This window comes from Mobiluncus mulieris, assembly GCF_014204735.1.
Lineage (GTDB): Bacteria > Actinomycetota > Actinomycetes > Actinomycetales > Actinomycetaceae > Mobiluncus > Mobiluncus mulieris.
Genome location: NZ_JACHMA010000001.1, coordinates 2,364,530 through 2,422,200, shown reverse-complemented (window position 1 = coordinate 2,422,200; position 57,671 = coordinate 2,364,530). Strand labels below are relative to the sequence as shown.

The window sequence follows — 57,671 nt, the reverse complement described above, 5'->3', positions numbered from 1 at the left end:
CCTTCCCCCGCTTCATGAGTGGCATGCCGAGCTGAAACGGCATCATGTTTTTCGGCGGTTTCAATTTGGTGTTTTACCTGGGGGATTTCCCCGTTTTGCAAACGTCCAGCGTCTTCCCACCTGCCTTCACGCATGGCTTGCTCCAACGCGGTGTTCAACTCGTCGAGCTTTACCCGCAATTCGCCGACCAGGTTGTGCCCAGCCTTTTCGGCTTCCCACCTCAAGTTCAACCGATCCAAGGCATTTTTTTTCTCGGTCAGATTAGATTGTAGATTTTCGAGCCTTTCCTTGGTAGCAGCATCTTCACGGTTAGGATCAGAGGATTCCAAATAGGACAGCTCCATTTTCAAACGATCTACTTCGCGGCGCAGCTGATCGATTTCTTCCGGCGAGGAATCCAATTCCATGCGCAGCCGAGAGGCCGCTTCGTCAATAAGGTCAATTGCCTTATCAGGTAGTTGCCGTCCAGTTATGTAACGGTTAGACAGCTGCGCGGCTGCCACCAGCGCCCCATCGGCGATAGTCACCTTGTGGTGTGCCTCGTATTTGGGAGCAATGCCGCGCAAAATTGCAATGGTATCCTCTACCGAGGGTTCGCCCACAAACACAGTTTGGAACCTTCGTTCCAAAGCAGGGTCTTTTTCAATGTGTTCTCGGTATTCATCCAAGGTGGTGGCTCCCACGAGACGCAACTCTCCGCGAGCCAGCATGGGTTTCAACATATTCGAGGCATCCATCGAGCCTTCACTCGCTCCCGCCCCTACTACGGTGTGCAGTTCGTCGATGAAAGTAACGACTTCACCCTGGGCGTTCTTGATTTCTTCCAATACCGCCTTGAGGCGTTCTTCGAACTGACCACGGTATTGTGCCCCCGCAACCATAGCCCCCAAGTCCAGGGCAATCAGGTGTTTGTGTCGCAAGGAATCGGGCACATCCCCGGCCACAATTCGCTGTGCCAGACCTTCTACCACAGCGGTTTTACCCACCCCAGGCTCCCCAATCAACACCGGATTGTTTTTAGTACGTCGACTCAAGACTTGAATAACACGGCGTATCTCGGCGTCACGACCAATTACCGGGTCAAGTTTACCGTCCATCGCCCGCTGGGTGAGGTCATCACCGTATTTCTCTAAAGCTTTGAATGTGGCTTCGGGATTGGGGGAAGTTACTTTCGATTCCCCCCGAAACTTGTTAATGGCCTTGAGGAGCTTCTTATCGGTTGCCCCGGCGCGACGCAAGATTTTTCCCGTCTCCCCTTCGCTTTGCGCCAAAGCCACCAGCAGATGCTCGGTAGAAACATAGTCATCCCCGCGTTCTTTAGCAGCCACCCCAGCCTGGTTCACAATATTCAAGGCTGCTTGGGAGGGTTGCGGTTGCGCCACTGATGCCCCGGAAGCTCCAGGTAACGTTACCAAGACATGCCGTACTTCCCGGGAAACCTCTTCGGTATTGGCGACTTCTTGCAAGATTTGAAAGGCAATCCCTTCATGATCTTCCAACAAGGCGCTCAGAATATGTATGGGTTCCAGCGTGGGATTTCCCCCAGCCGCAGCCGTTTGCAACGCCGATGCTATTGCCTCTTGTGACTTAGTAGTTAATTTCTGTTCCATGATTATTCGCTCCCATTTTGACCTGCTGCCCCCACAGTCAGGTTTAATTCACACCGATATTTTGGAACTAATGGTACAAAAGCTGGACTGACTGTTACAGTCTGTCTGCACCACAGTTCCTTATTTTTGCCACAACACCAGAGCAGAGGAACGAGACACGGGGAAACCAACAGATTGAGTTTTCTCCGCTCGCTGCCCCCAGCTCAAGGAAGTCACTTCCCCGGCAGAGGAAGCCGCAAACACCCGGTTGGACAGTTTTGCGGCCAAAGCCAGTTGAGTGTTCTCTTGTTCCAGTTCCTCGACTCGGCGCTGCAAATCCATAATGCGCCGGATTCCCTCTAAGTTAACGCCTTCCTCTTGGGAAAGCACCTGTATCTGACGCAAATGAGACAAGTCTCGCAGGGAATACCGCCGCCCCCCACCGCCGGTTCGCCCCGGAACCACTAGGCCAAGTCGGTCATATTGGCGCAAAGTTTGCGGATGCATCCCCGCCAGACACGCGGCATCTCCAATCCGAAAACGCGGCTGAACCCACGCTTGCTGAACCTCAAATTCACTGAGTTCTTCACTATTGCAAAGCGCCGCTTCCAAACGCACCCCAGCCTCGCGAAGCCTCGCCAGGCAAGTAGTCATTTCGTCGAAAAGGCTCATAGTGCCACCAACCTATCCAGTTGGGCACGCGGATTAGCGTTTCTCGTAGCCTCAGTGAAAGCCTGCATAGCCTGTTTCGCAGCCTTGGATAAATCCCTAGGTACCGCCACCTGAATCTGCAAACGCAAATCCCCTCGACCGGACTTGGTTTTCAAACCGTAGCCGGGGATACGGATTTCCTCACCCGACTGGGTTCCCGCCGCCACATTCACTTTCACCGTAGAACCATCTGGCAATGGCACGGTTATCAACGCGCCCTGTACGGCCTCCGCGAAGGTCACCGGCAAGGTGAAGCACAAATCTTTGCCGTCAAGGTGCAGATAGGGATGCGGCTCGACGCAACAGGTCACCACCAAATTTCCGGGCTCACCACCATTAGAACCAGGCTGACCCTTGCCCCGCAGACGAATCTTTTGCCCATCGTGAACCCCGGGAGGGATTCTGACGGTGATAGTTTCTTCACGCAGTCGCAATCGAACCGTTGCCCCATTGTAGGCTTGTTTAAAGGTCAGTTTGGTGGAAGCCGAAATATCCGCACCATTTTGAGCTCGAAAGGAAAACCAGCGGTTACTCCCCCCGTTTCCTTCACCATTTCCTGACCCGGAACCCCCGGCGGGGCGGGCAGTGTTGCCGTAATAGGACGAGGCGGAGGTATTGGGGAAAGTGGTACCGAAACCGGGGTAACTCGCCCCCGCCCCAGAATTCCGACTCCGCTCTGCCGCGTCGGCTGCATTAGAGAACATATTAAGAATATCGCCTAAATCCGGGTTTCCCGCCGTATAGCGCGCTGAACCGCCGTTTCCTCCCCCAAAACCGGAGGTAAACATGGCGGAAAAGGCGTCCTCAAAGTCTGCGGCCGTACCGTGCCGGGATGCCCCCGCTCTAAACCGTGGTCCTCCCGCCGCCATAGCTCGCAAGGCGTCATACTTCTTGCGCTGTGCTGGGTCAGAAAGAACCGCATAAGCTTCCCCGATAGTCTTGAATTTTTCTTCAGCCTCGCGGTTACCCGGATTTTGATCCGGATGGTACTGCCGGGCAAGTTTACGGTAGGCTTTTTTCAAATCCTTATCGGACACACCCTTAGAGACCCCTAAAACCGCGTAATAATCCTTATCAAGCCAATCATTAGAACCCATCGGTTTTCCTCCTTTCCACCAGGTCTACTGCCTTAGGCAGACACATTGTTACTCACTTACCCTCTACGTGCGTATTGTTAGCATCTTTAGCAGCCTCACCAGCCGTAGCGTTGCTTTCCTTGGCTCCCGTCTCGGTTGCAGCCTCGGCTCCCGCTACCACCACCATAGCGGGTCGCAAGACGCGCTCTCCCATCAGGTAGCCCGGTTGAGCTACCTGATCTATCACATGGGTTTTACCTTCCATTCCAGGAAGCATCTGGATGGCCTGGTGCAGGTTCGGGTCGAAAGTATCGCCTTTAATCCCGTAGCGTTTCACCTTGAACTTCATCTCGAGAGCTTGCTCGAGTTTGTTAGCTACTGCCTCGAAAGACCCCACTAAATCCCCGTGTTGGCGCGCCAAGTCAATGTCATCGAGCACGCTCATTAAGGCATTGACTACATTCGCCACCCCGAGTTCTTGCTGGAGGGGAACTTCAGCTTTGGTGCGGCGGGCATAGGCATTGTATTCCTGTTGCAGGTTGTACAAATCCGCCCGAGCTCGTGCCAAGTCGTCTTTCATGGCTTCCAGTTCTTGTTTAAGCTCGCTAATACGCTGTTCTTGTGCCGAGTTTAGTTCGGACTCAAGGTCAGCTACCTCCGATTTATCCGAGCCAGATGACTCTTTTTGACCAGTCGGCGGCTCTTTTACGTCGGATTTTTCGCTGGCACCTAATGAAGCCGCGTCCGCCGAACCGAACTCTACCGTGTCGCCGCCTGACGTAGTCGCGTTCGTTTTGGGCTGGTCTTTAGGTGTCTTTTTGGACTTGGCTTGCGCGTCGCGTTCATGAGCCGCATCGGACTCTTTTTGCGAGGCCGCATAAGCTTGCCGTGCCTGTTCATTCACTTTCTCGTCACTCACTTGTTTTCCTCTTCGTCGATAACCTCGGCATCAATAACATCATCATCGCTACCGGAGTTCTCGGCTGGTTTAGGAGCCTCGGTCTTTTCTTCACCCGCCGACTCATTCTGGGCATTGGCATAGAGCGCTTGACCGATAGCTTGAGATTTCTCTTCGAGGGCACTCATCGCGGCCTTAATAGCCTCGATATCTTCGCCCTCATTAGCCTTCTTCAGGTTCTCTACCGCTTCTTTCACCGGCGCAACCGCGTCCTCGGGAAGCTTCTCGGCATTATCTTTCAAGAGCTTCTCGATACGGTAAACTGCCTGCTCCGCCCCGTTACGCACTTCGGCATCCTCGCGGCGTTTCTTGTCCTCTGCGGCGTGAGCCTCGGCCTCTTTCACCATGCGATCAATCTCGTCCTTCGGGAGAGAAGACCCGCCGGTAATGGTCATGGACTGTTCCTTGCCGGTTCCCCGATCCTTAGCGGAAACATGCACAATACCGTTAGCATCAATATCGAAAGTCACCTCAATCTGGGGCAAACCACGAGGAGCCGGCGCAATTCCAGTCAGCTCAAAAGTTCCCAGCGGCTTGTTATCGCGAGCAAACTGGCGCTCACCTTGATAGACCTGAATCAAAACCGAAGGCTGGTTGTCTTCGGCCGTAGAGAACACCTCGGATCGCTTGGTCGGGATAGCCGTATTCCGCTCAATCAGCGGGGTCATAATCCCGCCCTTGGTTTCAATACCCAGGCTCAGCGGGGTCACATCAATGAGCAGCACGTCTTTACGGTCGCCCTCGATAACACCGGCTTGCAGTGCCGCTCCCACGGCCACAACTTCGTCGGGGTTAACACCTTTATTGGGTTCGCGCCCCCCAGTCAGTTCCTTTACCAGTTCCGTTACCGCCGGCATCCGGGTAGATCCCCCCACCAACACAACGTGGTCAATCTCGGACAGGCTAATCCCGGCATCCTTGATGACCGAGTTGAACGGGGTCTTGCAGCGTTGCAGTAAGTCCTCGGTCATTTCCTCGAACTTGGCACGGGTAAGTTTTTCGTCCAGGTGAATCGGGCCGTTTTCACTCATAGAAAGGTATTGCAAGTTAATGTTGGTGCTCATGGCCGAGGATAGCTCCTTTTTGGCCTGTTCTGCCGCGTCACGCAGCCGTTGCAAAGCAATCCTATCCTTGGATAAGTCCGCCCCATCCTTGGTTTTAACCTGGTCTACCAGCCAATCCACTATGCGCTGATCCCAATCATCGCCGCCGAGCTTATTGTCGCCGTTAGTGGCGCGAACCTGAATAGTGGAAAACCCGTCGTCATCTTTGCCAACTTCCAGCAAGGACACGTCGAAGGTACCGCCCCCCAGGTCGAAGACTAGGATGAGTTCATCTTCCTTGCCTTTTTCCAGGCCATAGGCCAATGCGGCAGCGGTGGGCTCGTTGACAATACGCAAAACATTCAGCCCCGCAATCTGGCCGGCTTCTTTGGTAGCGGTACGCTGGGCATCATTGAAGTAGGCCGGAACGGTAATAACCGCGTCAGTAACCTTATCCCCCAGGTAGGCCTCGGCGTCTTGCTTGAGTTTAGACAGGATTCGCGCCGAAATCTCTTGCGGAGTGTATTCCTTGTCGTCAATCTTCACTTTCCAGTCCGTACCCATGTGGCGCTTCACCGAGGCGATGGTGCGATCCACATTGGTTACCGCTTGGCGTTTCGCTACCTCTCCGACCAGAACTTCACCCGTCTTTGAGAACGCCACCACCGAAGGAGTGGTACGCATCCCCTCAGCGTTCGCGATAATAGTGGGTTCGCCGCCTTCCAGCACCGCCAGGGCGGAATTAGTAGTTCCAAGGTCAATACCTACTGCCTTTGCCATTGTTGCTTCCTTCTTCTTGTTAATTTTTGTTCATGAGTGGATTGCGCCGTCTCCGGCGCAGCTTCAAGATTTGCACCATCCGCAAATCTTGAGTTCTTATGACTCAAGTTTACGACAGGTCAGGAAGTTTGTCCAGTTAAAACTCAAAGACTTGAGTCGACCCGACTCAAGTCTTTGAAATTGCAGGATTTCTAGAACCCCAAAAGAATTTGGCCTTGCAGCTACCCAGCGAATTCCGGATGGCACCTCATGAAACCATTTAATGAACCGCACCCAAGCTACCAAAAGGATGCCAACCCGTATAGAACCCAATCGAATCTTTAGCAAGCCAGACAATACCCAGCAGAATCACGACAGCCAAGACGGCATAAACCAGCCATCCCACCAGTTTCATAACTGAACTGGGCTCGGTATCATCCACCACCGTCCCCGATTCATCGCGAATCGCCCGTCCGGCATGAGCCCGCATCCCCAAGGCGAACAGAGTCGGCACCCCAGCTCCAAACACCAAGGCCAAGGCTGCCACCCGCAAAATAGCCTCTATTATTTGTACCGCAGTCATCAGTAAATCCTTTCCCTGGTGCTACTTGTCTTCACTATCCGGGCGGACAACATCAGCAGGAGGCAGCGACGCAGCCACCTGATGCGGCGTAGCCGTTACCAAATCCTGGACAGTGGAATCATGCTGGGGCGCAACCAAAGACTCATCAGCAAAGAGAATCTCTTCCAGTTCACGCTCGATATCACGCAGCCTGGCGGCCAATTCCAAACGCTCTTCGCGCAACCGCTGAATATGTTCACGCCGCGACACATTTGGAATCTGGACGCTGGCCGCTGTCGCATCCATACTGGCACCCAGGATTTCTTCGATGTCTTGTTCCAAAGCCTTTTCCACCTCCAGCGGAGTAGCCTGCTGGGCAGATTCCGAAGCCTTGGAATCCTGGCTCCAATCTTCGTTAACATTATTGGCATCCACTTTATCCTGGTGGGAGCGAACCAAGATAATACCGACCATTGTCAAGAGCAGAGCCAAATCAACCAAAACTCCAATCAAGGGATGAACCTGGCCGAATAGAGCCGCAATCCACCAAGTAGCGTAGCCAACCAGCCCCGCACAGGGCAGCGTAATGACCCAAGCGGAAACCATGCGCTTGGCGACACCCCAGCGTACTTTGCTGCCTTTTTTACCAAGTCCAGTGCCGATAATCGCCCCAGTGGCTACATGGGTGGTTGACAACGCCATACCGCCCGCAGCGGAAGTCAGAATAATCGCCGCTGAAGTGGCTTCGGCTGCCATCCCCTGAGGCGCCTCAATTTCCACCAAGCCCTTACCCAAGGTGCGAATCACGCGCCACCCCCCGGACAGGGTTCCCAAGGCGATAGCCAGGGCACAAACCACAATCACCCACACCGGAACCCGTTGGGTTTCCGTGGCGTTACCAGTAGCAATCAAAGCTAAAAAGATAATCCCCATAGTTTTTTGGGCATCCCCCGCACCGTGAGCCAGCGAAATCAACGAGGCAGTAATAATCTGGCCGTGGCGAAAGTGTTCTACCTTGCGACGGTTGGGAATCGTGTTGGTCACCCAGTAAATCAGGAAAGTGGCGGTGGCGGAAACCAGTGCGGCGATAACGGGAGAAGCCAAAGCTGGAATGACAATTTTCCCCACAATGGAAGACCACTCTACGCCTTGAGAACCCATAGCCGCGAAAGCCGCACCAATCATGCCGCCAAACAGGGCATGAGAGGAGCTAGAAGGCAATCCCAGCAACCACGTGAGCAGATTCCACAAAATCGCCCCAATCAGAGCCGCAAACACCACTATCAGCAGGTTCAGGCCTTCTTGAGGATTATCGAGATTATAGGAACCCAAATCGACAATGCCGCTGGCTACGGTAGCCGCCACGTGAACTGAAAGAAACGCCCCTACAACATTTAGCGCCGCCGAGAGCGCCACCGCATTAAACGGCTTTAATGCCTTAGTAGCTATGGAGGTAGCCATGGCGTTACCGGTGTCGTGAAATCCGTTCGTGAAGTCAAAAGCAAGCGCGGTCAAAACCACGATTGCGAGAATAATAAAAACCGCTGCGTCCATTCCGTTCTCTTTACAAACAAGTCATCGAGAGTGGCTGCGGACTAATGCCGTTTCATCCGGCGAAACCCGCATCACTAAGAATCCTACGGGGGTCTGGTTAACAAGAGGTTCAATGAATGTAAATTCCAAGTTAAATTCTGTGCCGAGTCGAACACGACGCTAACAGTTGGAACGAGGCGACTGAAATCACGTGAATCGCTGAGAATAGACAACGAAGTGCCCGGATTTTTCCGCGCACTTCGTTGTCTATAGGAAGGAAATTATCGAAAAGTCTGGTCTTAGGCAGCAAATCCCTGATTTGCCACGGTACGAGAACCCAGGATATCCACAATCCCAGCAGCGGGAACATTGAAGGGTGGCTGTCCCACCAGTTTGTTCACCGCCTCCACCAATCCCATCGAATTGAATGCTCCCGACGAAGTAGCCTTAGTGACATTGGAAGGCGCCACCATCTTGGGAAAGGCCGGAGTATTGTCAGAAACCTTCATCCCAGCGGTAACCGCCGAAGCTATAGCGAACACCTCGCTGGAATAGCGCTGATTCTCGGTGTTCGAATCGCTCATTGGTTTCCATCCTTGGTTCGGTTTCGAGGCAGTTCTCTGCCACGTTCATTCATTTCGTCCTTAAACAGCTCCCCATTAGCTTTGTGGGCATAATCCGAACCAATTTCCGTTTTAACAGCAAAACTTGAGAAAAACATCCCAACTTTGTCAGGACAAATGGTTATTTTAGCTGTCTACCTGGGGATTTGCGGGGGATGAGACCCGAAGTGGAACCCCACCGGCAGGAATACAAGAGACCTCGTCACATAGCCAGCCTGACTACGGGTAAACTTTTTGTGTGGCAGAAAAGGAAAAATCTTCGGGAACACTCGTGATTGGCTTGGGTCGTTTCGGGTCAGCCGTAGCAATGACACTCAACTCCTTGGAAAGAGAAATCCTCGGAGTAGAATCGGATTCCGCACTGGTGGAACGATTTTCTCCAATTTTCCCCGTGGTGGAAGCCGATGCCTCCCGACTGGATGCCATGGAACAATTTGGTGCCCGGGATTTTTCGGCGGCTGTGGTTGGAGTGGGCGCTCTGGAGGCCTCCGTTCTGATAACCGCCAATCTAGTTGACATCGGTATGGAACAAATCTGGGTCAAAGCAGTCAGCCGTGAACAGGGAAAGATTCTGCGCCGCATCGGAGCCCACCACGTGATTTACCCCGAATTTGATGCCGGAAGACGCACCGCTCACCTGGTTGATGGGCGCATGCTGGATTATGTCGAGATGGATCGCGAGGGATTTTCTATCGTAAAAATGCGTCCCCCCGCAGAAATCCAAGGATTCACCCTAGCAGAATCCGATGTGCGACGTCACTACGGAGTTAATATCCTGGGGGTAATCTCGCCCGGACAGCACTTCGAGTATGCCGGACCAGATACGGTGGTAGCGGCTAATGACCTCATTATCGTATCGGGAGACGGGAAGCTTTTAGATGACTTCGCCAACCGACCCTAGGCATCTTGACGCCGGCCTACAAAACAATTCACCTAGAGGTTGAGCCAAACTGTGGATCCGGGAACCACTTGGTACATCATCGCCACGTATTTCTGGCCAGAAGCCGCCAGTTGCGCCACGCCATCAAAGTTTTCCCCCAGACGCGCAGCATCAAGTTCCACTCCGACATCCGCGCACTCTAAGACGGCTTGAAAGCAAAAATGAATCACGTCGTAATCCTTACGGGCTTCCTCCCAATCGATTCCGAGGAAAATCGCGTCCTTCCCAGAAAGACGCTGGAACTCGGTTTTCACCAGAGGATTGGTGAATTCCAGGGGATAGCGAGTGACTAAATCGACCCAAGCCGTCAGGGAATTGACATTGTAGGCTCGCTCAAAGGGTGGGGCAGGTGGATTCTCGAAACGCTGCGCAGGATTTTCTGGTTGCAGCTCGCATCCCGTCCAATCCGCATCAAATAAATCCACCGTGCACGGGAACTGTACCAAGGGAGCCTCCGGGAAGGACAGTCCCGATGACCAATCCGGCACCGGGGGAGTCGGGCCAATATAGCTAACGATGTAGGGAAAATTTGAGGGATGCGTTCCCGCGTGCGGATCACCGTACCCGGGGATTTTACGTGGCTCACGCACCACCGACTCCACCGTGGAAACAGTGTGCTGGGTTTTTTCGTCCAGGAACGGGATTCGATAGTGCTGCGCCAGGGGATGAAATTCTTGGTTAAGATATTCCAAGGGCGGCAGGCTCAACCAAAAGGATGCGATTTTATCAGCAACTTTCCGACCTCTGATTCCCAGTAACTGGTCACCAACCCGGGGCTGTAAATCCGGGAAAAACGTGTAGGTGACACTAGCGGCAGAAAGTCTTTCTACCAGGTGGGGCAACTGTTCTGGAGAAACACCGTTTCTAAGACCATCAAGAATCTCGCTATATCGCAACCGTAAAGAAGTTATCGCCACATCAGAACCGGGAATATCGCGAACATTAGCCCCGTTTTGCAAGGCTTTTAGGGCACGTTTTTCTTTTTTCGCCTGAGCTCGCGTGTACGCATCCATCATGAGGCGCCTCATGGATTTATCGCCTAGATGCAAACAGAACTGTTCTAAAGGAGTACTGCGGAAAATCTCTTCATACAAATTAGGGAAGGCTACCAACAGCACCCAAAAACGCCGCCATGCCCCCACCTGTGCTTCGAGGTGAGGGAAAATCCAATTCTGGACAGTCATGGTTCCCCTTACGAATACGTCTTGTACGCCTAAAGCCCCCGGTGAGCTTCAGCCGATACTAGGAGTCTCCTCGGGAAATCGTATCACCTTCCGCCTTGTCCTCATGGCCAATGCTGCCCCAAAAGTCATGGTGCCAAGACGACCGGTAAACATCAACAGCGAGAGTAAAATCTTGGCTGAATCCGGCAGGTTATCAGTTATCCCCGTAGAAAGCCCTACAGTGCCAAAAGCGCTGATAACTTCTAAGAGAACTTCCGACAGGGGCAATCCGGTAATCTCTAGCATGATGGTGGTGGCTGCTCCGACAATAACCGCTCCTAGAGCCACCACTGCCACCGCCAAACGTACCGTGCTCGGCCCTATACGACGACCAAAAACTTCTATGTCTCGATCCCCGCGGATTTCGGCCAAAATTGCCAACACCATAACCGCAAAGGTGGTCACCTTAATTCCCCCGCCGGTAGAAGCCGAGCCGCCGCCAATGAACATCATGATGTCATCAATAAACCAGGTGGCTTGGGTAACCTCGGAAAAGTCAACATTAGAAATTCCCAGCGACCGAGCGTTTACTCCATGCAAGACAGTGGCCAAGAACTTCCCCATCGGCTCCAGACGGCCAAAAGTAGCTGGATTATCCCACTCTAAGATAGCTACTATTGCACCCCCCACCACAGTTAACGCCCCGTAGGTAGTCAAAGTCAGCTTGGTGTGCAAACTGAACTTTCGGGGATGTTTCCAATTGCGCGTCACGTCCAGTGCCACCGGGAAGCCCAAGGCTCCAACAGCAGCTCCCACCGTGAGAGGGAAGAAAATGCCAAAGTTGGAGGCAAATTGTTGCATTCCGCCGGGAATAACCACCATGCCACAGTTGTTGAACACACTTATAGCCATGAAAATGGCGTACCAGGCGGATTGTCCAATTCCGTATTTCATGGCCATAAACTGCGGGAAGAACAAGACTGCCATACTCAGTTCCACCGTGATAGACACGAGGACAACCATCTTGATAAGCGAACCTACCTCGCCCAGTTTGGAGTTATTTTCCCCCGCCGCGAGAAGTCGAGCCGACAGACCAATATGGCGCGACACCGCTAGAGAAAGAATCGAAGCGAGAGTCATGACCCCCAGACCCCCGATTTTAATGCCGAACATCAACACCACCAGTCCGAAAGTGGACCAATAGGAATCGGTAGGAACCGTGGTCAGTCCGGTGACGCATACCGCCGAAGTACCGTTGAACAGAGCATCGACAAAACTGGCAGGTCGGGAATCCGCCGTGGAAATTGGTAGCATCAGCAACCCCGTAACCAGGGCAATAATGCAGAAAAAAACCAGTAGGGTGAAACGAGCCGGTTTTTTACGAGCAAAATCGCTCCACCACTTCTGGGTGGTTTCACGCAGTGTCTGCCAGAATCTCACTTTGTCTTGCCTTACTCTCGACACAGCCTCCGGTTTTCCCACCCTGCGGGATGCCCAAGAGCGCTTGTTTTCTCTCCAGATTTAGGTTCTGGGGGTACGCGGTTTTTACGTTACCCGAAGTTACGTCATTTAGGGTAAAAACCAGAGTTTTGAAGGTAGAATACTAACAGTTTGTCCAGAACTAACACTTCTGGGCAAAAAAAGATTATATTTTTAAGGTACAGAAGTTTTCCCTGTGACCAAAGTGGCCGCAGTTAAAGAAGCAACTAGCAAGAGCAGGATGACACGAATGGCGCAAAATCAGGCACCGCGGTTCCTTACTGTAGCCGAAGTAGCGGATTTCCTTCGCGTTTCGAAGATGACGGTATACCGCATGGTACATGCCGGTGAGCTGCCTGCCGTCCGCGTCAAGCGTTCCTTCCGGGTTCCTTTGAAAGCGGTGGAAGAACTCTCTGAGTCCAACCTGGATAGTTGGGTAATTGGAGATGAATCTGAAGCAGCTGCACAGTAGTTCGTTGCGCGTTTTGGTTCTTGTCCTAAAAACTCGTTAGAATTGTTCGGCTGTCTCCCAGCGCAGCAGCATGGTTTTATAAATTAGAGGAGGTCTGCGTGGGTTCTGTAATCAAGAAACGCCGCAAGCGGATGGCAAAAAAGAAGCACCGCAAACTGCTTCGTAAGACTCGCCACCAGCGTCGTAATAAGAAGTAAAGCGAAGTCGAGCCAGGTGAAACACTCCTGGCTCGCTGCTTTTTACTCCCTTCACGGCTAGTAGTCAGTAAGATAATCTTGTGGCTAAAACCGCAGCTTTTTTCGACATAGACGGCACTCTCATCAGGGGTGCTTCTACGTGGTATTTAGCCCGCGATTTGTTTTCTCGGGGCTATTTCGGCCTGGATTTCTTCTTTTTCGCCGCCTGGCAGTCCTTGCTTTACGTGGTTTTTGGTGAAAACAAGCATCGCCTGGCAATGGTCAAAGAGCGTTCCTTACGGATTTTGAAGGGAAAGCTGGAATCTGACCTTATCCTGGTAGGAGAAGAACTCTACGACCGTTTCCTGCAAGAACGCCTCTTCCCCGGCACCTTGGAAATCGTCCAAAAACACCTCGATGCCGGCCACGAAGTTTGGTTGGTTTCTGCCACACCCCGTGAAATTTCCCAACAGATGGCCTATCGACTCGAATTGACCGGAGGATTGGGAACAGTAGTGGAAGTTGACGAAAACGGCCGTTACACCGGGAAAATTCCCCAGTCTTTGCTCCACGGAGCCATGAAGGCACAGGCAGTACGGGATTTGGCGAGAGAACGCCACCTAGACCTGTCTAGTTGCTATGCGTACTCCGATTCCATGTCTGACGAAAAACTGTTCAACCTGGTGGGTCACCCCTGCGTGGTAAACCCGGAATGGAAGCTGCGCAATTTAGCAAAACATCGCCACTGGCCTATTTATGACTTCGCGCGGCGGCGTCCCTCGGTGGCGCTCGCGGCGCGAACTACCCTACTGCCAGCCACCATCGTCGGAAGTGTGTGGACGGCCAAGGTGCTGTGGCGCCACGTACTGAAACGTTTATTCCAGATACCCGTGCGGGTATGGCGACGGCGGCGAAAAAACTAGACAGATTACAAAGGATTCTTGGTAGGAGGATTTTATGCCCATTACTTCAGTTCATGTCATGCGACACGGTGAGGTAGACAATCCTCAGGGTGTCTTATACGAGAGACTCCCTGGTTTCGGATTGACCCAGCGCGGTCGAGAAATGACTTCGATTACGGCAACTTGGCTGGCTGATACCAACCGTGACATTGCAGCAATTTTCGCCTCACCCCTGCAACGTGCCCAAGAGAGCGCGGCTCCCGCCGCCAAGATCTTTAACCTCCCGGTACAAACCGATTCACGTTTAACCGAGGCGGGAAATAAATTTCGAGGGCAACAGATTAACTGCGGCAATATCTTGACTAACCCCCGTTACTGGCCGCGATACTGCGCCCCCTGGTTGCCCAGTTGGGGGGAGCATTTCCGAGATATCGCCTCGAGAATGTTTCGCGCCATCGCCCACGCCCGGGCACACACCCCAGCAGGTAGAGAATGTCTGGTAGTATCCCATCAACTGCCTATCTGGATGCTTCGCCGTCTGGTGGAAGGCAAACCCTTGGTTCACGATCCACGACAGCGCCAGTGCGCCCTGGCCTCGGTGACAAGCCTCCACTTTGATGGATCCACATTAATTGGCTGGGAATACGCTTCGCCGGCAGCAGATTTAGTAGCGGCAGCTAGTGACATGACCCCGGGGAATTCCTCGGCAGCAGTGAACCGAGGAACCCCCAACATTACCGAATAAGCTGCGGGGCGAATTAAGCTATTTTTACTCAAGACACCCCCAAATATCCCAGTGAATGCTAAAATTGTGAAGCTGCAAGCTCGGAGGCAGCTACACTAGGTACTACGAGGAATTGGATGCGCGAAAACTCTATTACGTATGAACAGATGCTGGCGAAAATCAACCCGAAAGTTGGGGGATCCTACGTGTTTGCTTCCCTGGCGGAGCTGCCACCCGATGTCGAGCCGATGGCTTTGATTCGAGAACAGGAGGGCGTTACCGTGGCTCTGAGCTTGGAAGATGCTCAAAAAGTTGGACTGGATTTACAGGAGCTCTACACCATAATTACGCTTTCCGCCCCGGGTTCCCTTGATGTGGTCGGACTGAACTCTGGAATCTCTCAAGTATTGTCAACCCGTTCCATTCCCTCCAATATTTTCTCTGGCATCTATCACACCCACATTTTTGTTCCCTCCGACCGCGTCGAGGAGGCCAAGGCACTCCTCGACGATATTTCCGGTCAAGCTAGGGCGTGGATGAATCACTGAATCCCAGAAATCCCGATTTGAAAAGAGGTGTCAGCCGGTACTTATGAATGCGTCTGCCCGTGACAAACTGAACCTTCATCCCGATCCCTTGGTGCGACTTCCCGACGGCACCATCAAACAGCGTAACCCTCTGACCGGAACCCAAGTGTGGACTGTTCCTGGGCGAAACAAGCGCCCCAATGCGCAGCATAACCGCAGCTCCACTCCCCTCGGGCACACCCTAAAACCTGAAGACTTCACCGCCACCTGCGCGTTTTGTATCGACCGTTACAATGATACTCCGCCAGAAAAATCCCGACTGGTCAAATCTTTAGACGGGCATTTCCATAAGTTGGAGGGTCTACCCGCAAAATCCATGCACGATATGGTGGCAGAATTCCGACGTATCCCCAATCTTTTCGAGATTGTCTCCTATGACTACTGGCACCTGAATCACAACCATTACCCCACGGTGGAGCAAAACCGCCGGATGGCCGCCTATCTAGCTACTCCGGAAGGGTATGACCACGTGTTGCACGTAGTTAAGATGCGACTGCGCGCCTCGGGGGAGGGCGACCCCAATGACCTGCCAGACGAAAAGCTGGTGCAATACGCCAACGGGTTGTTCGCGGGGGGGCACGACGTGATTATCGCCCGACGCCATTATGTAGACGGCGCCACTAGTGACACTCAAAATGCCTCTGCCGGAACCCTGACTGTGGCGGAACACCGCGCCTATACCGGTTACACGATTGACTCCATGCGGGATTTATATAATTTAAACCAATCGGTCAAATACGTCACCGCGTTCCAAAACTGGCTGCGACCCGCCGGAGCCTCATTCGACCACCTCCATAAGCAACTAGTTGCAGTTGATGAATACGGGGTACAAATTGAGCAAGAGGCACAGCGTGTCCAGAAGAACCCCTTGATATACAACCAGATTCTACATTATGCGGCGCATCGTCAAATGGCGGTTTTGGGTAATGAACATGCCATTGGCTTCGCTGATTTCGGGCATCGTTATCCGACCCTCGCAGTGTGGCCGCTGGGATCTGCCTTGTTGCCGTGGGAGTATTCACGCGAACAGGTAGACGGAATCTCGGATGTATTGCATGCTTTCCACTGCGCGCTTGGTCCTGAAATCCCCACTAATGAAGAATGGTATCACCGCCCGGTAGACCTCGAGATTCCCATGCGTTTCCGGATTCTGCTGAAGCGTCGCACCTCGACTATTGCCGGATTCGAGGGAGCCACCCGGATTTACCTCAACTCGGTGGATCCCTGGACGCTTCGAGACGAAATAGTGGAACGACTGGTACAACTACGGGAGGAAGGTTTAATTTCTGACACCCTGGAAATCGGCAGTGAGTACCGGCTTCCAGATAACCCCTTAGGGTAAATTTCCCCCCACAACTCATGAACCCCACCAAAAATCCAAAACACACTACAGTCATCACAAGGAAGGACAGATGAACATTAGCTGGAAAATTGTAAATCTGGGTGCAGTAGCCATGGCGGGACTGCTGAGCGACAGTATCGTGAAACTCGGATGGAAGGTCGCCACCGGCAAAAATCCACCCGAAGACGACGATTTAGAAGTCGGTTTAGCCGAAATTGTCACATTCGCGGTGTTGTCAGGGGTGCTGCTGGCCATAACCAAGCGCTTCACCGTGCAGGCAGCAGCGAAGTGGTACAACAAAAGCCACCCGGTTATTTCCGACACCTACAATATTTAAGCCGGCATCGCTAAAAACGCCTAGAGCGAGACCACGAACTCGTCAGCATCAACAATGACCCCGTTGGTGGCAGCCGCCAGGGGTTTCGCAAGGTTCTCGATTGCCTCGATAATTTTGAGACGATCCAAGCGGTAGGCGCGGCGCGGCTTGTTCATCTCGGTGAGCGCCATATCGGGGGCAATCCAACGCAGATCATAGCTGATTAGACCGTCCTCCCGGTGTCCCAAAGCGGGGGGAATCGCAGTTTCCCCACTGACAATAACGTGAACTGCCGACATCGGGGTGATATCAACGCTGATAGCGTAGGCATCCAAGACCGGCGGCATGGACATAGCTGCCTCATCAAAAGCCTCGGCTTCGGCATGCAGCCAGGCACGTTCGTCGGGGCTGACCCCCTCTTGGGCACGGGCGCGCAATCCGTCGGGGTCATGAGTGGCACGCGCTGCGGCGGTCGTAAGGCGTTGATTACGTCCCGACGAAACATCTCCATCCGGGGCGTTTCCCAGTTCCAGTTTGGCTTGGGGAAACACCTGTTGAGATATCTGGAGGCAGGCGGCCGGCTCCAGCCATACTTCTGAGAACACCCGCATTTCCACCGCCGAATCCGGGTCGGGAACAATAATAGGTCCGGTAGAAAATCGCAGCGCCCCCGCCAAGCGACGCGCCATGCGCCTGGTACCATTTAAAACCTCAAGTTCCAGACCCTCCGGTCCGCCTTCCCGGAAAGCATCCCACAGGGGGTCTCGACCCCACAGCTCCTGCGGGACAGGTTTGCCCCGTAGGGCAGGAACTGAAATGATATAGGCAAATTCCAGGTACAAGGGCAAACCGAGTTTCACAATAGCTTCGGGGGTTAAATGCCACGGCCCGGTCAGGTATGCCCCCGAAGTCAGCTCCAAGAGACCCAATCCCGAGCGGTTGGATTGTGGCCAAATTTGAGCCGCCAAAATGTCGATTTCTTCCGGTAAAACGTCGTCACCCACCACTAAAAGATGGAAGGGTGAGGCGGTTTCTAAATCCAGGGAATCTTGGGGGGAGCTAGGAGAAAGCATCGGCTATTCCTCCGTGATGCCGCGTCCGGATGGCACCTCGACGCGACTGAAATTCAGGTAGGAACGCGAGGCTGTGGGGCCACGCTGTCCTTGGTAGCGCGAACCTTTGGCACCACTGCCGTAGGGGGCTTCGGAGGGGGAAGACATCTGAAAAAAGCACAGTTGCCCAATTTTCATCCCGGGATACAGGGCTATGGGCATGGTGGCGGTATTGGACAGTTCCAGGGTGATGTGCCCGGTGAAACCCGGGTCAATAAAGCCAGCGGTGGAGTGGGTCAGTAATCCCAGGCGCCCCAGCGAGGATTTGCCTTCGAGCCGTGCCGCAATGTTATCGGGGAGTGTGACATGTTCGAAGGTAGAGCCCAGAACGAATTCGCCCGGATGCAGAATCAGGGGTTTGTCCCCTGAGTCGAAGAGCCGGGTGAGTCCCGGTTGTTCCTTGGCGGGGTCAATCATGGCGTACTTGTGGTTATCGAAGAGGCGGAAATACCTGTCGAGACGCACGTCAATGGAAGCGGGCTGTACCATGGTCGAATCCCATGGTTCCAAAATCACGCGTCCCTCGGCAACGAGAGCGCGAATGTCACGGTCTGAAATCAACACGAAACTATGCTACCGGTTGCGGCGCGGTCGGGGGTAACTTCGGGGTGGGGTCGGGGCATTTTGTAGATTTTGCCGTTTCATGAGGTGATTTTGCCCAATACGGGCAAAATGTGACATACTAGGATGGTTCCAAATCGCGGGCGTAGTTCATCGGTAGAACGACAGCTTCCCAAGCTGTAAAGGCGGGTTCGATTCCCGTCGCCCGCTCCACTAAAACCCCAGGTCAAGGCTGTCTTCGGAGGGCTAGAAAAGTGACGTGTGACACACCAGTGATACACCGCACAGAGTCACCGAGGCGACCCTGGAAAAGGGCGCAATCCGGGTTGGGCAAAAGGGGCATGGTCGCGCGAGAATTTCCTGAGCGCAATTATTACGAAGCAGCGCCTGTTCAGGGTCTGTAGACATCGCAACATATTTCCTGGCGACTCATGAACCCGAGTCCCCGGTAAGAGTGAACGGAAGCCCTACACCGGTCAGAAAACCCAAAACGGGCAAGCACAGCCCAGCGCCACCAGTCAGCGCAACCAGGCGGCAGGAATCTCGGCAGGATACTCCTCCCAATAGGCTTCAGCCTCGGCTTCTAACGCCTCACGCTCGGCGAGGCTCGCTTCATCTCGAATAGCCACCGGATGAAAACCTGCTGTTTTGGCAATTCGTACAGCATAGAGCGCGTCTTCAAAAACCCAAATGTCTTCCGGTTTTGCTCCCATAAGCCGGGCGGCCGTCAGAAACATATCCGGTTGACGCTTATGCAACCCGGTCTCACTGGAAGCCAAAATCTTCATAAAATTCTGTTCCAAGCCCAGCCTCGCCAACGCCGGACGAATCAAGGCTTCTGAGCCGGAACTGACAACCGTAAGAGGAATTCCGTGCCGTGTCAAAGCCTTAATAAACTCCCCCGCCCCTGGTTTTAGCCCGACTTTATCGTGATATTCCCGCGCGACTGTTTCATATATTCCCGTGGTAATTTCTTCCACCGTGGAGTCCAGGTTAAACTCGTCGCGAATTACTTGTGCAGACTCCGGCACAGTCATTTCAAAGAACTTAGCCCCTAGCGCCTTGTCTACCTCGATACCCAGTCCAGAAAGGTACCTCGCGGCTGCTTCTCGCCACAGCGGCATCGTATCCAGCAAAGTTCCATCACAATCAAAAATCGCGCCACGAATCATAGCGCTAGAATATCGAAACAACCTGAGTCTTGCCCAATCCGGAGAAAACCAGAACCACCACACCCTACGAAATTAGTGTACCAATAGGTACAATTAAGGTTGCTGCGTATCAAATCCTAGGCGATATCACGAGAATTGATTACCAGCAGTTTCCCCTGCTGGAAAGTAATCTGGGCGTAATCTCCTGTAATTTCATTGCTCACTCCCCTGGTGGCGTTTGGAGTTAGCGTAAAATTGGTCACCTCGTATTTGGCTCCCTCTATGGTCAAACCGACAACATTTTCATTGAAAGCGATTAATCCCATATAGTGATAGCCCCGTGGTTTCACGAGGTGCGTGCCCGGTTCGAGCATGGTTACGTAATTGATACCATCAAAGAAACGGATTCGCGCCTGTCCAACGTACTTAGACAGAATCCCCATATTGCCCATGGTGTGATCTATACGTCCAGAAATTCCTCCCAAGACATCTATGTCACGGAACCCTCTCTCGAAAGCCAAATCGATAGCGGCTTCCGAATCTGTGAGGTCTTTTACCTCGGGAAGAATTACGATTTCAGATGCTACGGGTTCTTGATTGAGAACTTCCCTTTCAGCCTCACTTAGCTGCTCTAAATCCGCAGGGTCAGGCGTGTCTTCACCAGAAGCCAGCAAGTGAGGAGACATCAATTCCAAATCTTCTACAGTTCTGGTTTTCCCTTCACAGCGCCTCAAGATTCCCTCCGGGCGTATAGAAGAATCAAAGTCACCCACATAAATGTCTATCTTCAAGCCCAACTTCCTGGCTATTTTTTGACCGCTATCGGCTGCGATTACGAAATCATAGCCATTAAAATCCAGCCAGGAATCATCCTTCCCCGAAATTTGTACCAATCGGTTTAAAGCATCCGTTACGCCCAAAACTACCAAACAACGAGGGGCTGCAATATCTTTATTCACTTACTACCACCAGTCTATTTACCAAGTTTATTATCGCTAAAAGCGATTCATTCCTTTTTTTGTCTGGAATTTGCACCAGAAGTCTGCTGCCCAGCTCTAGCAGCCACAAAAAGCGAGTTGCGCAGCTCAGCCATAGCATCACTGACCCCACCGGGGTTGGAAGGTAACATCAACGTTTGCGTATTAGAAGCTTTAGCCACTTCCTGCAAAGTATCAAAATACTGGGTGAGCAACAGCATTTCCTGGGCTTCGTTACCGATACCGGCATCGCGCAAGGATTCGTATTGTTCAACCAACCCGTCCACAATCGCCTTGCGCTGCTGGGCGATACCCTCGCCCTGGAGGCGCTTATATTCTGCATCAGCCTCGGCTTGTTTCACAATCTTGATTTTCTCGGCCTCTGCCAGACTAATCGCGGCTTCCCGCTCCCGCTGGGCAGCGTTGATGGAGTTCATGGAGGCACGCACGGTCGGGTCGGGGTTAATATCGGTTACCAGGGTGTTGATAATCGCAAAACCATAGGTTTTCATGGCCGTAGACAAGGTGGTTTCCACGTCCTGGGCAATCTGGTCTTTAGAGGAAAACGCGTCGTCCAAATCCAGTTTGGCCAGCGAGGTGCGCACCCGGTCATAAACATAGGACTGAATCTGGCGTTCCGGGTCAGCCAGGCGGTAATACGAATCCGCCACGTTTTGCACCTGGTATTGCACCGAAACTGGAATCGTGACGAAAACATTGTCCTTGGTTTTGGTTTCAACCACCGAGTCGAGTTGCATAATGCGCAGGGGTACTTTTTTGGCAATACGGTCTACGATGGGAATTTTGATTCGCAATCCCGGTAGGGAAACTTTGTGGAACTTTCCGAAACGTTCGATGATGTAGTTAGTCTGTTGTTTCACCACATACAGCGACCCTTTGGCGAGAAACAGTAGCACTATTATCACAACCAAAGGTACAAAGAATGCGGTAAGCAGGCTGCTGAGTTCGGCTACTTCTTCCATAATTCTCCTCTTTTCCGATAGGTTTGCTCTTTAGCCTATCAACTGGGTTCATGAGGCGCTAGCGGAAATCCCAGTTTCTTCGGGGAAAATCCGACCGGCAGCCCAGATGGCAAAAACCAGCAGTACGCACATCAGCCCGATAGTGAATGCGAAGGAAAAATTGGCGAAACTGGCTGTGAGCGCATAGACAATCCCCGCGTAGGCAATCAAGGAAGAGGAGCCGAAGGTGTCGGCCACCTGGAGCGCGGAAGAAATCTTGCCGTGTTTACTAGCCGGGGTCAACCCCAAAGCGTGCACCGAGGTCGCGGGGAAAATCACTCCGGTAGAAAATCCCGCTAAACACCAACCCACCAGTACCCACCAACCGCCAAATTCGGGGATAACAGACAGCATCGTAATCAAGGTTCCCAGAAGTTGACCGACCGGTCCAATAACTGAGAACCATCGCAGCGGTTTAGTACCGGGACACCGACCTTGAATCCAGGAGCCAATCGCCCATGTGACCCCACTGGCGGTCAGAACTAGCCCCGCGTGGGTCGGATCCCAGCCGTGGATATTCTTTAGCATCAGGGGCAGGAAAGTTTCTACCCCGATAAATGTTCCGTTCAACAAACCACGCAGCGCAATGGTGGCGGGCACACCCCGCCGCACCAAGAATGTACCAGTCGGTACAAGATGGCGGATAGAAAGGAACAGACACACTGATACCCCCAAGGCTAGCACCAAGACATAGATACTAAACTGTTCTGGCTTCAAACCCGAAAGAATCTGGAGTGTCGCAATCAGTACTCCACTGGCCAGGGTGGCGAACATGAAGCGTTTGCGCATTTTCAGAGGCATCTTTTCGTGAATTTGGGGGAATTTCCTGAATTTAACCCATGCCAATGGGAAAAACAGCACCATCACCAACGGGGTTATCCCAAACACCCACCGCCAATGCACGTAATCGACTAAAAAACCGGCAATCAGCGGCCCAAACAGGCTCGGCAGCACCCACGCGATGGCGAAAGCCGCAAAGAAGGCACCTTGTTTCTTGGGGATAACGTAGGAGCCCACCATCACATAGAGCGGCACCAACAGCATCCCGCCCCCCACGCCTTGCAGAGCGCGACCAATTATGAATACCAAAATTCCAGGTGCCAAGGCAGCTACCACCAGTCCCGATAAAAACAGGACAATTCCGATAATGATGACTTGTTGGGGGCCTTTAGCATCCACCCAGGGACCGGCTAAACCGGTGGTAATAAGCTGGGTCGCCAACGGTATTCCCGCCGCCAAAGCGTAGAAACGCTCCCCGTGGAGTGACTCGGCCACAAATGGCATGGCGGTAGCAACCGCGATGGCCTCGAAGGCGACAAAGGTAATCACCCCAACGGCGATAATTTTAAACCAAGCGGCGAGGTGTCCACTGAGATAAAGATTTGGTGTTTCCGGTTGCCTCACACGGATATCTTACAAATTCGGAAGGCTTTTTAACTAACTGGTCTAAAAAATACTCCTTGCCAAAACCGCCTCGTCCGCGCCTTTGGCTTGTGCCAAAATTTCGGGTTCTACCATTCCTAAATCCACCCAGGTTTCCAAGGATTGTTCAGCCTCTTCGACGGTCAACAGACTCATCGCAAATCCGTTTTGAATCAAGACATAATCCCCCACCTTAGCCTCGGGCACATAGGCCAGGCAGACATCTTGAATCTGTCCGACTACGTCGATACGCCCCATGGGCATCGGCCCGTCACCTATTGAAAGAATTCGACAAGGTACCCCCACGCACATTCTGTTTTCCTCCCTTTTGTGACTCCAAATCACTTTATGATTCATTAACAATATCCAGTTTTAATCCCATCTGCCCGGGTGGTGCCGAGCTGATAGGCAAGCACGGATCGGCTTCCCGAATCGATTGTTCCAAAGCCGCCTCACGTCGAGTCTCGTCGGTGTCACCGGTAGTAGCGGCCGTCAAGAGTGCCGCCAACCACGGTTCGTTTTGAGCGGTGGGGGTCAGGATTACCGCGCGAGTAATAATCCCCTCGGCATTGACTTCGTAGGTATGCGCGAGAATACCCCTCGGCCCGTCCACTAATCCGGTGGATATTCCCGCCTGCCATTGCTTAGTTGTTGACGCCTGCTCGTCTAGATGGTAATTTTCGCTCGTTTTCATGAGTTGCGAGACTATTTCTCCGCTTAGTTCCAATACATGCAAGCTAATAATGGCGCGAGCCAGGGCGGCATCTGGTGGTGCTGATAACCACTGTGCCTGGAGACTCGCAGCCCGGGGCGTGGAAACTTTTCCCACCGACAATTGCGCCACCGGCCCTACCCGATAGCGACCCATTTTTTTACCAAGCGTTACAATATAGGGTCGCGGGGCAGGACTCCCAGGAATTTCTTCGGCGATTTTTTCCGGCCACTGGGAAAAGTCAAAATCCTCGAGAACTTCCCCATTGTGAGCTATGCGAACCCGGGTGCCAAACACGTCGGGATATCCTGAATCGTCAATCAAAGCCACATCAGCAAAAGGCATCTCGGTTTGTACTTGGGTGCCTCTGCCCTGGTTTTGTAACGCCACTGCCACCCGCTGCGCGGCCGCACACGCCGTTTCGAGGCCGTCTGCCACCACCTGCAAATCCTCCAGTTTCGGCTCCACTTGAATCCCTCCGGGAGTGGCGGTGTCGGGGAAGTGACCCGGAGAACCCGCCCCGGTAAGCATCTGTTTGGAAAACTGTTTCAAAGTTATTCCCGCTTCACGATCCACAGCGATGAAACGCAAGGAATGCGCCTCAATCATAGATCCGTAGTGTAACAAGCGACGCACCATCTCAGCATAGGATTTCACCCGAACCCCCACTAAACCATCCAAGGCTCGGGTTCCCGCCAGGTGGTGCGCTACCGGACAGAGTCCACACAGCCGTTCGGTCATCTTAAGAGCCTCGGCTGCTGATTTACCCACCAAGAGGCTTTCTACCCGCGGCAAGCCCTGCAGGTCGAAGCGAGCGTGTCGGTGCCCCTTGGTATCGACACTGACAGTGATGTGTCCCTCGGTGGGATCAATAATTTCGTTAAGGTTGATTTTCATGGTTTCCCCTTGGAAAATATGGTTATGCACGAACTAGGTTTGCTCACAGCAGTGGTGGAGGCCATCTTGCAAGCGGCAGACACTGCCTCGGCCAGCAAGGTAAACGAGGTCTCGTTGAAAGTGGGCACCTTGAGCGGAGCTGTGCCCGAAGCACTTTACGGGGCGTGGCCAATAGCCACCGACCGTACTATCTGCGAGGATGCCCAACTGCGACTGAATGTTATTCCCGCCACGGTTTACTGCTCGAAGTGCCGGCAAAACGTCACGATAGACGAATTTTTCGCCTTGCTTTGCCCAGTGTGTGCTACCCCGACGGGGCAACTCGCCACGGGTCGGGAATTCGAAATCGAATGGGTGGAGTGGGATTGCCCCGACACGGTCGGTGCACCTGCAGCCGGTACTGATACCGGCTCGATGCTGGCCACCACTAACACCTCGAAACTGGACTGACCGTTTTAAATCATACGTTCCAGTTTTAGCCCAGCCATTCATCCAACACATCCACCGCATATTGTACCGCTTGTTCCAAACCGAAGGCTGCTTCACGACTCATCCCCAGCCTAAGCTCTACCTTGGCACCAACAACCCCCACCACTTCGATTACCTCTGGTTCCCGTTTAGTTAGACGTGCCGCCGTTAGCACATCTAACAAGCCCACCTGGTGGGGAGAAAGCTTCATGGAAAGCAGGCGTGGCACATGGTCACCTTGTAAACGTAAAGCCTGACCCGGAGGACGTGAATCCCCCGGAGCAATAGAGTCCAGAATTAACAGCCGCGAAGATTCTTGAACGACCGGTACAAGTTCCATACCGCTGATTCCACCCTCGACAAAAGCCAGTTCACCGCGCTGCACGGCCGCATCCCAAGAAGGACGCTGCCTAAGCATTCCTTGCAGTCGCGATAAAATCTCAAGCCCAATCCGATCGTCGCCCATAATCGAGTTTCCCACCGCTAACACGGTGTGTTTCGCCCCAGCCCAGATTGTACTGGGCGTTCCAGAGAACCCGGGATTGGGTCGTCCCACGGGACTGGGCACCGTGCTGACTGGCATCTCATGAACCGGCATAACAAACACCCTACAGTTCCGGCGCGTCAACGGGACGAGAGGTGCGGCGCATCCATACCCCACCACTAATCATGGCGGAAACCCCACCGTGACGCTCCAAAGAATCCGCCCGGAACGCCAGGTAAATATGAGCAATCACGAACCACCAGAACAGGAACATTATCATCACATGAAGCAAACGCATGATGGGAATCCCGAACCAACTGCAGGGCAACGCTATAAAAGCCCACACTGGATTGGACATGTGATAAAGCGCATAGAGCGACAGCCCGATGAGCATCTGGAGGGCACCCACTATGTAGATAGACGTATAGGTCAACTGCTGCAAAGGATTATGCGCCACATACAGTGGGCCTTCCTTGCGCAGAAACGTATAGAAACCCAGGGTGCGACCCAGATTCTTCATATCCTCTTTGCTGTGAATCGGCCAGAAAGTCTCCCAGCGCATGTAGCGATCCTTCGAAAAGAAAGCGATAAAAGCCCGCGCCAATCCCACTGCAATCCATATAAACCCACAGGAAAAGTGGATGAAACGCATCCACCCCATAAGGAACCCGGTTTCAATTCCCCTAAAGAACGTGTCACCGAAGAAGGGATCCATGATGTAGTATCCCGTTACCGACAGCAGCACAATCAGCACCACATTCAGCCAATGCAGGAAACGCAAACCGGCCGACCACAGCTGCAAGCGCACCCAGTCGTCCGAAGTGGGGGTTAAGTCTTCGTCCTGCAAGCCCGTCCCTACCGGGCGTACATTGACGAAGCCCTCCATCCGAAAGGCTCCCAGCTCGCCGTTATCCCCCACCGTGGCGGAAGCCACCGCCAGACAACGATACCCGCGAGACCCTGCCATCTGGGCATTTTTTCGCAGTAAGATGCGGTCTTGGTGGCTGGGTTTAGCCACGTTCATCACCGACTCTAAGTCACCGCGAATAATGACAGTTTTCTCGGCAGGAGAATCCTTAGTACGTTGAAAACCGTGTACCCGCGCCAGAGAATAACGGCGGTCTTTGGCCGGATCGAAGTCCTCGCGGGAAACACCTGTTTCCGGCGCGCCGTGGCGAAACAGGAAACGCAGCGAGTTTCTAAGCGCCACATCCACCGGATCGGTGCTGTCAGCCGGGCTTACAGCCGCCATCGTCAGCAGGCGCCGCAAGGACAAACCCCCTACGCTCAGGCCACCGCCGACTTCTACCCCGGGTTTGCGTTTTTCGCGGGATTGTTCTCCACTGGAAAAGAACTCTACCTGCCGTTGTGGGACATAGTTAGAGTTGCGATTGGTACTTTCATCGGGCCTCATGAGGTAACCACCTTGGTTACCTCATTGCCGTCCACATCCAAAACATGCACCCCACAAGACATGCACGGGTCATAGGAATGAACCGTACGCAAAGCTTCGAGAGGTTCTTTGGGATTCACCAGGGGATGCTCCCCCGTAGCCATGAGGGACTCTTCATACGGGCCGGGCACCCCGTTCGCGTCGCGTCCCCCCGCCAGCCAGGTCGTTGGCACCACCGCCTGGTAGTTTCGCACTTTGCCGTTCTTGATAGTTACCCAATGGGACAGATTGCCCCTCGCCACCTCGATTAGGGAAAATCCCGAGCATTCCTCGGGCCAGCTCTTGGGTTCCCAACGGCTGGGGTCAAAAACATCAATATTGCCGTTCTTAATGTTTTCTTGCAAAGCCAGATAGTCATCCATCAGATGCGAGGCAGAAAGTACCGCTTCGGCGGCGCGCGCAAGTGTCCGACCCATAGTGGAGTTGAGCTGCGTTACCGTAATACCGAGTTTTTCTGTGGCCGCATTAACCAGTTTCACGGTGGGTTCATAGCCTTGCGCATAGGACAACATGATGCGGGCGATAGGGCCGACCTGCATCGGTTTGCCGTCATAGCGCGGTGCCTTGCTCCAGGTGTACTTATCATTATCACCCAGCCATTTGAATGGCGGTTTTGGCCCGGTGTACTTTACAATGGTTTCCCCCTTGTCTGGGGTCAGGCCTTTATCATCTCCCACCGAGTATTCATACCAAGCTGAAGTGACAAATTCCTCGATTTTCTTGGGATTGAAGGGTAGGATCTGGCCGAGGTTTCCATCCATGATGACCCCCGGTTTTACTTCGTCGTGTCCGTGTCCGCGTCCGTATCCGGAAATGCGCGCTTCGCTCGGATCGCCTCCAAACATTGAACCGGCTAATCCTACGGCCAGGTAGTTGGGATGCGTCGCCCCGATATCGAAGTAATCCTTGTAAACCCCCGCCACCGCCAGCACGTCCGGGTAATAGCAGTCGTTTACGAATTCAATAGTTTCTTCAATCCAGGTGCGTACCTGATCCATCTGGACTTGGTTGATGGACTCGGAAGAATCCGGGTCAATGGAGCACGCCATTCCACCCACCAAAAAGTTCGGGTGGGGGTTTTTCCCACCAAAAACCGTGCAAATTCGAATCATAGAACGTTGAAATTCCAAGGCATCCAGGTAGTGTGCCACGCACATTAGATCCGCTTCGGGGGGTAAGCGATAGTCCGGGTGATCCCAGTACCCCCCGGTGAACACCGAGAGCTGTCCGGATTCCAAAACCTGTTGGATGGTTTGGCGCACCTCGGTAAAGCGTTTCAAGTTATTACCCCGCCACTTCGACCCGATGGAATGCGCAAACTCCAAGGTTTTTTCGGGGTCTGCCTTAGCCGCATTGGGCACGTTCACGAAGTCCAAGGCGTGGAGGTGATAGAAATGAATCACGTGGTCTTGCACCTCTTGGGATCCCATAACCAATCCGCGAATCAGCCGGGCATTGTCCGGAATCTTCGACCCGATTGCGTTTTCCACAGCCGTTACCGAGGCAATAGCGTGAACAGAGGTGCACACTCCGCAAATGCGCTGTACAAAGGCCCATACGTCACGTGGGTCTCGGTTTTCCACGATTTTTTCCAGGCCACGAAACTGGGTGGATTCACTCCAGGCTTTTTTGATTTTCCCGTTTTCTTCTTCCAGTTCTATACGTAGGTGTCCCTCGATACGGGTCAAAGGGTCGATTACTACCTTTTGGGTCGCCATGGCTCTAGTCCTCGCTATTCTTCGGGTCGGTGTTGCTGCTAGGGGTTGGGGTGTTGTTGGCAGGTTTCTCCGAGGATTCATGAGGGGCATCCCCGAAAGCTGCCATCGGTGAATTCGCGGTGGCTCTGCGATCTGCGGCCGCTCGCGCGGCCGTAATCCCGGCATGTACTGCCACTCCCCCGGCCACCAAGGCGGTCATGCCCCAACCGATTTGCTCGGCAGTGGCTTCAATCCCGAAGCCGGTCACATTTGGCAGCTTGCTGTAGAAAGGCGTGAAACGGTCATAGAAGTCCCTTTCGGTGCAACCGATGCACGGGTGACCGGCACCGATGGGCCAGCCTGATTTGAGGTTCCACTGCACAATGGGACAAGGACTGAAAGTGGATGGCCCTTTACATCCCACGTCGTACAGACACCAGCCTTCGCGGGCTCCAGCATCGTCAAATGTACGCACAAACTGTCCCGCATCGAAGTGGGGGCGTCGGGGGCAAGAATCGTGGATTCGCTGGCCATAGGCGAAGAGTGGACGACCTTCGGCATCGAGTTCCGGGGCTTTACCTTTGGTCAAGATATAGGCCAGGGTAGCGGTAATCACCTCGCCGATAGGGGGACAACCAGCGACGTTAATCACCGGCTTATCTTTGATGATTTCATCCACTCCCACAGCTCCGGTGGGGTTGGGGCGAGCGGCTTGTACCGAACCATAAACCGCACAGGCACCCACCGCCAGAATCATCGACGCATTTTCGGCAGATTCCTCGAGAACCTGTTGGGCGGATTTACCGCCGATAGTGCAGTAGATCCCACCATCTTTGACTGGGATAGAGCCGTTTACCACCAGAATATGGTCTTGGGCATTGACTTCCTCCAGAGCTTTCTCGGCAGCCTCCCCGGAGGCCGCCATTACCAGTTCGTTGTAGTTCACGGAGAGCAGATTCAGCACGACCTCTTCCACGGTAGTACCGCCACTGCGCAGCGTGGATTCCATACAGCCGGTGCATTCTTGGAGTTGCAGCCACGCCACCAGTGGCTTTTTCACCTCACCCAAAACTTTGGCGATATGCTCGGTGCTAGGTCTCAAGGCCTTCGCATTGGCCATCACCGGCGTACCCACCGCGAATATCGCGGCTAGCGAAGAACAAAACTTCATGAAATCACGCCGCGAAACACCGGCTTTAGCGATATTCTCGGCCAAAGTCCCTTCACGCCAGGGCTCTAAGCTGTAGGTCACTTCTTTATGTCCTTTCCCCGTGTCCTTGTTGCCGACACATGCCACTACCCGATTTTATGATAACTTATAAAACTTTGCCAAATGGTCAGTATAATGTAATAGTATCGAATTGTGCTAAGCAAAGGCTTACAATAGCGCAGTTTTAACCAAGGAGAGTATCATGACCTTGCAAGCTCAAAACCAGACGCAAAGGATTTTCTTGCCTGTCTTAAGGAAAGCATCTAATGACTGAAATCAAAATATCAGATAAACTGAGCGCTTCCTTGACGAATCTGGGGGTGGACAATCCACGCGGTGAAGTCTGTATCACCTGTTCTGACGAGGCTCGCCCCCTCGAGATTCTTGATGTTTCCCCAGATATGACCACCGCTGTGGCTCGGAGTGAAAGTGGCAAGGAAACCGTGGATGTGAGCCTGGTCGCCCCGGTAGCGCCCGGGGATAAAATCCTGGTTCACGCCGGACTGGCAATTACAAAAGTGGAGGCATGATGGTTCGAGCTGCTGATGAAGCGGAAGTGCTGGGTCGTATCGAAAAGGTGCGCGCTAGAGGAGACAAACTCAAAGACGACTTCGTCACCCTGGCTCACGGTGCCGGAGGCAAAGCTTCTGCCCAACTCGTTGACCAGGTTTTCGTCGCGGAATATGGCAACGATACCCTCAACGAGCTGACCGATGCCGGGGTGATGAATCTGACGGACTTGGCGCAACAGGCTGGCTGTTCATTAGGTGCTGGCGAAAAACTAGCCTTTTCCACGGATTCCTACGTGGTGAATCCGATTTTCTTCCCCGGCGGTTCAATTGGCGACCTGGCGGTTAACGGCACAATCAATGACCTCTCGGTTTCCGGGGCGGTACCCTTTGGAATTTCCGCCGCTTTTGTTATCGAAGAAGGCTTGGAAATCGAAGTATTACGCCGGGTAGTGGCTGATATGCACCATGCGGCCGACCGAGCTGGAGTCAAAATTGTAACGGGCGATACAAAAGTAGTATCCAAAGGAGCGGCCGATAGACTCTTCATCACCACCGCCGGGGTGGGAATTGTCCCCCCCGAGGTGAATCTGGGAGCCTCACTGGTTACCGATGGTGACGCGATTATTATTTCCGGTCCTATTGCCGACCACGGCATGGCAGTGATGTTGGCACGTGGGGATTTAGCCATAGCCGCCCCAATCGAAACCGACTCCCGGGCGGTAAACCACCTAACCCAAGCGCTACTCAAAGCCGCCCCAAACACCCGGTGGATGCGTGATGCCACCCGGGGAGGTCTGGCCACGGTACTAAACGAACTGGCTCGAACCTCGGGCAAGGGCGTGGCCGTGTACGAAGAAAAACTGGTGGTACACGAGATGACTCGAGGAGCCTGCGACATCCTAGGTATCGACCCGCTGTATGTCGCCAATGAAGGAATGTTTGTATCAATCGTTCCAGAATCGGAAGCCGCAGCGGCACTCGCCGCTATCCAAGCGTTACCTGGGGGGGAATCGAGCGCGATTGTCGGCAAGATTGTCCCCCAACCTGCTTCCGCAGTAGTGATGGTCACCGGCTTCGGGGGCACCCGCATGGTGGATACCCTGGTGGGAGACCCCCTTCCCAGAATATGTTAAATTGTTCAGTAAACTAGGAAAAGGAGACCCAAATGTGCTTAGGGGTACCGGCTCAAATCGTGGATTTTGAGAAAGCCGCGCAACGTATCGCGACTGTGTCGATATCGGGGGTAAACCGCGAAATTTCCGTTGACCTCATGTCCGGGGAAACTCTCGACGTTGGGGATTGGGTTTTGGTGCATGTCGGCTTTGCTCTGGCCAAGATTGATGCTGCGGAAGCGGCCGCCACTCTAGACCAAATCAAAAAACTCGGGGGTGACACTTTCGAATCCGAGCTGGATTCATTCGCGACTTCCGCCATAAGTTAGCCTCGCGACTCATGAACCCACCCCAAATAACTGCACTCGAGGCCACCGAACCCAAACCACCAAACCAAGGCCGAACACCCCGAGCCTGAAAGCGCGCCACAACGAGAAACTTAGCCCAGGAGGCGAACACAACAAACCACCATGAAATACGTCGATGAATACCGCGACCCAGTAGCTGCTAAAGCCCTGCTAGAACGCATCAAAAAACTCGCCGCCAAACTCGAAACCCCCCTGGCCTTTATGGAAATTTGCGGGGGACACACTCACACTATTTACCGTCACGGTTTGGAGCATTTATTACCAAAAAACCTCGAGTTGATTCACGGACCGGGATGTCCGGTGTGTGTCATCCCCCTAGGCAGGGTAGACGACGCGGGGTGGTTGGCGCGGCAACCCGGGGTTATTTTCACGACATTCGGTGACATGATGCGGGTTCCCGGCACCCAAGGTTCCCTACAACAAGCCAAGGCACAAGGATGTGACATTCGTTTCGTATATTCCCCCCTCGATGCCCTGCAGATTGCGCGGGAAAATCCCCACGCCGAAGTGGTGTTCTTTGCAGTGGGATTTGAAACCACGGCACCTTCCACCGCCGTGGCCTTAGATCGCGCCGAAAAAGAAGGCATAGAGAACTTTTCGATTTTCTGTAACCACGTACGTATTGAACCCCCGCTGCGCGCTATTCTGGGGCTAGACCAGGGACGTATCAAAGGCTTTATCGGACCGGGACACGTCGCCACCATTGCCGGCACCAAGGCCTTCGAGTTTATCCCCCGCGAATACAATCTGCCGGTGGTAGTGACAGGTTTTGAACCCCTCGATATCCTCCAAGCCGTAGAAATGCTGATAGAACAATACGTTTCAGGTCGAGTGGCATCCGGTCACGCTGAGGTGGAAAACCAATACGCCCGGGTGGTACTTCCCGAAGGCAATACGGCCGCGCTGAACCTGATGGCTAAGGTGTTTGAACACCGCGATACCTTCGAGTGGCGCGGACTGGGTTTCATCCCCGACTCCGGGTTTAAAATCGCCACCGCTTACGCGAAGTACGATGCTGAAAAGCGTTTTGACCTGCCGAATTTACGCGTCAGCGACCCACCAAGCTGCCAGTGTGGACAAGTTCTTACCGGTTCACTCAAGCCCTGGCAGTGCGGGGTATTTGGCACCGCTTGCACCCCAGCAAACCCCGTGGGTACCTGCATGGTCAGCCCCGAGGGAGCTTGCGCCGCATACTACAACTTCGGCCGGGTCGACCCGGCGGTAGCCGCCGCCTTGGTGTAATTACCGAAATTTACCGGCATTTGCTGGGATACCCAGTGACCCGCTAACGATTGCTTAGCGCCCGCCGTCATGAGTGGGCACCCAGCTGGTACCCACTGTCCTGGTGTTACCCGTCACAATCGACAAGTCATTACGGATATTAGAACCAGTCAGTAAACCGCGCGCCACCGGAATCAACTTGCGTGACACGGCGGCGCGAACCAAGGGGATAATCAGCTCAGCTTGCATATCAGGAACCCGCCCCACATAGGTTTTCTTGTCCAAATACGCGTGCAGATTCGACTGTTCCTCTACCATAACCAGCGCCACCGGTACGGTTTTCCCCGTGGAAATAAAGGGACGCAACGGTTCCACGTAATTCTCGAAGTCTTCTAGCACTATCTCATCGCCCGGAGGCAAAATAGTAAAGGCTCGCTTGGGGAAGAAATTCACCGGCCCCACCGCCCCCACCGGAGGCAGACTTAAGGTCACCCGGTTAGCCAGGCGGGTTTTGGTGCGCTGCGCCCACAGGTGTGCCGGCACCACCAGATTCAGTCCCTGGGAGTCCAAGCCGTTCATCTCTACAACGTATTTCCCGGCCGTGGCCTGGTCGAGACGCCCGATGAAATGTCCTTGCACCCAGATACAAACCGCCGCGTAATCGTCGGGATTATTACGTTCGCGCACCAAGTACGCCCAGTCGTCGAATTCGGCTCCGTTGATGTCATCAAGGTTACGCCCCGCAAACAAGGCCTCGAATTCAGCTTGGAACTCCATGGAATCCGCAACAGTGGCGAAAGTAGACGGGGCTTCCCAGCCGGCAAAAGACTTTGGATACGGCCGTGCTGGTCCGCTGCTGCGGCTCTTTGCGGATTTACTAAACAGACCCACGCTTCCTCCATTTACGTTACTGCTGGTTTAATCATAGCTAACCCCACTCTTACTCTTAGGAGTTTCTACGATGATTTAGGCAAAATTAGTCCAATTTCGAGCATTTTTCGCTAGGTTCAGGGTAGCTCCCCAGCTCGCCTCCCCCCAAAATTTCTTTGGACAATGCCCCCTGGAATTGTTCTCCCAACAACACCTTTATGCGGTCTTTTTTGGATAAATCAATGCGCACCTCCGAGTCTGGTAAAGCTCGGGACAAAGAATACGCTTTCGTGATTCCAGCCTTGCCGGTGGTGATGCGCGCTGAACCGGCATAGGATTCCGAGGCATTACCAATACTTTCAATCCCGACTCCAAAAGTCTTGAGCCGCTCGGCGGTTTCTTTAGCTAAACCGTTTCGCGAAGAACCGTTATAGACACTGACCTTTACCTGACTCAACGCTACTGGGGTGCCGCTGGGGGGACAGGGCGGAGCCTTGGCTTTGGCTTCTTCCGAGAGGGTAAAGCTATTGCCGAATGGCAGGGTAAAGATTCCAGTGGCGAAAGGTATCGCCGCGACGGTTATCGCCGCCATCCCCAATATTATCCACCCCAGTAAGACGAACTGTTTAGCAAAGAGCCGACGGCGGCGAACCTTACGTTGGACAGCAGCAGCCTTGGAATCGGTGGGGGGCGCGACTACTTCCCCCCAGGTGCTGTTGGGTGCTGGATTCATGAGGTGCCATCCCCTTTCTTAGCCTTGTCACCGCCAGCGCCAGGATTCCTTTCAGTGGCGCGGAGCTGTTTTGTTTTACCCTTCATTTTTGCGTTGACGTGGCGTTTGCGATAGGCAATCGAATCCAGTTCGGTTCCGGCCGGAGCGGAAGCCGGTGAGGCTTGCTCTAAAGAAGTACCCCTGATACTGGAAATCCAGCGCATCAGATGATAGATAACAATAGCTCCCAACGATCCCAAGGCTATGCCCTCGAAACTGACATCGCCAATCTTTAGGGTGTAGTTGGCTATAGCCATAACCATCGCTACCGCCGCCGTGTTCAGATTTACCGGATCTGAGAAATCCACTTGATTTTGCACCCAGATACGCACTCCCAACATCCCAATCATGCCGTAGAGTATCGTGGCCGCACCCCCCAAAACCCCGGGAGGAATCGTAGCAATGATTTCCCCAAACTTGGGCAGCATCGAAAGCACTATCGCTCCCAGAGCCGCCACAATATAAGCCACTGTGGAATAGACACGGGTAGCGGCCATAACTCCGATATTTTCCGCATAGGTGGTGGTTCCGGAACCACCACCACTTCCAGCAATCATGGTGGATAAACCATCGGCCATTAAAGCCCGTCCAGAAAGATCATCGAGGTTTTGCCCAGTCATGGCGGCCACAGATTTGACATGGCCAATGTTCTCTGCCACTAACACCAAGACGACCGGCAAGAACAGTCCCAGGAAGGACGGGTCGAAGGCTGGGGTGTGGAATTGCGGGAATCCCACCCAATCGGCTTTAGAAATGGCTTCGAATTCGACTTCCCCACGGATAATGGCGCAAACATAGCCAGCCAAAACCCCGATGAGAATCGAGAGTCGACCAATGATACCTTTGAAAAGCACCGTGATTAGCAGCACGGAGATAATCGTGACCGTGGCGGTGACCGGAGCCTGTTTTACATTGTTCCAAGCGCTAGGAGCCAGGTTAAAACCAATCAGCGATACAATCGCTCCGGTGACAATGGGGGGCATGATTCGGTCAATCCACACCGCTCCCGCGAAGTGTACAATCAGTCCGACAGCTAACAGCAGTGCTCCTGCTGAAATCACCCCGCCTTGCGCTAAAGCCATCTTGGCGGAGTTTATTGGGGCACCGCCACCTTGGACATAACCAGTTACTGCCCCTATAGGGGCGATTAGCGCAAAACTGGAACCTAGGTAGGAGGGCAGACGCCCGGCGGTGATACCGATAAACAACAAAGTGCCTAGTCCAGTGAAAAAGAGAGTGGTGGCGGGGGAAAACCCGGTTAGCAGCGGCACCAGGAAAGTAGCCCCAAACATGGCCACGATATGCTGCATTCCGATACCAAAGGTACGTGGCCAGGTCAGGCGCTCGTCGGGTTGAACTACTTCACCGGTGGTTATGGATTTACCGTCCCCATGTAGTTTCCAATGTGCTAAAAAAGATTTTTGCTTGTCTGCAGCGATTTTCGCCACGATATCTCCTTTGCTAGACCGCTGTCCCTAGTCTAATACGACAGTGCACTCTCTTTGAGATAGGCTGGGAGGGTGAGTGAAGGTTATGTCTCGCATTTTCCCGGTACCGCAGAGGTAGACCCGACGCAAGTTTTTGTCTCGAGTGGATATCACGAGCCCCAACAGCAAACCTCTGCGGTGGTGATAGCGCTGTTTGTGGCTTCACTGGTGAGCCTAATCCCGGTCTTTGGCTCTTGGATTTCGGTGTTCAGTCTGCCGGCTGCCCTTGCTCTATTCCAAAACCGTCGCCTTCACGACCGACAACTACCAGGAAACCTGTTGCTTAGAGCCGCTGTAGGGATTTCGGTTTTGGGTTTAGGCATTGGGCTAGCCTCAATTTTGCCGCTCCTAGCGCTTTCCGGGACTATGAACTAGGCGCGGGCAAGGCTCGACTGGTCTTGAGAAGCATCTTGAATCTCTGAAGACAGTAAGCGTTTAATTTGAAACTCTTGAATCCAGGTAGTCCAGATAATCCCGCAGAATGTCGTGACCACAAAGGCTATTAATGACAACCAAGGTTGAGAAATCAGCGAACGCGCCACAATAGTGGCGGATAGCAAGCCTATGGGCATGAAAGCTCCCAGCCAGATGGTTTTGTATCCCGTCGGGTCATAGAAACGCCCCGAACCGATGCGGGAGGCAAATGCGTAGGTGAACATCAAAACAACCGTCATTACGGCCATGAAAGCAATCAGAGACAAAAAGGCGTTCAAGGCAGATACAGCAGCCCCACAAACTCCACAGAATATGGAAATCACCCAACGCACCCAGCGAGGCACAGCCACGATACGAGCTAGAACCTGACGAGCATGCTCGGGATCACGGATAGATTCCATGATTAGCGAAACTTCGTAGCCCGTATAGTAGGATGGGTGCTCCCTCGCGATGTAAGGGATGGGGTAGCGAATATCTGGTTCCGGAACCGAACCTACCGAGAGACCCACGGCTCGGAACTGCAGCCCATCAGAGTCTTCTAGCTCTTTGGGTGAGGCGATGGTCGAGGCCGCCACATTGGAAACCGGTTGTCCCAGCAGTTCCTTGAAGGATAAGGCTGCATTGGGATCGCCGGGAAGGGTGAAGCCGCCTGGATTCGCATTGGAAGTAACGCTGGGGTCTTGGGCATTGGCCTGGCGACTTTTACGTCGCGAAGAGCGACTGACTGAAGCCGGCACTAAACCGGGCATATTGAAAGGCACTCGAGTGCGTAAATCCGCTAAATCGGGGTGTTGTTCCTCGGCGAGTTGCGCTACTTTACGAACATCCATCGGTTCATCGGAGTAGCGGCGCGACGGCGTGGCACTATCGAACGCAGGCACGCTAGGAGGCACGGGGTATTGTCCCGGGGTCAATCCCTGACCCATATTCGGATAGGGCACCGGAGGCGTTTGTGGATACCCCTGTCCAGTAGAAGGAGCCGCTGGGTAGCCCGCAACATTATCCCCACCTATACTCGCAGCGGGGAAAGGAACCTGTCCTTCGTAGGGTGGATATCCATAGGCATCGGGACTAGAGGGATTTATACCCGGGATAGCCTGACTCGCGTCTTGCGGTGGCATGTTCAAACTCACCGGCGGCACCTGGGGCGTAACCTGGTTGAGGTTCGAAGACCCCGGAAAACCACTATTCGGTTGAAACATGTCGCCCATAAGCCGTGACCCTCCTCTCTGTGAAACATTCACCCATCATTCTACTTGCTTTTTTGCTCTGGGGACACTCAACCGGGGTTAAACCCCTAAAGTTACGCCACTTATAACAGGCTGGTAGATTTAATTTGCTCATTAGCCATAGTTTAGGTATCTTTTTAGGGCGTTCAGTTTAACTGGCAGCCTAGCGCAGGTGGCGGAATTGGTAGACGCGCACGGTTCAGGTCCGTGTCCCAGTGATGGGGTGGGGGTTCGACTCCCCTCCCGCGCACAGTGAGTTTTTCCTATGGAAAAACTCACTTTCGGTTAAACAGCATTTTGAAAGGACGTGTTAGATGAAAAGCCTATTCTCGCGCAGCCTTGCCGCTGCAGCGGCTGGTGTATTCGCTTTGACCTTAGGTGCTTGCGGGGGTTCCACCTCTGAAAACTCCTCTGGCGGCACTGGTGATAAACTCACCGAATTGACCGTGGGTGCCTCCCCGGTTCCTCACGCCAAGATTCTGAAGTATCTCGAAGACTCCGGCGAAGCTAAGAAGGTCGGGTTGAAACTTAATGTGAAAGATTTCAACGATTATGTCTTACCTAACGAGGCTTTAGCTGGTGGCGACATTGACGCTAACTACTACCAGACGGTTCCCTACCTAGAGAATCAGTCTAAATCCCGCGGCTACAAGTTCACCGCCGGCAAAGGAATCCATTTGGAGCCTTTGGCGATTTTTTCCAAGAAAGTCAAGAGTTTCAAAGAAATCAAAGACGGCGCTACCATCAGCATTATCAGCGACCCAGCTAACCAGGGTCGCTCCCTGGCTTTGCTGGCAGCCAATGATTTGTTAAAGCTCAAGGGAACTGATGCTTCGGTGCTGCAAATCAAGGACGATCCGAAGGTTAACCCGCACGGTTTCAAGTTCCACGAAGTAGACGGTCCTTCACTGGTGACTTCTCTTCCGGATGTTGATCTTTCCGTTATCAACGGAAACTTCTATCAGTCGGCGGGTCTAAAGCCTTCCGAGGCACTAGCCATTGAATCACCTAAGGATAATCCGGCGGTGAATATCCTGGTGTGGCGCGCTGACGAGAAGAACAAACTCGAAGCCATCAAGAAGCTCGAAGACCTGTTGCATTCAGATGTTACTAAGAAATACATCGAACAAACCTGGCCCGGCAAAGAGGTTATCCCCTCGTTCTAGACTTCGATTTTTCTGTGGTTAAATGTTTTCGCGCCCCGCTTAGGGGCGCGAAAACATTTACGCTCGGGATAGGGCAAGCACCTCATGAACCCGAAGAATAAACCAAAATCTAGACTAGACCGTAGAGACGATCCCCGGCATCGCCCAAACCGGGCACGATATAGGCGTTCTCGTTCAGATGGTCATCAACCCCACCAACCACGACTTTGACCTCGGCGCGATTACCCACTGCGTCTTTCACCGCCGCGATGCCCTCCGGGGCAGCCAACAGGCAAGTACAGGTAACATCACGCGCTCCGCGCTCTAAGACATAGTTGATGGCTGCCACCAAGGTTCCTCCCGTAGCCAACATGGGATCAACCAAAAAACACTGACGCCCCGACAAATCTTGAGGGAGACGATTCGCGTAAGTCTCTATGGCCAGAGTTTGCTCATCGCGTTTCATCCCCAGGAAACCCACCTCTGCGGTAGGCAGCAGGCGGGTCATGCCCTCTAGCATCCCCAACCCTGCTCGCAGAATCGGAATCACAATCGGGTCAGGGCTGGCGAGTTTCCTCCCGGTGGTTTTCGTCAAAGGGGTTTCGACTTCAACTTCTTCGGTACGCACCCCCCGGGTAGATTCATAGGCCAATAGAGTGGTAAGTTCATCGGCTAACTGACGGAAAACCGGTGAAGGCGTGTTTTTGTCACGTAACAGGGTTAATTTATGAGAAATAAGCGGGTGATCCGCAATCTGTAACTGCATGGTTTTAACTTACCCTGAAACTGTCGATGCCAGGGCATTCTTCGGTATGGTTGAACAATGAACCATCCCAGTCTGAGTGTTGCCGAACAACGCGCCTTGGATACCGCCTTCGACTTAGCGGCTCGCGCTGCGGTCTCCGGGGATGTACCCGTGGGAGCCGTGCTGCTGACAGCGCAGGGCATCGTGGCTGGCTTAGGGCTAAACCAACGGGAAATTCCCCCGCATGACCCCACGGCTCACGCCGAAATTGTGGCCATGCGTGAAGCCGCCGGGAGACTGCGGACGTGGAATCTCGCGGGTTGTACCCTGGTGGTTACCCTGGAACCCTGCACGATGTGTGCCGGAGCAATAGTGGCCGCTAGGATATCGCGGCTGATATTCGGGGCTTGGGATTCGAAAGCCGGGGCGTGTGGGTCAATACGCGATGTGGTGCGTGATTCGCGCCTCAACCACCAAGTCGAGGTTATCGGTGGGGTGGCCGAGAAACGCGGGGTGGCGCTCTTGCAAGATTTTTTTGGGAAACGCCGCTTGAATTCAGCCTTGAATCCAAGGCTGAATTCAAGGCTGAATTCAAGGCTGAATCCAAGTTCGTAGCATCCCCTTCTAAAATGGTAAACTTACTCGATGTGTTTCCTTTCAGGAGACGCTTTACTGGATTCAGTCCCACAGCAGGCTAGTCCTGCTGGGTCTCGTTCCTTGAGGTAGCGTGTCCGAGCGGCCGAAGGTGCAGCACTCGAAATGCTGTGTGGTGAAAGCCACCGTGGGTTCAAATCCCACCGCTACCGCCAAATACTGTTGCTAGTGCAACGAAAGATTCGGGATTCTCGCGAGCGAGAATCCCGAAAAACTATTCCGCAGCGATGCAAAGGAGAATCGTGAGTCCATTCCCAGACCTGCAAATTCCGCTTGCCCCAGCCCGAATACCGGTGCTGGCCATAATCACCGCCGCCATGGAAGAAGAAGCCACCCCGATTCGAGAAATCGCCGCTGCAAAGGGCAATGTGGTACGTCTGGGTTTAAAGGGCTCCCTGCAGCTGCTCACGGTAGAGGACGCCACCCTCGCCCTGGTAACCACGGGCATAGGCCTAACCAATGCCGCCAGTTCACTTACCGCAGCTCTGAGCTATGTCTCACCGCGCTATATCTTTTCTTGTGGCTCTGCAGGCGGCTTGGATGCCAAAGCCACTGTAGGGGAAGTTACCGCCTCTAGTGACTGTGTTTATGGACGCGCCGATGCCCGCGAATTCGGCTATGAACTGGGGCAAGTCCCCGGGATGCCAGCAAGCTATGTTGCCGATGAAGACTTGCTCAGTCGTTTCACCGCTCTGCCCGCTCAGCTGGGTCACACCACCACACGGGCAGGCAGATTCCTGTCCTCGGACTGTTTTGTTAGCGCCGAACTGGCTGTAGAGTTTCGGAAATTATTCCCCAGCGCCATCACTGCGGATATGGAATCCACGGCTTTGGCACAGGTCGCAGCGGGAGTAGAAGTGCCGTTCCTCGCGATTCGCGGTATCAGCGACTTGTGCGGCCCAGAAGCCGCCGCCGATAACTATCAGCGCGCCCCCGAAGCCTCACGCTTGAGCTTCTTGGTAGCACTGTGCCTGATTGGGCTGCGCGAACCGGAAGAAATCGCTTAAATAAGCTCACTCTCCATGCCTGGATTTAAAGCCTTATTTCCTAAAGAATGAGTAAAAGTGCAGGTAATAGGCTTACCGCCACCACGATATAGGCATATCTTTCCTAGAGGCACGGAGGGTAAGTCCTCCACACATTCAGGGTCACAGACTTCCTAGTGTGAATAAATCTTGTCCCATTCCTCGCGATGATTCAACATAGTCTGCGCGGCTTGCTGCGCCCCACTTAAACTGTGGCTAGCCCCCCAGCCGCATTGAATTTCATTGGCAGCTGGAACTTCTGTCATGTGAACCACGTCAACCAAAGTTTTCTCTAATATCCGCATAAACTCCTCGGGTTCAATCCCTAAAGTCAAGGCATAGAAACCGGTTTGGCAACCCATCGGCGAGAAGTCAATCAGCTGTTTAGTGTGGTTGCGCATATGTTCCGCAATGGAATGCTCCAGGGAATGTACCACCGGCATCTCGAGGTGTTCTTGGTTTGGTTGACAAAACCGCACATCGTACTTGATAAGGGTGTCCCCGCCGGGAAGGGCTTCGCGATGCGCTACCCGCACAAACGGCGCCTTGACCAGGCGATGATCGAGCTGAAAAGATTCCACATTGGTCGGTTTTGTTTCCATACAGCCATTATCTCACGGCGCGCGTGGCAGCGACGAAGTCGCACGAGCCACGCGATAAGTGCCCCCACCCGGGGATGGCACCTCATGAATCCGAACCCACCAGAGCGACCGAGGCAACCCGAGCGACACGCCGAGAGGAAAATTTAAAACCAAAATTTGTTTTCCACAAGATGTGGAAAACTACAAGCGTGTAATTTATCCCCGTGACGTGCTCTGATAGGCCACTGTCACCCCACGCCCACAGCCTGGACACAACTTGTCCACAAGCCTAACGTACCCCAATTCCAACCACAACATGTTGTGGTGCTGGACTCGATGCTCCACAAGGTGTAGTGTTTTGAACTCGACAGCACTTTTGAGCTGAGATATAATAACAGCATTGTAGTTTTCACCCGGAAACTGAAGAGTTTGATTCCGGGAAAACTCGAGAGGGACATATTCCGGAAGGAACGAAACATGAGCATAATCGTCTACACCAAGCCCAACTGCGTCCAGTGCAACGCTACGAAGCGGACTATGGACAAGCATGGGCTGGACTATGACACGGTGGACTTAACTCAAGATATCAACGCACTCAATCGCGTCAAAGAACTGGGGTTCAGCCAGGCTCCCGTGGTTGTGGCCGGAGAAGATGCCTGGTCCGGGTTCCGCCCCGATAAAATCAAGGAGCTGTCCACCACAGTTGAAGCCGTGGCCATCTAAACCCACCTCGCCTCAAACAAATTTAAGGATTTAATGTGGGGGACGCGGGTGCCCCCAAAATTTACTGTCCCCACTGACTATTTTAGGTCAGCTCGGTGAGTGCTGCCCGGATACGCCTGGTGGGGCAGGCCTAGACATAGAAGCCCAAAGAAGGATTGACAGAATTTTGGAAACAACAGCATTCCCAACCAACCAGCCCGGCACCCCTGGCTCTGCCCCCAGCGCCATCGCGTCTAACGAACCACCCAGACTCAACCCGGAACATGACTATCACTCGCTAAACGCGAAACTAAATCTCTACGGGTCGGACGGAAAAATCCAGTTCGAGGCCGACGTTGAGGCAGCCCGCCAGTTTTTCGTCAACCACGTCAACCCCAACACGGTTAGTTTCAATACTCTTCAGGAAAAAATTGACTATCTGGTGACGGAAGGATACTACGAAAAGGAAACCATCGACCAGTACCGGTTCGAATTCATCAAGTCATTGTTTCAAAAGGCCTATGCGCACAACTTCCGCTTCCCAACCTTCCTGGGTGCCTTCAAGTACTACACTTCTTACACGCTCAAGACTTTCGACGGCAAACGATACCTGGAGCGTTTCGAGGATCGCGTGTGCATGGTGGCGCTCTATCTGGGGCGCGGCGACGAAACCCTGGCAACCGACATTATGGAAGAAATCATTACCGGACGCTACCAACCCGCTACCCCCACCTTCTTGAATGCGGGTAAAAAGGCTCGCGGCGAGATGGTCTCCTGCTTCCTGGTGCGAATCGAGGATAATATGGAATCCATAGCCCGGGGTCTCAACTCGGCGCTGCAACTGTCAAAACGCGGGGGCGGCGTGGCTCTACTGTTGACAAATCTGCGTGAAGCCGGGGCTCCCATCAAGCGAATCCAAAACCAGTCTTCCGGCGTGGTTCCGGTGATGAAAATGCTCGAAGACGCGTTTTCATATGCCAACCAGCTAGGGGCGCGCCAAGGTGCGGGGGCGGTGTACCTCAACGCCTTCCACCCCGACATCATGTCTTTCCTGGACACGAAACGGGAAAACGCCGACGAGAAAATCCGCATCAAGACGCTATCACTAGGGGTCGTAATTCCCGATATTGCTTTCGAATTAGCCAAGAACAAGGAGCCCATGTACTTGTTCAGCCCCTATGACATCGAGCGAGTCTACGGCGTGCCGTTCTCCGAGATTTCCGTGACGGAAAAATACCGTGAACTGGTGGACAACCCCCAGATTCACAAGAAACAGATTGATGCGCGCAAATTCTTTCAAACTCTAGCCGAAATCCAGTTTGAATCTGGCTATCCCTACATCCTTTACGAAGACACGGTCAATCGGGCCAATCCGATTGACGGGCGTATCGTCATGTCCAATCTCTGTTCCGAAATTCTCCAGGTCTCCGAGGCCTCCGAGCTGAACCCGGATTTGAGCTACCAGAAGGTAGGCAAGGATATTTCTTGCAATTTGGGTTCGATGAATATCGCGAAAACCCTGGATTCCCCTGACTTCGAGCAATCCATCCGGGTGGCGATTCGCGCGTTGACCGCCGTAAGTGATTTGACAAATGTGGAATGCGTGCCCACCATCCAGCGGGGTAACGCTATGAGCCACGCGGTGGGTCTGGGGGCAATGAATTTGCACGGCTGCCTGGCGCGCCACGAGATATTCTATGGATCCCCTGAGGGGCTTGATTTTACGAATATGTATTTCTACGCCACGGCTTTCTATGCCTTGAAGGCCTCGCATGAACTGGCGGTGGAACGTGGGCAACGCTTCGAGGGCTTCGAGCGTTCCCAATACGCCACCGGCGAGTACTTCGAAAAGTACATTAACGAGACGTGGGAGCCCAAAACCGCTAAGGTTCGCGAAATTTTTGCCCAATCAAGTGTGAAACTGCCCACCACCGAGGATTGGCGCCGCCTGGCAGAGGCAATTCAGCGTGACGGAATGTACAACCAGAATCTGCAGGCGATTCCGCCCACCGGGTCGATTTCCTATATCAACAACTCCACGGCTTCGATCCACCCGGTTGCCTCCAAGATTGAGATCCGCAAGGAAGGCAAGATTGGGCGGGTTTACTATCCCGCTCCCTACATGACCAATGACAATCTTGAGTATTACCAGGATGCCTACGAGATTGGTTACGAAAAAATTATCGATACCTACGCCGAGGCCACCCAGCATGTCGATCAAGGTCTGAGCCTGACGTTGTTCTTCCCGGATACCATCACGACTCGTGACGTGAATAAAGCCCAGATTTACGCATGGCGTAAGGGAATCAAGTCTCTGTACTACATTCGTCTACGTCAAGCCGCCCTGGAAGGAACTGAAGTCGAGGGCTGCGTCTCTTGTATGCTGTAGTAAAGTGACACGCTGTGGTGGTGTCGGCGGGTTCATGAGGTGATATTTCGCAACCCGAGCCTTTCGTTAAGGTTGTAGGGCTTCTGAAAAGAGGTACTGCAGCAACACCACGGCGGTGTCGTCATTTGGCGCGGTGCAGCCGGCACCGTAGATGAAATCATTGAAAATCTGGAGGCAATTATCCACGGTTTCCGAGCTAGCAGAATAGCCCATCTCAGCCAGGAACTTGACAGCCACCTCGGCGCTGGAACCTGGCAGCGCCCATTCTTCGGCGGCAAATATTTGGGCTAAAGCTCCCATGATGATGCGCAGGAAACTGCCTTCATCATCCTTGTCAGTTAGGGCGAATGCCAGCAAGGGCAGAATCGGTTGTGGATGACGCAGCTGGCGTATTCCCAGTAGAGACAGTAATACCTGGTCTCCAACCAAGCTGACCAGAGAAGACTTCAAAGCCAGGGTGAGATAGGCATGTAGGCTGTGGCGTACCCGGGTTTCTTCACAACAGGGGAAATCAGCGAGGAAACTTTGGGGTGGATGGGACAGTCGCGTCTTGAGAGCCGCAATGTCTACCCCGGTTTCCCCACCACAGGTGTGGCACTGAATTTCTTCGAGAATCCAGTTGAGGGGGCGCGACAGGGCGGATTCCGCCAGTTCCACCTGGGTGGCATCCACGCTCAAGTTAGACAGCCCCAGCAAATAGAGCCCTAGTTTGGAACCCGGCTGGAGATGCAACAGCTTTTCTCCGAAATCGGAGACGGGTAGTTGTGAGGCCAGACTGAAAAACTGGGCATCTTTAGATATGTCCACTATCTGACCTCCCCGAGAGTGTGCCATGCCGATTGTTTTTTAACGTCTCCCTTTACCTTAACGGCACAGGAGGATGTCAAGAGGCCGAATGACTAAACCTCTTGCCGAAAAATTGAAACTCCCGGCGCAGTCGCTAAACTTAAGGCCGGTGTTAAGAGGTAGTTAGACGGCTTTGCCGCTGACTGACATCAGAATTGAGTTGAATTTACTGTAAAAAGGAGCACTTATGGTCATCGGCATCCCTAAGATTGTCTCAGCCATCAACTGGAATGACATCGAGGATGAAAAGGATTTGGAAGTGTGGGATCGTTTGACCGGTAACTTCTGGTTACCTGAAAAAATCCCGCTGTCAAACGATATTCCCAGTTGGAAAACCTTGAATGCCGACGAGAAGCTCATGACCAACCGGGTGTTTACCGGTCTAACCCTGCTGGACACGATTCAGGGTACCGTCGGTGCCGTTTCTTTGATTCCGGATTCCAGAACCCCCCACGAAGAAGCGGTCTACACTAATATCGCGTTTATGGAGTCGGTTCACGCCAAGTCATACTCCTCCATCTTTTCCACACTGCTGTCCACCGAGGAGATTAACGAATCCTTCCAATGGTCAGAGAACAACGAATTCTTGCAGAAGAAGGCGCATATCGTCTTGGACTACTATCACGGAAATGATGCCGAAAAACGCAAGGTAGCCTCCACCATGCTAGAGTCATTCCTGTTCTACAGCGGTTTTTACGCCCCCATGTATTGGTCTGCTCATGCCAAGTTGACCAACACCGCAGATTTGATTCGCCTGATTATCCGCGACGAAGCCGTGCACGGCTACTACATCGGCTATAAGTTCCAAGTGGCGATGCGTGAATCCTCGTCCTCCCGGCAAGAGGAACTGCGTGATTACACGTATTCACTGCTCACCGATTTATATGACAACGAAGTGCTCTATACCGAGACTCTTTACGACACCTTGGGGTTGACCGAGGACGTCAAAAAATTCTTGCACTACAACGCAAACAAGGCACTAATGAACCTGGGGTACGAAGCCTTGTTTCCACCCGAGGAAATCGATGTGAACCCGGCCATTCTGGCGGCGCTTTCGCCTGCGGCCGAGGAAAACCACGATTTCTTTTCCGGTTCCGGCTCGTCCTACACCATCGGTACCGCCGAGGAAACCGAGGACGAAGACTGGGAGTTTTAAACATAAAATCTGCAACAATTTTCCTAAATCCTGATAAAATGCGAAAAAACTTCCCACGCGGGAGTGGCCTATTGTGCAAGGCAGTAGGTTTACTGTGATAAGTTGTAGTTAGAGTCCGAGAGATAAAGATAAACGTAATCGAGGTGTTCATTTCTTGTCGCGTCAAATAATTCTTTCACAAGGAGCCGTCGAAGCGGGTCTGTGGTACGTGCTGTCCCTGCGCTACGACGAGGAAATCACCCGCGAAATGCAACAAACTCCTCCAGACATGATTGACTACTGGTCACATAAGTTAAAGATTGACCCGCAGATGAAGGAGGACTTGGCTGTAGTTTTGCAGGAAGAAGTCCAGGTAGTGCGAAATCAGCGTAAAGCCGACCAGTCTTTGGGCGCAGAAAAAAGTCACTACATCTATCCGCAGTTCGACCAAATTTGGAAGCGGATTGTCCTGGTCAAGAAGCGGGCTAAGGAGCGCCCGGAAACCACCATCCCCGCTGCGGTTTACGAGCAGCTACGTATGAAGGAAATCACCTCTCGTGGGGTGCGTTCCTCGCAAGGCATGGTGCGCTGGCCTCCGACCTGCCAAACCATCACGAAACGCTGTGGGGGATCTTGGAACAACGCCTTGGAGAACATGGGGCTGATGACTTCCAAGCGGGGTCGTGCCCGAGGATCGCTCAAGTTCAGCGACGAAAAATATCTCCAGGCCTCGGTGGAGTTCATCCTGCATTGCCAGCAGGTTGACCGCGCCACCACTGTGGCCTATTACTGCCAGTGGGTGGCGCGCGAACGCCGTAGCGGCCGGATTTGGCCTTCGGCAGCGGCACAACGCCAGCTGCGGGGGACTTGGAATCATGTCATGGAACTGGGGCAAAAGATAGTGCAAAATAAAACTTTGTCCAGCTAGGGCGATACGCACTGGGTAAAACTGCGGTTTTTCCTTAGTTTCGTCGATTTGTTGGCGATTGACTACTGTAGATTGAATTTCAACCCCGGGAGGCTACCGTGAAACACGCCAATAACCGTCCGAACCACGCTGTACCCAGGATCGGTATCTCGATTGCGGCGGTAGTCGCTTCAAGTTCCCTCGTTTTTGCCGCGACTTCTTGGGCAGACAGGGGATTCAACAAACCGCCGGAAGCCCAAGAGGTGCCCACGGCGGCAGTGCAGGGGTTCAACCCGGGAATGATTATTAGCGACGAGCTGTTTTACAATCCCAACACCATGGATGCTGCGGCTATCCAAAACTTCTTGAACGCCCAAGGGCGTTCTTGCACCTCCGGCACCGCAACTATCACCGAAACCCTACCGGCTGACCCCAATGCGCCCAAGAATCCTGACGGAACCGCTCCGCAACCGCAGACGCAAACCAAACAGGTCACTATCCCCTGTTTAAAGGACTTCGCCCAAGACACCCCTGATCGCCCCGCCGATAACTACTGTCCTGGTGCCTACCAGGGAGCCCCGGGAGAAACAGCTGCGGTGATTTTGGCTAAGGTGGCGCAAGCCTGCCAGATTAATCCCCAGTCCCTGCTGGTGACGCTACAAAAGGAACAAAGCCTGATCACCGCCTCCGGGTCGTCCTTAAAGATTACTTCCTACCAACGCGCTATGGGTTATGGCTGTCCCGACAGTGCACCCTGCGACGAGCGTTACTATGGGTTCTTTAACCAGGTTTATAACGCCGCGCACCGCTTCCACTACTATCAAAAGCACCCTGCAAAGTTCCGCCACCGTGCCGGGAGAATAAACGATTTGCTGTTCCATCCCTCGCGCAATTCCGATGGCTCCTATAAGTGCGGTACCAAATCGGTCTTTATCGAGAACCAGGCCACAGCTGGGTTGTACAACTACACGCCCTATACCCCCAATGATGCCGCACTGGCTGCGGGGGGAGGTCTCGGCGATGAATGTTCTTCTTACGGAAACCGTAACTTTTATCGTTTCTTTACCTCTTGGTTTGGCTCCACCGGCTCTGTCAGTGCGATCCCTTCGGGTCGTCTCGCGGGCAAGACTCGGATAGACACGGCCGCTGCCATTTCGGCGCGAGCATTTTCCAATGGAAGCCAAAAAGTTTATGTGGCTCGCGCCGATGGCCCTATCGATGCCTTGGCTGGGGGAACTCTGGTGGACGGGCCGGTGCTGCTGGTACCCACTGATTCGCCTATTCCCGCCTCGGTGCGTAATGAAATCAATCGTCTTCGCGCGGTACAGGTGGTAGCCCTGGGGGGCTCAGCTGCGATTCCAGACACCGTTTTGGCCGATGTAGCCCAGGGGCGTTCCACTGCCCGTCTCTTTGGCAAGAATCGTTTCGCAACCGCGATTGCGATTTCTCGGGAAGCCTACCCGAAGGGCGCGAAACGCGCCTATATTGCTGACGGAGTGGGAGAGGATAATTCCGGTTCCCCAGACGCGGTAATCGGGGGTACTCTCACTGACGGTCCGGTTTTCTTGATTGACCCCAAGAGCTCCGACAGTTGGGATTTGGTGGCATCTGAGATAAAGAACCTCAAGCTGGACACCGTGGTGGCATTGGGGGGCGAAAACGCGGTGCCTGCCAAGGCCTTGAAACGCATCGCTGCCGGACACAATCAGGGACGCCTATCCGGCCCCAATCGCTACGCTACGGCGGTTGCCGTCGCTTCCTATGCCTTCCCACCCCAGCAGGGGATTGCGAACCCTCAGGGCGGTTCAGTGCTGTCTGACAAGGTGGTTTATATAGCGCGTGGCGATAACTTTGCTGACGCCCTGGTGGCGGGAGCCTTGACTGACGGGCCGGTTCTATTGCTGCCTTCCCGCACGGATAGTCTGTCGGCTGATGCCCACAACTATGTGGCTGCACTGCATCCGCACACGGTGTTGGCCTTAGGTGGGATGGGTGCGATTCACCCCGATACGGTAGAGGCTACCGTGAACGCTGTGAAAGCTGGTTTGCGCTAATTGCAGCGGTTTTTCCGGGGCATTTTATTCGGTATAGCCGGGCTGATTTTGCTAGCAGCGGTTTTGGGGGCAGTGTTAAGTGCTATCTCTGCAACCGTGTCTGTCCCGCCCTCATCGGATGATTCTTTCTCCGGACCGATTGCGCCGCGCCTGGATTTGACCGATTTTCGACCTGGTTTCTTGATTTCTGACGCGGTGTTCTATAACTATCAAGCCATGGATTTACCCAAAATCGAGGCTTTCATTCGGGAAAAGAACGCGGGTTGTCAAGACGGGGCGGCTCCGTGTTTAGCCAATTATCGTGAGAACACTAAAGATATGCCCGCTACGCAGTGGTGTTCGGGCTACGCGGGTAACCCGGAAGAATCAGCGGCGATGATTATTTTCAAAACCTCCCAGGCTTGCCACCTTAACCCCCAGGTTTTACTGGTTTTACTGCAAAAGGAACAGGGTCTGCTCACGGCTTCAGGTTTCGACCTTACTCCCGCCCGGTACGAGATTGCCACTGGTTTTGGTTGTCCCGATGAGCAAAACTGCGATGAGCGTTTTTTCGGCTTCTCTACCCAGGTTTACTACGCAGCCGCCCAGTTCCAACGCTACCGTCAGCAGCCGCATCTGTTTAAAATCCGAGCCGGTCAGATGACTCGGATTGCTTTTTCACCCGACCCGAACTGTGGCGATGCCGAGGTCTTCGTCGAAAATCAGGCCACTGCTGGACTGTATAACTACACGCCCTACCAGCCAGATGCGGGCGTTTTAGTGGGTAACCCCGGGCATTGTTCCAGTTTTGGCAACGCGAATTTCTATGGGTTATTTCGTACCTGGTTCGGTGATTCGCACCGCTAGACGCGGTTTTGTGCGGGTTCATGAGGTGCTAGGAGCACTGTGTCCTAGGGTCTTAGACCCGAAGCAACACCGCTGAATTTTACCCCTTGGACAAATTTTTCCGTCCCCGTCAAAGAATTTCGGCTAGGAGTTTCCGTAAACGTTTCGCCGAGACTTTTTCTATAGTGCCCAGTTGCTGGGCAAATAAAGAGAGCCTGAATTCCTCTAACAGCCAGTAGATTTCTTGAATCTTTCGGTGGGTATCGGCGTGGAAAGGCCGGGCTTTGATGGTGGCCACGCTGGTCTCGAAGTCGCGCGTTACTTCTGCGAGGCGCTGGCTATGCTCGGCGTCCGCCGCCGAGTTGTGTCGAGCCTTTTCCAGCCGCAAAGTATCTGCCTGGAGGTATTTTTCCAGGCGTTGCAGCCACTTATACGGGGTTCTAGCGAGGAAATCACCCTCCAGTAACTGGTTGACGTGGTTGACGATTTCTTGAATGGTATGGTGCAGGGTGGGGCTGGCCTTAGCCCGGGCATTCTCGATAACACGCTGCAACTCAACACGCTGCTGCATCGTTGCAGCGACACCTTGAAGTATCCGGTAAACCGTATCTTCGAAACGATTGGCGCACTCAGCTTGCAACTGGACTAGGTCATCTTCCCCTTCCAGCTGGTGTCCTGTTGCTAGCCATTCCTGGGTCAAAGCCACCCCAGCAGCGCTTTGGGCGGCTTGCACCAAGGCGGCGGTGCTGGGATAGGGCGAGGCCGCCAGGGCGGCGGCCTCTGCCCCGCGCCAGCGGGTTATCACTCGGGTTTGGGGCAGTTCCAGAGCCTCGGTAAGAGCAGCGGCATAATCGCGGGGTTTTTCGACTTTAGCCTTTTCGGCCTCCTGCTGATGCCATACCTTGCCTTGGTGGGTGGTGGTGTTTACTATCAGAGTGTTACGCAGCACACTGAAGTCATCTCCCTTGGCTAAAACCCGACCTTTGGCGGTAATGATAGCGAAATGGTTGCGTTGATTTTCGGGAAGCGCCTCATGCATAGCGGATAAATCGCCTCGGCTTAACTCCACCCTTCGCGCGGTGGCGATAGCCTGGCTAAACACCTGGTCTAGGCTCGGGCGCTCACTGGGGTTTACCCCAAGATAGGCGCTGATCGGCTCCCAAATTTCCTCTACCAGCGCGGCGGCGGGAACTACTTTTTTACGCACCTGCTTGGGCAGAGCCTTGATTCTAGCCAAGAGGTGTTCCCGCAAAGCCCCGGGGATGGGCCAATCAAAGCCCGTAGGGTCAATGGTCTCTAGGCTACGTTCGGGAATAATAATAGTTACCCCTTCAGAAAGGTCAACCACGTCAATCTCACGCTGCGGTATTTTCGAGCTTTTATGGCGTTTTGACTGGGTAGTATTGCGATGAATGTCTGCGGTGGGGGCGGGGGTAATCCCCCCACGTTTCCCCCCGAAAGTATAGGCCAGGGGTAGTAAAGTCTCGTTTTGATTCCAAAAGTCAGGGAATTGCTGGGCATCTTCGCTGGCGGGAACCAGCAGTTCCCACGGAAAATCCAAGTACTGAGGATCCTCAAAGCGTTTGGTTTTCCACCAAGCATTGAAAGCCGCCGCAGAGGTGACATTTTCCGGTAGCTTTTTGTCAAACCAGCTCTCTAAAGTGAAATCGTCTATCTCGCCAGGAATCTGCAGCCGTACCCGTGCCTCCTGCGCTGCCACCAAGCGCTCCCGGTTAGTTTGAATAAATGCCGGATTTTCACGCCATTCTCCGGCCACCAAAGCATGACGAATAAACAGGGCTCGCGCTAAATCCCGCGCCGGTTGATTCTCTACCAAGGTCGACCCCAGCGAGGCCAAGGTGTGTGCCCGGTCGGCCACCAGAGTAAGACCATAAAGCGTCACCCGTTCATGAATCATGGCGGCCTGGGCGCGTAAAGACCAGTAGGGCTCAAAATAGCTACGCACCAAGAGATATTTACCAGCCTGTTCAATCCACTCAGGTTCCACCCTGGCCACGGTGCGAGCAAACAGCCGAGAAGTCTCTACAAGTTCAGCAGCCATCACCCAGTCGTAGTGCTTCGAAGTCAGTCCCGAGCCTGGCCACACCACAAATTTTTGCCCCCGGGCACCGAGGTATTCCCTTTTTTGGGACGACCAATATCCAATCTGCGCCAACATCCCGTAAAGCAAGGCCTGATGTAGGGCATTAGCGTCAACCACGTCAACATTTATTTCGTTTAAACTGCGGGTATTTATCCCGATTTCTTGCAGCATTTCTCGCAGTTGCTTGGCGAGGTCAAACCATTCACGAACCCGCAAGTAATGCAGGAATTCGCGACTGCATCGGCGACGAAACGCACTGCCGGAAAGAGACCCCTTTTGCCGCTGGAGATACGACCACAAACGCAGGTAGGCCAAGAAATCCGAGCGTTCGTCCTCGAAGCGGGCGTGCATTTCGTCAGCCTCACTGCGTTTTTCGCTAGGACGTTCCCGCACGTCTTGCATGGCCAAGGCCGCTACCACAATCACTGCTTCCGAAGCCACCCCCAGTTCATCGGCTGCCAAGAGAATTCGCGCCAGTCTAGGGTCGAGGGGCAAACGGGCAATTTTTCGCCCCAGACGAGTAATTCGCACCGGTTTTTTCCGCGTATCCAAGGCACCAAGCTGGGACAATTCCAAAACCCCATCGGTAACGGAACGCGGGGAGGGCGGATCAAGGAAGGGGAAATCCGCGACTTCCCCTAAACCCAGGGAAGCCATCTGGAGGATAACCGCAGACAGAGAGGTGCGTTGAATCTCGGGTTCGGTATATTCAGGACGTGACAGGAAATCCTGTTGGGAGTACAGGCGAATACAGATTCCCGGGCAGGTGCGTCCACAGCGTCCCGCCCGCTGATTCGCGCTAGCCTGCGAGATGGGTTCTATCGGCAGACGCTGCACCCGAGTCTTGTTGGAATACCGAGAAATCCGAGCCACCCCGGGGTCTATCACATAGACAATTCCCGGAACCGTCAATGAAGTTTCCGCCACATTGGTTGCCAGTACAATGCGCCGTAGAGAATGGGGGGCAAAAATGCTTTGCTGGGCGGCTTCAGACAGACGTGAATAGAGCGGCAACACCTCGATAGCTCCGGGAACGTTTGACTTTGAATCGGGCTCTACAAAGCGATGTCCTAGGTGTCCTTTCAAAGCAGCAGCGGTATCGCGAATATCGGCTTCACCAGCCAGGAACACCAAAATATCACCCGGACCCGCTTCAACCAGTTCATCCACCGCCCGCAAAATCCCTGTTACCTGGTCGATTTCCTGGTCAACCACGTCCACTTCAGTTTCCTTTATTTCCAAGCTTTTTTTGGGGTTTAAGCTTGGTTCTATTGCGCAAGATTCGAGGTGTCCCGGGGAAACTTCCGTCACCAGAGGACGGTATCTGATTTCAACAGGAAAAGTGCGACCCGCCACTTCTATCACGGGAGTGTCCACCCCGAAAGCAGTGGCGAAACGCTGGGAATCAATAGTGGCAGAGGTGATTATCACCAATAAATCCGGCCGAATTTTCACCAAACGTTGTAAATAACCCAAGATAAAGTCGATGTTCAAGGATCGTTCATGCGCCTCGTCAATAATCAGGGTGTCATAGCGACGCAGCTGCGGGTCTTGACTCATCTCGGACAAGAGAATCCCATCGGTCATCAGTTTGATGCGAGTATCCGCCCCCACGTTTTGCCGGAATCGCACCTGGTAGCCCACGGTTTGCCCCAGGGTTTCGTCCATTTCAGCGGCGATACGGGTAGCGACAGTACGCGCCGCGAGGCGCCGCGGCTGGGTGTGGCCGATGATTCCATTGGTACCACGCCCCACTTCCAGGCACATTTTGGGCAACTGGGTGGTTTTCCCCGAGCCAGTCGCCCCGGAAATCACAATGACCTGGTGGTGGCGCATCGCATCGAGAATCTCTGCCCGCGCCTCGGTGACCGGCAGTTCGGGAGGATAAGTCAGTTTTCTAGGCATTCTGTCCCCTATTTTAGGGCAGGTGGGGGACAATGTTTAAGTGACAACTCGGCAAGCACCTCATGAACCCGAATCAACAGCGAAAACCACCCGCCACCCGGTGTGGGCACCCATCTTGGAATGGCTCCACCCAGAACTGCTCAGCACCACGGCACCGAGCACAAGCAGCGCTCCGACGGCTTTCAACGCGGCACTGCAATACATGCTGCAACTGGGGATACCGGCCGAGCGGGGAGCCATCGGAGTAAAGTTCCCTCGCGCCCAGCAAGCTACCTTAGGAGAGCAGCCCGACGGGACGTGGATAGGGCAATGTGCCCCGGAGCAGGCCGCCGCCCTGCGAGCTGTGGTAGAGATGACAGATTTGCTGGAATATCCCGAAAACTTCCCGTCCCTGTTAACAACCTTGGAGCGCGCGCACTGGTATGGAATCGAGATTCGCTGCCGTGAAGCGGATTTACCCCCCGAGCTTTCTAAGATTACGCGCCCAGTCACCGCTGCGGGGCTCCACCCGGCTTTAGGGATTAAGCCCGAGGCGCTGCGCGAGGAAAACCGGCAAGTTATCGGCAGCTTCCCCACCATCGCGCTGGATTTAACCCCGTTAGGCCAGATTTTAGCGCCGAACTGGCGGTTTTTATTGGGGATTCATGAGGTGATAGCCCTGGTTGTGGACGCTAATAGCGACGAGCGAACTAATCTGGAAGAGGCCTTGGCCAGCTTGATTGACCTGCGAGCTGCTCTGGGTATAGATACCGACCTAACCGTAGGAATCGCCGGGGAATTTACACCAGAAACACTCAATTTTGCCACGGAAACTCGCGATGGCGGCTCAGAAATTTTAGGGACTGGGCTCAAGCAGAGGCTGAAAGAGGTTTTAGATTTATCCACTGCTTTTCACCACGGTAAAGAGAACGTTGCTTGTGCGTTTGCCGCCGATGTGATTTTCCGGGCTGCCCAGTTAACCGCAGCACAACACGGGATAAACTGAGGCAGGCATTACCAACCCAGCCCAGTGGCGCGACAACACGCGGGAACGCGGCGAAGCGCGCACCGGCTAGAATTTTAGGCGGCACTCGGGTGGAGGGAGGCAGGGCTAAGGCCAAAATAGCTTTGCCTCGGGTTTGGGGCTCCAGTAGGATGGATGCAGAGCACACCCCAGATTTTAGGAGCGAAATGGGTAGCGGAAAATGGTTGTTTCTAGCCGGGATTGGAACCGGCGCTTTTTTGGTGCTGCGTCTACCCCAACACCAGATTGAATCGATTAAGGATTTCACCAGCCAGATTGCCCAGTCCCCCAATCTCACTGCTGCTAAAGCAGCGGCGAGTGAAAAACTCCGCGCGGCTTTACGGCACCACGGCAGTATTCTGGTAGACCGCATGGCCGAAGAATTGAAGCGGCAGCTTCACGCTGCGGATTTAAATCGCGAATCAGCCGGAAGCGAAAATCCGTCAACCACGTCAAACACTGCGGGTCAGAATGACACAAAAAAAGACAATCATATTATTATTAATGGGAAAATTGTTTCTTGATGAATAAACCGATTGACCCTAGCAGCCCCACCCGTGAGCAGCTTAGACGTTGGCGTCGTTACCTGGCCGAAGAACGTGACGAAGCCAGAATCTATCGTGAACTGGGTTTGCGTCGCAGCGGCCTAGATCGTGAAATCTTGTTGAATCTGGCAAAGGCCGAAGGCCGGCACGAAGCCCACTGGCTGCGCCTGTTGGGTAAACATGCTGAACCTGCCCCGAAAAGCTCGTGGCAAGTGCGAATTTTGCAAAACTTAGCAATTCGGATTGGCTCAATTTTTGTGCTGGCGCTGATGCAACGCTCCGAAGAGCGTGGCACCTATGACGTTGATGCCGATGCTACCGCCCAAATGGCAGCCGATGAGCACTTGCATTCCGAAGTGGTGCGCGCTCTAGCGGCTAACTCGCGGGCACGGTTTTCCGGGAAAGCTCGCGCCATGATTTTTGGGATTAACGACGGATTAGTTTCCAACTTGGCCTTGGTAGCTGGTATCGCCGGTTCGGGAGTAAACCGAGGTCTGATTGTGCTCACTGGTTTCACTGGCCTGATGGCGGGAGCCCTGTCGATGGCAGTAGGTGAATACATTTCCGTCACCACCCAACGCGAACTCCTGGAGTCTTCACTACCTAATCCGCAAATGCGTGAAAGACTGCCAATGCTAGACCGAGCAGCAAATGAGCTGCAGCTGCTGTTCCTAGCTCGAGGTGAAGACCTGGAGACCGCGACTCAACACGCCCGCGCCATTATGAGCTCCCTGGATTTGCCAGAACAGATTAAACCTCAGATTTCCTTAAATAAAGATAGCCATACCATAAAAAACGGTACTACCAGCGATGATAGCCGTATTGACGGCCAAGAAATAAGCATTAAAAACCCTAAAATGAGCCAATGCACCCCGGGCGATGATATCGCTGCAGCCACAGATTCTCTTGACACTATTGGCTCCGGATGGCAGGCCGCCGCGTTTTCTTTCACTTCCTTTTCGATAGGAGCGCTGGTTCC

At 53.6% G+C, this 57,671-nt stretch carries 56 protein-coding genes and 3 tRNA genes (2 of these 59 running past the window's edge); 29 read left to right on the top strand and 30 right to left on the bottom strand.

The annotated features are described in order from the left end of the window. The 8 genes from clpB to F4555_RS10595 form a co-directional block, all read right to left on the bottom strand. Positions 1-1,610 carry the 5' portion of an ATP-dependent chaperone ClpB gene (gene clpB / locus F4555_RS10630; protein ID WP_004013355.1) on the bottom strand. It extends 1,087 nt beyond the left edge of the window, so 1,610 of the gene's 2,697 nt are visible here — the first part of the coding sequence; it begins with the start codon at positions 1,608-1,610; its stop codon lies off the left edge, out of view. Between the two features lie 120 nt (positions 1,611-1,730). Continuing rightward, entirely contained in the window at positions 1,731-2,261 is a 531-nt protein-coding gene (locus F4555_RS10625; protein ID WP_004013356.1) for a heat shock protein transcriptional repressor HspR, read from the bottom strand. After that, a complete protein-coding gene (locus tag F4555_RS10620) occupies positions 2,258-3,397 on the bottom strand; it encodes a DnaJ C-terminal domain-containing protein (RefSeq protein ID WP_004013914.1) in 1,140 nt (379 codons plus the stop codon). The genes F4555_RS10625 and F4555_RS10620 overlap by 4 nt, the downstream gene beginning before the upstream one ends. Before the next feature lie 52 nt (positions 3,398-3,449). Continuing rightward, positions 3,450-4,295 (bottom strand): nucleotide exchange factor GrpE, encoded by an 846-nt coding sequence (locus tag F4555_RS10615; protein WP_004013915.1) that lies wholly within the window; start codon positions 4,293-4,295, stop codon positions 3,450-3,452. Then, positions 4,292-6,157, bottom strand: a complete 1,866-nt coding sequence (dnaK, locus tag F4555_RS10610; RefSeq protein ID WP_004013359.1) for a molecular chaperone DnaK — start codon at positions 6,155-6,157, stop codon at positions 4,292-4,294. Before dnaK ends, F4555_RS10615 begins: the two co-directional genes overlap by 4 nt. Before the next feature lie 259 nt (positions 6,158-6,416). After that, complete coding sequence (locus F4555_RS10605; protein ID WP_004013361.1) at positions 6,417-6,719, bottom strand: hypothetical protein; 303 nt, start codon at positions 6,717-6,719, stop codon at positions 6,417-6,419. A gap of 21 nt (positions 6,720-6,740) precedes the next feature. Next, on the bottom strand, positions 6,741-8,252 hold the full coding sequence (locus F4555_RS10600; RefSeq protein WP_004013362.1) for an inorganic phosphate transporter: 1,512 nt from the start codon (positions 8,250-8,252) through the stop codon (positions 6,741-6,743). 278 nt (positions 8,253-8,530) lie between these two features. Beyond that, positions 8,531-8,815 carry a hypothetical protein gene (locus F4555_RS10595; protein WP_004013363.1) on the bottom strand — a complete coding sequence of 95 codons (285 nt, stop codon included), beginning with the start codon at positions 8,813-8,815 and terminating at the stop codon, positions 8,531-8,533. A gap of 277 nt (positions 8,816-9,092) precedes the next feature. Between F4555_RS10595 and F4555_RS10590 the strand changes: the two genes are divergently transcribed. Further along, positions 9,093-9,755, top strand: coding sequence for a potassium channel family protein (locus tag F4555_RS10590; protein ID WP_004013918.1), 663 nt, complete (start codon positions 9,093-9,095; stop codon positions 9,753-9,755). A gap of 32 nt (positions 9,756-9,787) precedes the next feature. Here the strand turns inward: F4555_RS10590 and F4555_RS10585 are convergent, their stop codons facing one another. Together F4555_RS10585 and F4555_RS10580 are read right to left on the bottom strand one after the other, a co-directional pair. Continuing rightward, the gene (locus F4555_RS10585) at positions 9,788-10,978 is read right to left on the bottom strand and encodes a hypothetical protein (RefSeq protein WP_004013366.1); all 1,191 of its coding nucleotides are present in this window, start codon (positions 10,976-10,978) and stop codon (positions 9,788-9,790) included. A gap of 48 nt (positions 10,979-11,026) precedes the next feature. Next, positions 11,027-12,397 (bottom strand): TrkH family potassium uptake protein, encoded by a 1,371-nt coding sequence (locus tag F4555_RS10580; RefSeq protein ID WP_004013921.1) that lies wholly within the window; start codon positions 12,395-12,397, stop codon positions 11,027-11,029. A 289-nt stretch (positions 12,398-12,686) separates the two neighbouring features. On the opposite strand from F4555_RS10580, the gene F4555_RS10575 reads away from it, so the two are divergent. The 7 genes from F4555_RS10575 (at position 12,687) to F4555_RS10545 (ending at position 16,976) form a co-directional block, all read left to right on the top strand. Further along, positions 12,687-12,908, top strand: coding sequence for a helix-turn-helix domain-containing protein (locus F4555_RS10575; RefSeq protein WP_004013368.1), 222 nt, complete (start codon positions 12,687-12,689; stop codon positions 12,906-12,908). A 98-nt stretch (positions 12,909-13,006) separates the two neighbouring features. Beyond that, positions 13,007-13,105 (top strand): 30S ribosomal protein bS22, encoded by a 99-nt coding sequence (locus tag F4555_RS10570; protein WP_003792170.1) that lies wholly within the window; start codon positions 13,007-13,009, stop codon positions 13,103-13,105. An 80-nt stretch (positions 13,106-13,185) separates the two neighbouring features. After that, a complete protein-coding gene (locus F4555_RS10565) occupies positions 13,186-14,007 on the top strand; it encodes an HAD family hydrolase (RefSeq protein ID WP_004013369.1) in 822 nt (273 codons plus the stop codon). A 34-nt stretch (positions 14,008-14,041) separates the two neighbouring features. Beyond that, positions 14,042-14,731 carry a histidine phosphatase family protein gene (locus F4555_RS10560; protein WP_103758784.1) on the top strand — a complete coding sequence of 230 codons (690 nt, stop codon included), beginning with the start codon at positions 14,042-14,044 and terminating at the stop codon, positions 14,729-14,731. A gap of 116 nt (positions 14,732-14,847) precedes the next feature. Then, positions 14,848-15,258 carry an ACT domain-containing protein gene (locus F4555_RS10555; protein ID WP_004013371.1) on the top strand — a complete coding sequence of 137 codons (411 nt, stop codon included), beginning with the start codon at positions 14,848-14,850 and terminating at the stop codon, positions 15,256-15,258. A gap of 43 nt (positions 15,259-15,301) precedes the next feature. After that, positions 15,302-16,639: a DUF4921 family protein gene (locus F4555_RS10550; RefSeq protein WP_004013372.1), complete on the top strand. Its 1,338-nt coding sequence runs from the start codon at positions 15,302-15,304 to the stop codon at positions 16,637-16,639. Between the two features lie 70 nt (positions 16,640-16,709). Beyond that, positions 16,710-16,976 (top strand): DUF4235 domain-containing protein, encoded by a 267-nt coding sequence (locus F4555_RS10545; protein WP_004013373.1) that lies wholly within the window; start codon positions 16,710-16,712, stop codon positions 16,974-16,976. 20 nt (positions 16,977-16,996) lie between these two features. Here F4555_RS10545 and F4555_RS10540 read toward each other — a convergent pair whose 3' ends face one another. Beyond that, positions 16,997-18,028, bottom strand: a complete 1,032-nt coding sequence (locus F4555_RS10540) for a hypothetical protein (RefSeq protein WP_004013374.1) — start codon at positions 18,026-18,028, stop codon at positions 16,997-16,999. A 3-nt stretch (positions 18,029-18,031) separates the two neighbouring features. Further along, entirely contained in the window at positions 18,032-18,631 is a 600-nt protein-coding gene (gene dcd, locus F4555_RS10535) for a dCTP deaminase (protein ID WP_004013375.1), read from the bottom strand. A 136-nt stretch (positions 18,632-18,767) separates the two neighbouring features. Here dcd and F4555_RS10530 point away from each other — a divergent pair. Next, positions 18,768-18,841, top strand: a tRNA-Gly gene (locus tag F4555_RS10530). A gap of 305 nt (positions 18,842-19,146) precedes the next feature. Here F4555_RS10530 and F4555_RS10525 read toward each other — a convergent pair. The 6 genes from F4555_RS10525 to F4555_RS10500 form a co-directional block, all read right to left on the bottom strand. Then, complete coding sequence (locus F4555_RS10525; protein ID WP_004013376.1) at positions 19,147-19,800, bottom strand: HAD family hydrolase; 654 nt, start codon at positions 19,798-19,800, stop codon at positions 19,147-19,149. Positions 19,801-19,916: 116 nt separating this feature from the next. Further along, the gene (locus F4555_RS10520) at positions 19,917-20,738 is read right to left on the bottom strand and encodes a thiamine diphosphokinase (RefSeq protein WP_004013377.1); all 822 of its coding nucleotides are present in this window, start codon (positions 20,736-20,738) and stop codon (positions 19,917-19,919) included. 47 nt (positions 20,739-20,785) lie between these two features. Further along, positions 20,786-21,739 (bottom strand): SPFH domain-containing protein, encoded by a 954-nt coding sequence (locus tag F4555_RS10515; protein WP_004013378.1) that lies wholly within the window; start codon positions 21,737-21,739, stop codon positions 20,786-20,788. A 48-nt stretch (positions 21,740-21,787) separates the two neighbouring features. Then, positions 21,788-23,182 carry an MFS transporter gene (locus F4555_RS10510; RefSeq protein ID WP_004013379.1) on the bottom strand — a complete coding sequence of 465 codons (1,395 nt, stop codon included), beginning with the start codon at positions 23,180-23,182 and terminating at the stop codon, positions 21,788-21,790. 42 nt (positions 23,183-23,224) lie between these two features. Then, a complete protein-coding gene (locus F4555_RS10505; protein ID WP_081443335.1) occupies positions 23,225-23,512 on the bottom strand; it encodes a HypC/HybG/HupF family hydrogenase formation chaperone in 288 nt (95 codons plus the stop codon). A 34-nt stretch (positions 23,513-23,546) separates the two neighbouring features. Next, complete coding sequence (locus tag F4555_RS10500) at positions 23,547-24,809, bottom strand: nickel-dependent hydrogenase large subunit (protein ID WP_036342760.1); 1,263 nt, start codon at positions 24,807-24,809, stop codon at positions 23,547-23,549. A gap of 24 nt (positions 24,810-24,833) precedes the next feature. Here F4555_RS10500 and F4555_RS10495 point away from each other — a divergent pair, with 24 nt between their 5' ends. Further along, complete coding sequence (locus tag F4555_RS10495) at positions 24,834-25,259, top strand: hydrogenase maturation nickel metallochaperone HypA/HybF (protein ID WP_004013927.1); 426 nt, start codon at positions 24,834-24,836, stop codon at positions 25,257-25,259. 25 nt (positions 25,260-25,284) lie between these two features. Here F4555_RS10495 and F4555_RS10490 read toward each other — a convergent pair whose 3' ends face one another. From F4555_RS10490 to F4555_RS10475, 4 genes are read right to left on the bottom strand one after another with little or no spacing between them, the layout of a single operon-like run. Further along, positions 25,285-25,875: a hydrogenase maturation protease gene (locus F4555_RS10490; RefSeq protein WP_004013383.1), complete on the bottom strand. Its 591-nt coding sequence runs from the start codon at positions 25,873-25,875 to the stop codon at positions 25,285-25,287. Positions 25,876-25,885: 10 nt separating this feature from the next. Further along, positions 25,886-27,175: a Ni/Fe-hydrogenase, b-type cytochrome subunit gene (gene cybH, locus F4555_RS10485; protein ID WP_004013384.1), complete on the bottom strand. Its 1,290-nt coding sequence runs from the start codon at positions 27,173-27,175 to the stop codon at positions 25,886-25,888. After that, the gene (locus F4555_RS10480) at positions 27,172-28,932 is read right to left on the bottom strand and encodes a nickel-dependent hydrogenase large subunit (protein WP_004013385.1); all 1,761 of its coding nucleotides are present in this window, start codon (positions 28,930-28,932) and stop codon (positions 27,172-27,174) included. Before F4555_RS10480 ends, cybH begins: the two co-directional genes overlap by 4 nt. Before the next feature lie 4 nt (positions 28,933-28,936). Beyond that, positions 28,937-30,208, bottom strand: coding sequence for a hydrogenase small subunit (locus F4555_RS10475; protein WP_004013386.1), 1,272 nt, complete (start codon positions 30,206-30,208; stop codon positions 28,937-28,939). A 179-nt stretch (positions 30,209-30,387) separates the two neighbouring features. On the opposite strand from F4555_RS10475, the gene F4555_RS10470 reads away from it, so the two are divergent. The 4 genes from F4555_RS10470 (at position 30,388) to hypD (ending at position 33,355) form a co-directional block, all read left to right on the top strand. Next, positions 30,388-30,651, top strand: coding sequence for a HypC/HybG/HupF family hydrogenase formation chaperone (locus F4555_RS10470; protein ID WP_004013387.1), 264 nt, complete (start codon positions 30,388-30,390; stop codon positions 30,649-30,651). Continuing rightward, positions 30,648-31,766, top strand: a complete 1,119-nt coding sequence (gene hypE, locus F4555_RS10465) for a hydrogenase expression/formation protein HypE (RefSeq protein ID WP_004013388.1) — start codon at positions 30,648-30,650, stop codon at positions 31,764-31,766. Before F4555_RS10470 ends, hypE begins: the two co-directional genes overlap by 4 nt. A 32-nt stretch (positions 31,767-31,798) precedes the next feature. Beyond that, the gene (locus F4555_RS10460; protein ID WP_004013389.1) at positions 31,799-32,074 is read left to right on the top strand and encodes a HypC/HybG/HupF family hydrogenase formation chaperone; all 276 of its coding nucleotides are present in this window, start codon (positions 31,799-31,801) and stop codon (positions 32,072-32,074) included. 141 nt (positions 32,075-32,215) lie between these two features. Next, positions 32,216-33,355 carry a hydrogenase formation protein HypD gene (gene hypD / locus F4555_RS10455; RefSeq protein ID WP_004013390.1) on the top strand — a complete coding sequence of 380 codons (1,140 nt, stop codon included), beginning with the start codon at positions 32,216-32,218 and terminating at the stop codon, positions 33,353-33,355. Positions 33,356-33,409: 54 nt separating this feature from the next. Here hypD and F4555_RS10450 read toward each other — a convergent pair whose 3' ends face one another. The 3 genes from F4555_RS10450 to F4555_RS10440 all read right to left on the bottom strand — a co-directional run bounded on the left by F4555_RS10450 (position 33,410) and on the right by F4555_RS10440 (position 36,424). After that, positions 33,410-34,225, bottom strand: coding sequence for a hypothetical protein (locus F4555_RS10450; protein WP_231282640.1), 816 nt, complete (start codon positions 34,223-34,225; stop codon positions 33,410-33,412). Positions 34,226-34,310: 85 nt separating this feature from the next. Beyond that, positions 34,311-34,937, bottom strand: a complete 627-nt coding sequence (locus F4555_RS10445) for a LytR C-terminal domain-containing protein (protein ID WP_004013393.1) — start codon at positions 34,935-34,937, stop codon at positions 34,311-34,313. Continuing rightward, the gene (locus F4555_RS10440) at positions 34,934-36,424 is read right to left on the bottom strand and encodes a uracil-xanthine permease family protein (RefSeq protein ID WP_004013932.1); all 1,491 of its coding nucleotides are present in this window, start codon (positions 36,422-36,424) and stop codon (positions 34,934-34,936) included. The genes F4555_RS10445 and F4555_RS10440 overlap by 4 nt, the downstream gene beginning before the upstream one ends. 72 nt (positions 36,425-36,496) lie before the next feature. Here F4555_RS10440 and F4555_RS10435 point away from each other — a divergent pair, with 72 nt between their 5' ends. Then, positions 36,497-36,838, top strand: a complete 342-nt coding sequence (locus tag F4555_RS10435; RefSeq protein WP_004013395.1) for a hypothetical protein — start codon at positions 36,497-36,499, stop codon at positions 36,836-36,838. Here the strand turns inward: F4555_RS10435 and F4555_RS10430 are convergent. Then, positions 36,835-38,109, bottom strand: a complete 1,275-nt coding sequence (locus F4555_RS10430) for a diaphanous protein (RefSeq protein WP_115325650.1) — start codon at positions 38,107-38,109, stop codon at positions 36,835-36,837. The two genes, F4555_RS10435 and F4555_RS10430, sit on opposite strands and share 4 nt — an antisense overlap. 184 nt (positions 38,110-38,293) lie before the next feature. Between F4555_RS10430 and F4555_RS10425 the strand changes: the two genes are divergently transcribed. Both F4555_RS10425 and F4555_RS10420 read left to right on the top strand, forming a co-directional pair. Further along, positions 38,294-38,377, top strand: a tRNA-Leu gene (locus F4555_RS10425). Between the two features lie 64 nt (positions 38,378-38,441). After that, on the top strand, positions 38,442-39,293 hold the full coding sequence (locus F4555_RS10420; RefSeq protein WP_004013934.1) for a MetQ/NlpA family ABC transporter substrate-binding protein: 852 nt from the start codon (positions 38,442-38,444) through the stop codon (positions 39,291-39,293). A gap of 109 nt (positions 39,294-39,402) precedes the next feature. Here the strand turns inward: F4555_RS10420 and upp are convergent, their stop codons facing one another. Continuing rightward, positions 39,403-40,038: a uracil phosphoribosyltransferase gene (gene upp / locus F4555_RS10415; protein WP_004013399.1), complete on the bottom strand. Its 636-nt coding sequence runs from the start codon at positions 40,036-40,038 to the stop codon at positions 39,403-39,405. A 57-nt stretch (positions 40,039-40,095) separates the two neighbouring features. On the opposite strand from upp, the gene tadA reads away from it, so the two are divergent. From tadA to mtnN, 3 genes are all read left to right on the top strand, one after another. Continuing rightward, a complete protein-coding gene (gene tadA, locus F4555_RS10410) occupies positions 40,096-40,632 on the top strand; it encodes a tRNA adenosine(34) deaminase TadA (protein ID WP_115325652.1) in 537 nt (178 codons plus the stop codon). 106 nt (positions 40,633-40,738) lie between these two features. Next, positions 40,739-40,826, top strand: a tRNA-Ser gene (locus F4555_RS10405). Positions 40,827-40,913: 87 nt separating this feature from the next. Further along, a complete protein-coding gene (mtnN, locus tag F4555_RS10400; RefSeq protein ID WP_004013944.1) occupies positions 40,914-41,678 on the top strand; it encodes a 5'-methylthioadenosine/S-adenosylhomocysteine nucleosidase in 765 nt (254 codons plus the stop codon). Positions 41,679-41,830: 152 nt separating this feature from the next. Here the strand turns inward: mtnN and F4555_RS10395 are convergent, their stop codons facing one another. Further along, on the bottom strand, positions 41,831-42,298 hold the full coding sequence (locus F4555_RS10395) for an S-ribosylhomocysteine lyase (RefSeq protein ID WP_004013402.1): 468 nt from the start codon (positions 42,296-42,298) through the stop codon (positions 41,831-41,833). A 456-nt stretch (positions 42,299-42,754) separates the two neighbouring features. On the opposite strand from F4555_RS10395, the gene nrdH reads away from it, so the two are divergent. Continuing rightward, a complete protein-coding gene (gene nrdH / locus F4555_RS10390) occupies positions 42,755-43,000 on the top strand; it encodes a glutaredoxin-like protein NrdH (protein WP_036342856.1) in 246 nt (81 codons plus the stop codon). A gap of 226 nt (positions 43,001-43,226) precedes the next feature. Next, the gene (gene nrdE / locus F4555_RS10385) at positions 43,227-45,368 is read left to right on the top strand and encodes a class 1b ribonucleoside-diphosphate reductase subunit alpha (protein WP_036342858.1); all 2,142 of its coding nucleotides are present in this window, start codon (positions 43,227-43,229) and stop codon (positions 45,366-45,368) included. 66 nt (positions 45,369-45,434) lie between these two features. On the opposite strand, the gene F4555_RS10380 is transcribed toward nrdE, so the two are convergent. Continuing rightward, a complete protein-coding gene (locus F4555_RS10380) occupies positions 45,435-46,175 on the bottom strand; it encodes a hypothetical protein (RefSeq protein ID WP_004013945.1) in 741 nt (246 codons plus the stop codon). 226 nt (positions 46,176-46,401) lie between these two features. Between F4555_RS10380 and nrdF the strand changes: the two genes are divergently transcribed. From nrdF to F4555_RS10360, 4 genes are all read left to right on the top strand, one after another. Then, complete coding sequence (gene nrdF / locus F4555_RS10375) at positions 46,402-47,370, top strand: class 1b ribonucleoside-diphosphate reductase subunit beta (RefSeq protein WP_004013407.1); 969 nt, start codon at positions 46,402-46,404, stop codon at positions 47,368-47,370. A gap of 154 nt (positions 47,371-47,524) precedes the next feature. Beyond that, on the top strand, positions 47,525-48,277 hold the full coding sequence (locus F4555_RS10370) for a hypothetical protein (protein ID WP_004013408.1): 753 nt from the start codon (positions 47,525-47,527) through the stop codon (positions 48,275-48,277). A gap of 242 nt (positions 48,278-48,519) precedes the next feature. Continuing rightward, positions 48,520-50,310 carry a cell wall-binding repeat-containing protein gene (locus tag F4555_RS10365; RefSeq protein WP_004013947.1) on the top strand — a complete coding sequence of 597 codons (1,791 nt, stop codon included), beginning with the start codon at positions 48,520-48,522 and terminating at the stop codon, positions 50,308-50,310. Next, positions 50,311-51,156 (top strand): hypothetical protein, encoded by an 846-nt coding sequence (locus F4555_RS10360; protein ID WP_004013410.1) that lies wholly within the window; start codon positions 50,311-50,313, stop codon positions 51,154-51,156. It abuts the gene before it with no gap. Between the two features lie 109 nt (positions 51,157-51,265). Here F4555_RS10360 and hrpA read toward each other — a convergent pair whose 3' ends face one another. Beyond that, on the bottom strand, positions 51,266-55,144 hold the full coding sequence (gene hrpA, locus F4555_RS10355; protein ID WP_115325654.1) for an ATP-dependent RNA helicase HrpA: 3,879 nt from the start codon (positions 55,142-55,144) through the stop codon (positions 51,266-51,268). 40 nt (positions 55,145-55,184) lie between these two features. Here hrpA and F4555_RS10350 point away from each other — a divergent pair, with 40 nt between their 5' ends. The 3 genes from F4555_RS10350 to F4555_RS10340 form a co-directional block, all read left to right on the top strand. After that, complete coding sequence (locus tag F4555_RS10350; RefSeq protein ID WP_115325656.1) at positions 55,185-56,129, top strand: hypothetical protein; 945 nt, start codon at positions 55,185-55,187, stop codon at positions 56,127-56,129. A 185-nt stretch (positions 56,130-56,314) separates the two neighbouring features. Continuing rightward, a complete protein-coding gene (locus F4555_RS10345) occupies positions 56,315-56,671 on the top strand; it encodes a hypothetical protein (RefSeq protein ID WP_004013950.1) in 357 nt (118 codons plus the stop codon). Next, positions 56,671-57,671, top strand: partial view of a VIT1/CCC1 transporter family protein gene (locus F4555_RS10340; RefSeq protein ID WP_004013951.1) — the 5' portion only. The gene runs 217 nt beyond the window's last position; 1,001 of the gene's 1,218 nt are visible here — the first part of the coding sequence; it begins with the start codon at positions 56,671-56,673; its stop codon lies beyond the right edge, outside the window. The genes F4555_RS10345 and F4555_RS10340 overlap by 1 nt, the downstream gene beginning before the upstream one ends.

What these genes read in the sequence shown, in the direction of transcription:
- F4555_RS10540 (WP_004013374.1), bottom strand. Translation starts at nt 18,028, where the DNA reads ATGCTTTCTCCTAGCTCCCCCCAAGATTCCCTGGATTTAGAAACCGCC.
- F4555_RS10500 (WP_036342760.1), bottom strand. Translation starts at nt 24,809, where the DNA reads ATGAAAATCAACCTTAACGAAATTATTGATCCCACCGAGGGACACATC.
- F4555_RS10625 (WP_004013356.1), bottom strand. Translation starts at nt 2,261, where the DNA reads ATGAGCCTTTTCGACGAAATGACTACTTGCCTGGCGAGGCTTCGCGAG.
- F4555_RS10395 (WP_004013402.1), bottom strand. Translation starts at nt 42,298, where the DNA reads ATGGAAACAAAACCGACCAATGTGGAATCTTTTCAGCTCGATCATCGC.
- dnaK (WP_004013359.1), bottom strand. Translation starts at nt 6,157, where the DNA reads ATGGCAAAGGCAGTAGGTATTGACCTTGGAACTACTAATTCCGCCCTG.
- F4555_RS10545 (WP_004013373.1), top strand. Translation starts at nt 16,710, where the DNA reads ATGAACATTAGCTGGAAAATTGTAAATCTGGGTGCAGTAGCCATGGCG.
- F4555_RS10470 (WP_004013387.1), top strand. Translation starts at nt 30,388, where the DNA reads ATGACTGAAATCAAAATATCAGATAAACTGAGCGCTTCCTTGACGAAT.
- hypE (WP_004013388.1), top strand. Translation starts at nt 30,648, where the DNA reads ATGATGGTTCGAGCTGCTGATGAAGCGGAAGTGCTGGGTCGTATCGAA.
- F4555_RS10600 (WP_004013362.1), bottom strand. Translation starts at nt 8,252, where the DNA reads ATGGACGCAGCGGTTTTTATTATTCTCGCAATCGTGGTTTTGACCGCG.
- F4555_RS10430 (WP_115325650.1), bottom strand. Translation starts at nt 38,109, where the DNA reads ATGGGCGACATGTTTCAACCGAATAGTGGTTTTCCGGGGTCTTCGAAC.
- F4555_RS10585 (WP_004013366.1), bottom strand. Translation starts at nt 10,978, where the DNA reads ATGACTGTCCAGAATTGGATTTTCCCTCACCTCGAAGCACAGGTGGGG.
- tadA (WP_115325652.1), top strand. Translation starts at nt 40,096, where the DNA reads ATGAACCATCCCAGTCTGAGTGTTGCCGAACAACGCGCCTTGGATACC.
- F4555_RS10620 (WP_004013914.1), bottom strand. Translation starts at nt 3,397, where the DNA reads ATGGGTTCTAATGATTGGCTTGATAAGGATTATTACGCGGTTTTAGGG.
- F4555_RS10460 (WP_004013389.1), top strand. Translation starts at nt 31,799, where the DNA reads ATGTGCTTAGGGGTACCGGCTCAAATCGTGGATTTTGAGAAAGCCGCG.
- nrdF (WP_004013407.1), top strand. Translation starts at nt 46,402, where the DNA reads ATGGTCATCGGCATCCCTAAGATTGTCTCAGCCATCAACTGGAATGAC.
- F4555_RS10445 (WP_004013393.1), bottom strand. Translation starts at nt 34,937, where the DNA reads ATGAATCCAGCACCCAACAGCACCTGGGGGGAAGTAGTCGCGCCCCCC.
- upp (WP_004013399.1), bottom strand. Translation starts at nt 40,038, where the DNA reads ATGCAGTTACAGATTGCGGATCACCCGCTTATTTCTCATAAATTAACC.
- F4555_RS10490 (WP_004013383.1), bottom strand. Translation starts at nt 25,875, where the DNA reads ATGCCGGTTCATGAGATGCCAGTCAGCACGGTGCCCAGTCCCGTGGGA.
- F4555_RS10505 (WP_081443335.1), bottom strand. Translation starts at nt 23,512, where the DNA reads ATGTGCGTGGGGGTACCTTGTCGAATTCTTTCAATAGGTGACGGGCCG.
- F4555_RS10550 (WP_004013372.1), top strand. Translation starts at nt 15,302, where the DNA reads ATGAATGCGTCTGCCCGTGACAAACTGAACCTTCATCCCGATCCCTTG.
- F4555_RS10525 (WP_004013376.1), bottom strand. Translation starts at nt 19,800, where the DNA reads ATGATTCGTGGCGCGATTTTTGATTGTGATGGAACTTTGCTGGATACG.
- F4555_RS10420 (WP_004013934.1), top strand. Translation starts at nt 38,442, where the DNA reads ATGAAAAGCCTATTCTCGCGCAGCCTTGCCGCTGCAGCGGCTGGTGTA.
- F4555_RS10605 (WP_004013361.1), bottom strand. Translation starts at nt 6,719, where the DNA reads ATGACTGCGGTACAAATAATAGAGGCTATTTTGCGGGTGGCAGCCTTG.
- F4555_RS10480 (WP_004013385.1), bottom strand. Translation starts at nt 28,932, where the DNA reads ATGGCGACCCAAAAGGTAGTAATCGACCCTTTGACCCGTATCGAGGGA.
- F4555_RS10595 (WP_004013363.1), bottom strand. Translation starts at nt 8,815, where the DNA reads ATGAGCGATTCGAACACCGAGAATCAGCGCTATTCCAGCGAGGTGTTC.
- F4555_RS10575 (WP_004013368.1), top strand. Translation starts at nt 12,687, where the DNA reads ATGGCGCAAAATCAGGCACCGCGGTTCCTTACTGTAGCCGAAGTAGCG.
- F4555_RS10560 (WP_103758784.1), top strand. Translation starts at nt 14,042, where the DNA reads ATGCCCATTACTTCAGTTCATGTCATGCGACACGGTGAGGTAGACAAT.
- hrpA (WP_115325654.1), bottom strand. Translation starts at nt 55,144, where the DNA reads ATGCCTAGAAAACTGACTTATCCTCCCGAACTGCCGGTCACCGAGGCG.
- cybH (WP_004013384.1), bottom strand. Translation starts at nt 27,175, where the DNA reads ATGAGGCCCGATGAAAGTACCAATCGCAACTCTAACTATGTCCCACAA.
- hypD (WP_004013390.1), top strand. Translation starts at nt 32,216, where the DNA reads ATGAAATACGTCGATGAATACCGCGACCCAGTAGCTGCTAAAGCCCTG.
- F4555_RS10495 (WP_004013927.1), top strand. Translation starts at nt 24,834, where the DNA reads ATGCACGAACTAGGTTTGCTCACAGCAGTGGTGGAGGCCATCTTGCAA.
- F4555_RS10515 (WP_004013378.1), bottom strand. Translation starts at nt 21,739, where the DNA reads ATGGAAGAAGTAGCCGAACTCAGCAGCCTGCTTACCGCATTCTTTGTA.
- F4555_RS10345 (WP_004013950.1), top strand. Translation starts at nt 56,315, where the DNA reads ATGGGTAGCGGAAAATGGTTGTTTCTAGCCGGGATTGGAACCGGCGCT.
- F4555_RS10555 (WP_004013371.1), top strand. Translation starts at nt 14,848, where the DNA reads ATGCGCGAAAACTCTATTACGTATGAACAGATGCTGGCGAAAATCAAC.
- nrdH (WP_036342856.1), top strand. Translation starts at nt 42,755, where the DNA reads ATGAGCATAATCGTCTACACCAAGCCCAACTGCGTCCAGTGCAACGCT.